The organism is Stutzerimonas stutzeri (assembly GCF_019090095.1).
GTDB classification, from domain to species: Bacteria; Pseudomonadota; Gammaproteobacteria; order Pseudomonadales; family Pseudomonadaceae; genus Stutzerimonas; species Stutzerimonas stutzeri_AN.
This window is the reverse complement of record NZ_JAGQFP010000001.1, coordinates 1,715,506-1,772,060: the sequence shown is the minus strand read 5'-3', so window position 1 is coordinate 1,772,060 and position 56,555 is coordinate 1,715,506. Positions and strand designations below refer to the sequence as shown.

Here is a 56,555-nt window from a genome sequence, read left to right as displayed (position 1 = left end):
GAGCAGAGCTATGTGATCGGGGTCGAACAGGCCGATTTTCTTCCGCACTACAGCGGCGACAGCCAAGGCAACTATCGCGGCTTTGCACGCGATCTGCTCGACCAGTTCACGGCGCACGCCGGCGTTCGCCTGACGCTCCGCGTGATGCCCGTCGACGCCCTGCTTCCGGCACTGCTCGCCGGTCAGATCGATGCCAAGTATCCGGACAACCCGAGCTGGTCGGTGCAGGCAAAAAGCGCACAGCAGGTCCACTACAGCCAGCCGGTGGTGAACTACGTGGATGGTGTAATGGTTGCGCCTCGTCGCGTAGGGCTGGGCATCGACGGGCTGAGGCGTCTGGCTGTGGTGGATGGCTGGACCCCCAGAGGCTACGAAGATCGGATTCGGGCCAACCAGATGCAAATGGTGAGCAGCAACAGCTTGCCGCGCATGGTCCGGCAGGCCCTGCTCAAGGACACCGATGGCGGCTATTACAACGTAGTGGTGGCCGCCTATTACCTGAACAACCTGCGCGCCAAACCGGGGGTGCTGGTGTTCGATCCCGATCTGCCACATACCCGCGGTACGTTCCACCTCTCCAGCATCGAGCATTCCGATCTGATCGAGCGTTTCGATCGCTTTCTCACCGAGCAGCGGGCCGAAGTCGCCGCGTTGAAAGACAAGCATCAGGTGGAGGCCAATCTGTCCTCGGATTACATCGGAATGGAGCAGTGGAAGGTCGACTTTCTTGAGCGCCAGAAGCGCAAGCACGCCGCAGGCGACTGAGCCGGGCGCGTTGCGATAGCCCCGCGGTCTGGCGGTTTGGCGATACCCGGCCGTCGCGGCGGGGCGGCAAATCACCAGGCGTAGCGCCTGAGCCTACCTTTTGATCGCCGTACCGCTGACCCGGAAATGCGGCAGGCGCCGAACGGTCGTAATGGTCCGAGCGTTCGCGCCGATAGCATTATGATGCTAATTCTTCTGTTGTATACAAACTGTCGTATAGTTGTGTACGCAGAACAATAACAACCGAGGTCATATCATGCCGTTCATGCAACGTAGTATTCAGTGGCAGCTGATTGTCAGCATGGGGGCGGCGCTGCTCACCAGCATGCTGATCGTCATCCTGGTCTATTCGTCGGCGGTCAATCGGCTGGCCGAGCGCTACCTGGTCGGCCAGGCACTGCCCGCCAATGTCTCCGCGATCCGTAACGATATCGAACGAACCTTGGCGGCACCCATTACCGCCACGGCCTCGATTGCCAAAAACAGCCTGGTTCAGGACTGGTTGCAGAACGGCGAAAGTGCCGACCTCGCCAATGCCATGGGCCGCTATCTCAGTGGCGTCAAGGCGCAGCAGAACGCCCTGGCCACCTCCATCGCCGTACTGGGCAGTGGCAACTACTACTCGGACGCCGGCCTGTCGCGCACCCTCAGCCGCCAGGCGGCTGGCGACGCCTGGTTCTATGGCTTGATCGACAGCGGCATCGAGCGGCGCTTCGAAATCGACATCGATAAGGCCTCTCGGCTACCGACGCTGTTCATCAACCAGCGCATCGAAGCCGGGGGCAAGACGCTGGGCGTCGCCGGGCTGGGCTACAGCCTGAAAAGCATGTCCGAGCTGATCAGCAACTTTCACTTCGGCGAGCGTGGCGAGGTCTATCTGATCAACGCCACGGGGCGTGTCAAAGTCCATCCGCGTACCGAGAACAACGACCAGACCGAACTCAGCGCGCTGACCGGCCCCGAAGCGGCGCAGCAACTGCTGAAGGGTAGTCACGAAGCGGTGCGTTTCGAGCGTGATGGCGAGACTTTCCTGGCCATCGCTCAGCCGCTGGAAAGCATCGGCTGGGTATTGGTCAGCGAAGTACCGGAAGCGGAAATCTTCGCCGAGGCGCGCCATACCCTCTGGACCATCAGCCTGATCGGCGGCTGCATCGCGTTGTTCTTCCTCGCTCTGGTGGTGCTGCTGGCGCGCGGGCTGGTCAAGCCGATTCGCCAGGTGACCCATGCCCTCGTGGAGATTGGCGGCGGCGGCGGCGATCTGACCCGTCGTCTGGATGAAAGCCGTGCCGATGAGCTCGGCGATCTGGCCCGCGGATTCAACCGCTTCATCGGCAGCCTGCGTGAACTGATCGGTGATGTGCTCAATACCAGCCAGCAGCTGCGTACGGCTGTCGGGCAGGTGGCTCAGGTGGTCGACAATACCGCCACGCGTGCCGGGCGCCAGCATGAGATGACCGACATGGTCGCCACCGCTGTGCATGAAATGGGCCTGACGGTGCAGGAGATCGCCCGTAACGCCAGCAATGCTGCCCAGGCTTCGCAAGGCGCCCGTAGCGAAGCGATGCAGGCGCGCAAAGTGGTCGGTGATTCCATCGCACACATCGAGAAGATGTCCGGCGATATCGGGCACGCGGCCGAATCCGTAACCGATCTGGCGCAGCAGGTGGCCTCAATCGACAAGGTGCTGGCAGTGATACGCAGCATCTCCGAGCAGACCAATCTGTTGGCGCTAAACGCCGCCATCGAGGCCGCGCGCGCCGGTGAAATGGGCCGTGGCTTCGCCGTGGTGGCCGATGAGGTCCGCACCCTGGCGAGCCGTACCCAGGCATCCACCGATGAAATTCAGCAAATGATCCAGGGCCTCAAGAGCGGCGCTGAAAACGCGGTCAACTCGATGCACGCTGGCCAGGCGGCGACGGGCACGGGTGTGGAGGCCAGCCAGCGCACCGGGCAATCGCTTGGCGCAATTACCGAGCAGGTCGAGGCGATCAGCGACATGAACACTCAGGTGGCCGCGGCGACGGAAGAGCAGAGCAGCGTGACCGAGGAGATCACCCACAACGTGCAGGGTATCGCCGACCTGGCCCAGGCCACGGCCAGCGACGTTCAGGGCTGCCTCGAAGACTGCCGGGCGCTAAGCCGCCTGGCGGACGACCTGAGCCGGCAGATGGGCAGTTTCAAGCTGTGACCCTGACTGCGCGCCCTCGCTCAGCGAGCGTCGGCGCGCAGGAACTTCAGGTCGGTGTAACGCTTGAGGCGCAATGCGGGAGCCTCCACCAGGCGCCATGACAGCACGGCGAAGCACAGCGTGACGACCAGGCTCGAAAGTGCGAGCAGCGCCAGGTTTATATCGGCGCCGAACCAGTGGATGATCAGCTGCTGGACGGGGAAACCGAAGATGTACATGCCGTAGGAGAAGTCGCCGTGCTTGCCGAAATGCGCGATCTTCGGCAACCGTGCATAGGCCAGGTAAATCACCAGGTAGGGCAGGGTGAGCATGTGCACGATGAACCACGCCGGGCTTCCCAGCGCCAGCACCCAGGCAGCCAGTAGCAACAGCGCGATGCGTCCATCCCAGCGTACCTGGTCCTGATAGAGGTAGAGCGCAGCCCCACCATAGAAGAACAGGCCCAGGTGGAACAGTTTGAGGATGGTTACGCTTTCCACGCCCAGGGCCGGCAGCACAAAGAACTGCCCGACCATCAATACGCCCAGTCCAAGGATGACCATCCGACGCGTGAGCAGCTTCAGCGCACCGAGCAGCAGCACACTGCAATACATCAGGCCTTCCAGTGGAAGGGTCCAGAACGATCCGTTGACCACCTCAGGAAACGGATTGTTGGAAAAGACGCCCGGCAGCTCGTAGCGGGTCATCAGGAAGATGTTGGTCAGGAAGGCGGCGGTTTTGCTGTCAGCGAAGTATTCGCTCAGCGGCAGCGGCGTTGTTAATGGGCCAATGATCAGAAGCGCGAACGCCACCGCGAAGGCCAGACCTGGAAAGATGCGCAGCGCGCGCTTGAGGATGAAGCTGACGTTGCCGCTCCCATGCAGGTAGGACGCGGTGATCAGAAAACCACTGATGATAAAGAAGGCATCGACCGCCAGGTCTGCCACGTCGGTCCCGCCGGTCAAAGGGCGCAGCGGTTCTTCCGGTAGGCGTCCGCTTAGCCAGAAGCAATGGCCCAGCAGGACGAAGGTCGCGGCAACGAAACGCAGAAAGTCGAAATTGTTGTCGCGCACGCCTAATGACAGTTTTTGCATCGAATCTTCCCTGTTGTGATTGTTTTCCTTGAATGAGCAGTTCATGGCTGTTACGCCACAGCGCTGCCCAGTCTGAGAACGCCTGTCGCCCCGGGAGTTCCAGAAAATATGTCTCCTGGCCATATACCGGCGCCATGTGTGGGTATTGACGGTGCGGGCCGCGTCCGTCAGAGGCGCCTTGCTCGTGAGGCGAAAAAAAAAGGCAGCCGACAGGCTGCCTTTGATCGGGTTCGCTGGGTCAGAAATGCGCTTTGACCAGCAGGCTCGCGGTGTTCTGGTCCGTCGAGCCGACGAAGTTGCGGCTGACGAAGCCGCCGTCTTCGATGCCGTACTTGTCCGACCAGTAGTCGTACTCGATGCCGACATACAGCTTGCCCGGCTCGCCATCGAGCGCCTTGCCCAGGTCGTACTTGATCTGGGGGTTGATGTGCAGGTTCTTCGAGACGAAGTCGCCGCGACGCTCGGAGCCGGCATCGTTGACCACCCAGTCGATATATCCGTCGAACAGGATGTCGGATTTGCCCACCGGAATGGTCATCGCCCAGGTCGGGGTGATCTGCCATTGGCCGGACGGCTTGCCGGTCGTGCCGTCGGGCTTGCGGTAATAGACGTTGATCGCCATGCGATCGAAGCCCGGAACGTTCAAATCCACTGCCGGGCCGAGCAGGTAGTTCTGGTTCGGCACGCCGTTGGTGCTTTCTCCGCGCTCGTAAGTCGCTGCCAGCAGCACGTCTTTGATCGGGCCGAAGCTCATGTCCTGCCCGGTCAGCTTGCCGAACGACAGGCGTGGGCTGAACTCGCCGTAGTAGGTGTGGCCGTCGCCGCCGGACAGGCCGTTGTACCACTTGTTGTCGACGAACAGGAACATGTCGCCCCAGCTCCAGCCACTGGCATGTTCGAAGGTAATGGTCTGTTGGATCTCGCCGGCATCGACCTTGAAGTTCTTGCCGTACAGATAGGTCAGGCTGTTGTTCTGCCATTGCAGCATGCCGTCGGCGAAGGCCGGTGCGGCGAGCAGGCTGCCGGCCAGCGCCAGCGAGAGGGGAGCGAGTCTGAAGTTCATGTGGGTGCCCTTTGGTTTTGTTGTTGTGAAGCGACGTTGCGCCTGGCCCGTGGCGTCCAGGCGCGGACAGTGCTCAGCCCGTTGGGGTCAGTTGCTGTCTGAAGTCGGTGGCGGTTGCGTTGGCGTCTGGCTCGGCATAGTTGGGGATGTTGACCGCCAGCGTGTTGGTGCCGAGCGAGTCTTCGATCAGGTTGTCAGGGTCGTAGTCGTCCTGTTCATCCGCATCGCGAGGCAGGAAGAAATTGAGCAGGATGGCGCTGAAGGCACCGATGGTGATCGGCGAGCCAAAGATGTTCTTCAGCACCTCGGGGAGGTTGCTCAGCACTTCCGGGACCGCTGCTACACCCAGCCCAAGGCCGAGCGAGATCGCGACGATAAGCATGTTGCGGCGGTTCAGACCGGCTTCGGCGAGGATCTTGATCCCGGCGATCGCGACCGTACCGAACATGATCAGCGTGGCGCCGCCGAGGACCGGCTTGGGCATCAGCTGCAGAACGCCGCCGACCACCGGGAACAGCGCGAGCAGAATCAGAATGCCGGCGATGTACAGGCCCACGTGGCGGCTGGCAACGCCGGTCAGCTGGATGACCCCGTTGTTCTGGCTGAAGGTGGTCATCGGCAGGCTGTTGAAGGTGGCCGCCAGCAGCGAGCTGCAACCGTCACCGAGGATGCCGCCCTTGATTCGCTTGAGATACAGCGGTCCCTTGACCGGCTGGCGCGAGATCATCGAGTTGGCGGTCAGATCGCCTGCCGTCTCGAGGGGGGTGATCAGGAAAATCACCGCCACCGGGATGAACGCCATCCAGTCGAAGGCAAAACCGAACTTGAACGGCTGCGGCACGCTGACCGCCGGCAGTGTGGCGAGGCTGGAGAAATCCACCATGCCCATCATCCAGGCGGCGAAATAGCCGACCACCAGCGCGACGATGACCGCCGACAGCCGCAGCAAGGGCATGCCGAATCGGTTGAGGACGATGATGGTGCCGAGCACCAGACCCGCCAGCGCGAGGTTCTGCAGCGAGCCGGGATTCTCGACGCCGTAGCCGCCGGCGATATCGGTCATGGAGACCTTGATCAGCGACAGGCCCATCAGGCTGATGATGGTACCGGTGACCACCGGCGTGATGATCCGCCGCAGTTTGTCGATACAGCGACTGACGGCGATCTCGACGAAAGCGGCGCAGAAGCTGACGCCGAACAGCGTGGCGAGTATGTCTTCAGGGCTGCCGCCGCGGTTCTTGACGATGAAACCAGCCGCCAGAATCACGCTGAGAAAGCCGAAGCTGGTGCCCTGCAGGCAGAGCATGCCGGCGCCGATGGGGCCGACCCGCTTGGCCTGGATGAAGGTGCCGATGCCTGAGACGAACAGCGCCATGCTGACCAGGTAGGGGACGTAGTCGCCCAGACCCAGCACGCCGCCGATGATCAGGGTGGGAGTAATGACGCCGACGAAGCTGGCCAGCACGTGCTGAATCGCGGCAAAGGTGGCGGGGAGGGGACCTGGACGATCCTCGAGTTGATAGATCAGGTCCTGGTTGGGAGCGTCACCGCCCCTGGATTCCGTTGCGGTCATGGTTCAAGCCTGCCATTCGTTATTGTTCGGTCATGGGCTTTCGAGGCTGCACGGACCTCGCTTCCTGACCGTCGAAAAGTTGTTCGATCGGTCAGGTTGGGCTCGACTATAACAACCTGTGGACAGGAGTTGAAACAAAAATATTAACGATTGTGCACAATTCTGACGACCGCGCTGCGGCGCGCCAACCGGCTCGTCACGCCGCCATGGCGTGGCCTAGCGGTTGGCCTGCAGCTCGCGCGCGACGTTCTCGGCGAGGCCTGCACCGGCCTCGCTCATGGTCAGGTAGGTGCGATCGGCGCCGGCTTCTTCGATCTGCTGGGCGATGTCCTCGTACATGGCGTGCGAGACGATCAGCCCCTGGAAGCCTTTGCCGCGCAGCTTGCGCGTCGATATGACCTTTGCCTCGGCGTCGTTCATCGCCAGGATCACCGCCTCGACCTTGTTCATTTCCAGGCTCTCCCAGAACATCTGGTCCTCGGCGTCGGCAAACAGGACCTGGCGACCCTTGTCGCTGCTCTTTTCCACCGTTACGGGGTCCGAGTCGAGGCTGATCAGCCGCCAGCCCTGTTTGCTCAGGTGATCGTAGGCAGCACGGCCGGTGCGCCCCATGCCCATGATCAGGATCTGGGCATCGCCCAGCGACACGGGTTGTTCGTCGGGATGGCGCGTGTTGCGCTCCAGCGGAATCAGCCGTTTGGCCAGCCGATCGTAGAGCGGGTGGGAGATACGGTTGAGCTGCGCCGAAAAGACGAATGACAGGGCGACGGTGATTGCCAGCGGGGTCAGCCACTGCGGTAGCACGACGCTGGCGACGATCAGGCCGAACTCGCTGTAGTTGGTCAGGCTCGCGGCGCTGAGAAAGGCACTACGCGCGCGCAGTCGAAACAGTACGAAGAGAAAGAAGAACAGCGCGCCCTTGAGCGGCAGCAGCAGCGCGATAGCGCCGGCGAAGAGCATCGCATGGGCGTCTGGAAGCCCACCGATGCCGATCTGCAGGAAAAAGCCGACCAGAAAGATCTCCTTGATCGCCCACAGCGAGTTGGACAGCTCGATCGCCCGCTTGTGCTTGGCCAGCATGGCGCCGAAGGCCAGTGCGCCCAGTTCCGAACTGAGGCCGACATGCTCGAAGCCGAGCCCGCCCACCACCAGCGCCAGGGTCAGACCCAGCAGGACCATCAGCTCCTCGTGGCCGCTGTAGTCCAGCAGACGGAACAGCAGCGGCCGCAACAGCGGCAGGCCGAACACCAGCAATGCCCAGGCCGACGGCACCTTGCCGCTGGCAATGCTCATCACCACCAGGGCGATGAGGTCTTGAATGATCAGCACGCCGATGGCGACCCGCCCATGGAAAGCGCGCAGCTCGCGCTTGCCCTCGAGCACCTTGGCCGCCAGCACGGTGCTGGAAAAGGACAGCGCGATGGCCAGCAGCAGGCTCTCGCGCCAGTCCAGGTCGAGAAAGAACTGGATCGCCGGCAGGACCAGCAGGCTGGAGACGACGAAATGCAGCAAACCGCCACCGATCACTTCGCGGCGCAGCAGGTTGCTCGGCTTGAGCTTCAGGCCGACGGTGAACAACAACAGCAACACGCCCAGATGGGCCAGGTGGGCCAGGATTTCGCTGTCCTGCGGGCCGACGCCGAAACGGTCGCCGACACCTGCCAGGGTAAAGCCGGCACCCAGGTAGCCGATCAATGGTGGCAGACCCACGGAGCGTGCGGCGAGCCCAAGGACGAAGGCGAACGCGATCCAGCTGGCTTCAATCATCTCGAGGTGCTCGGGGCGGGCGGGCCTGCATTTTAGCCACGGCGAACGGCTTGTCGAGGTTCCCCGGCCCGGAGACGACGAAACCCGCACGTGGCGGGTTTCGCTGTTGCGTCGCGCTGGGAGGCGCCGTCGCAGAGCGTAATCAGTGGCTTAGTGCTGAGCCGCGCCAGTCAATGCCTGGCGTTCGGCACCGCCAAGTACGTTGAACAGCAGGTTCAGCGTTACCGCGCTGAGCGTCGCCAGGGCGATGCCGCTGTGGGTGATCGGCTCCATCCATTGCGGCAACTGAGCGAAGAACTCGGGACGCACCACCGGAACCATCCCCAGGCCGATGCTGACAGCGACCAACAGCTGATTGCGACGGTCGCCGATATCGGCTTCTTGCAGGAGTTTGATACCCGTCGCCGCGACCATGCCGAACATGGCGATGCTGGCGCCGCCCAGTACCGCGGCCGGAATCGAGGCAACCAGAAAGGCAGCCTTCGGCAGCAGGCTCAGGCTGATCAGCAGCAAGCCGGCGATAGCGGTGACGTAGCGGCTGCGTACCCCGGTCATTTGCACCAGGCCGATGTTCTGGGCGAACGACGAGTGGGTGAAGGTGTTCATGAAGCCGGCAAAAAAGGTCGCGCCCGCATCGCACAGCAGGCCGCGGCGCAGTTGCTTGGGGTCGACCTCCTGTCCGGTGATCTTGCCCAGCGCCAGGAACATGCCGGCCGATTCGACAAAGATGATCACCACCACCAGGCACATCGACAGGATGGGCGCGAGCATGAACTGCGGCGCACCGAAGTGATTGGGCGTTACCACCTGCAGTGCGGGCGCGGTGTCGAGTCCAGACAGATCGACCATGCCCAGGCTACCGGCCAGCACGTACCCCAGGGCCATGCCGATCAGTACCGAAACGTTCACCCAGAAGCCACGCATGAACTGGTTGATCAGCAGGATTACCGTCAGCACGGCCGCGGCGACGCCCAGATAGGGCAGGGCGCCGAACTGACTACCGCTGCCGCCACCCGCCCAGTTCACTGCCACGGGAAACAGCGAGAGGCCGATGGCGGTGATCACCGTGCCCGTTACCAGCGGGGGAAACAGGCGGACGATCTTGCAGACGAAGGGGGCGAACAGCAGGCCGAAGAAGCCCGCGGCGATGGTCGCACCGAAGATGCCGGGCATCCCGACGCCGGGCATACCGGCCATCACGACCATGCTGCTGACGGCGGCGAAGCTGGCGCCCATCATGACCGGCATGCGGACGCCCACCGGACCGATACCCATTGATTGCACGACGGTGGCGATGCCCGCTACCAGCAGGTCGGCATTGATCAGGAAGGCGATCTCCTCACGCGATAGGCCGGCCGCCTGGCCCACGATCAGCGGGACGGCGACCGCTCCGCCGTACATCAGCAGCACGTGCTGAAAGCTCACCAGTAACATTTGCAGCAGGGGCAGCCGCTGCTCCGTGGCTGGTGCGGTTTCCCGCTCGGTTTCATCGTTCATGCAAAAACACCTCGGACGCTGTTGTTATTGGATGGCGCGCAGGCCTCGCTGAACGTGCGAGGCCGGTTAGGGTTCGGGAGCTTGATGGTCAGGTTCGATGGGATCGATCTCAGGTACTACGGGCTCGCTCGACGACTGCAGAAATACTCGGGATGAAAAAAAGCCGCGCTCGGAAGCGCGGCCCTGGGCACGGCGATCAGTTGATCGGCGCACCCTTGTCGATCCAGGCACCGAGCAGGTCGCGCTCGTCCTGGGTCATCTGGGTCATGTTGCCCAGCGGCATGATCTGGCTCGCCACGGCTTGCGCATGGATCTTCGCGGCCTGCTGGCGGATCTGCTCCGGTGTATCGAACATCACGCCGGCCGGCGCCGCGCTGAACATCGGGCTGCTCGGCTGCGCGGAGTGGCAGACGGCGCAGCGCTCGTTGATGATCCGATGAACCTCGGCGAATTGGCTGTTGCCGGCTTGCTCGGCGGGCGCGGCGGCGGCCTGTTGGGCCTCGATGCTCTGCTCACGCGGGCTGGTCGGCACCGCGTTGGGCACGCCGCCCTGGCGATTGGGGGCGGTGACGAACGCCAGGCAGATCATGCCGACGGCCGCTGCTGGCAACGCCCAGGCGAAGCGGTTGCTGTCATGACGGGTGTTGAAGTAGTGACGCACCAGGACGGCCAGGACCGAGATGCCTGCCAGGATGGCCCAGTTGTACTGGCTGCCATAGGTGCTCGGGAAGTGGTTGCTGATCATGATGAACAGCACCGGCAGGGTGAAGTAGTTGTTGTGGCGCGAACGCAACAGGCCCTTGGCCGGCAGTACCGGGTCCGGCGTGCGGTTCTGCTCGATGGCCGCGACCAGTGCGCGCTGGGCCGGCATGATGATGCGGAACACGTTGCCGACCATGATGGTGCCGATCAGGGCGCCGGTGTGAATGTACGCGGCACGCCCGCTGAACACCTGCGAGTAGGCCCAGGAAGCGAAGATCACCAGGACGAACAGCACCAGGCCGAGCAACGCCGGTTGCTTGCCCAGCGGCGAATCGCAGAGCAGGTCATAGACGAACCAGCCGACGATCAGCGAACCGAAACCGATGGCGATCGCCATGGCCGGCGCCATGTCGCTACCCGGCGCGATCAGGTACAGCGACGGATTGAGGTAATAGACCACCATCAGCAGGGTCACGCCCGACAACCAGGTGGTGTAGGCCTCCCACTTGAACCAGTGCAGGTTTTCCGGCATCTGCGGCGGGGCCAGCTTGTACTTTTCCAGGTGGTAGATACCGCCACCGTGGATCGCCCAGAGGTCGCCCGACAGGCCCTCACGGGGGTTGGCGCGGTTAAGGTTGTTTTCCAGCCAGACGAAGTAGAACGAGGCACCGATCCAGGCGATGCCGACGATCATATGAATCCAGCGAATACTCAGGTTTAACCATTCGGTCAGATGTGCTTCCACGATAATTACCTCTTGCACGGCCGGCGGACCAACCGTTGTTTCTTCTTATTCGACTCGTCGCAAGTGTCCCGCTTGCTCTGAAGCACGCATATCCGGCGCTGCCGTGCACATCAGCCGTGCCGGGGATGGCCCTCGATGATCAATCGATCGCTTGCTCGGAGTCCCGGTGGGGGTCGAGGAGAACCTGCTCATCCTCAGTGAAAAAATGCTCGTCGCAGTTGTTGCCAGAACCGCTGCGATCGACCACCAGGAATTCATCCCGCTTTTCGATCGTCAGCACCGGGTGGTGCCAGACGCCGCGGTGGTAATTGACGCCCTGCCTGCCGTTGCTGCGGAAGGCGCGGACGTGTTCCGGTACAGGTGCATCGCCAAGTGGCGCGACCACGACCAGAAAGGGGTTGCCGAGCAGCGGAATGAAAGCCTGGCTGCCCTGCGGATGGCGTTCGAGCATGCGAATGACCAGCGGCATTTCCAGCGCGTCGGCGGCGAAGATGCTGATGATGGCCTGGTCATCCGGCTGCGCGGTCTCGACCGTCGCCAGCTTGTGATAGCGGCGGGTGGAACCGTTGTTGATCATGAAGTAGTCGCTGCCTTCGGTTTCGATGACGTCACCGAAAGGGGCGAAGGCTTCCTTGGTCAATGGTTCGATCTTGAGTGTGCGCATGCTGTGCTCGTTCAGTAGTTTCGTTGTTCGCTTAGTGCCGTTGCCCCTCACCTTAACCCTCTCCCCGAGGAAGAGGATGACTGGCGCGGAGTAGCGGTAGACCTCGTTCCTTGCGCTCGCCCCTGATAACGCTGGCCTCGGGCGGAGGCTTTGCTTTTGTAGGAGCGGTCTTGACCGCGATGTGGTTCGAACGCATTCGCGGTCAAGACCGCTCCCACGGTAAGTGCCTGATCGGCGACTTACCTCATCACCTCGCCGAACAGCCGCAGACGGCTGACGGTGCCGTCCGGGAAGGTGTTCAGGCGTACGGGGGCGTAGCGCTTCATGTTGTTCTTCCCTCGGTGTCGTCTGACGGCAGCCGTGCCTACATCGTCTGCAGGCGGAACAGGGCGATCTTGTTAATTTCGGCCAGCGCGCGTGCGAACTCCTGCTCCGGCGTGTTGTGCATGCGCTCCTCGAAGGCGGCGAGGATCTGATGCCGGTTGCTGCCCTTGACCGCCATGATGAAGATGAAACCGAACTTGTCCTTGTACGCCTGGTTCAGTTCGGTAAAGCGGGCGAACTCTTCCGGCGTGCATTCGTGAATGCCGGCGCCAGCCTGTTCGGCGGTGCTCGAGGCGGTCAGCTCGCCGCGCACGGCCGCCTTGCCGGCGAGGTCCGGGTGAGCGTTGATCAGCGACAGCTGGGTCTCGTGCGGGGCGGAGAGCATCGCCTGGGACATGCGCTCATGCATCACCTCGACGTAGTCGAGCGACTCGTCGACGCCAGCCTGGAAGACCGTATCGGCGACCCACGGCGAGTGCTCGTAGATGTCGGCGAAGGTGGCGATGAACGCCTCGCGGTCGAGTGTGGAGGGCTTGATGGTCTTGAACGGGGTCATTGGCTGCGTTCCTGAGTCAGGGGATGAGTCGAGTGCCAGTGGCGGGCGATGTCGACGCGACGGGCGAACCACACCTGCTCATGCCCCTTGACGTATTCGACGAAGCGGGCCAGCGCCGCGAGGCGCGCCGGACGGCCCAGCAGGCGGCAGTGCATGCCGATGGACAGCATCTTCGGCGCACCTTCGCAACCTTCGGCATAGAGCACGTCGAAGGCATCCTTCAGGTAATTGAAGAAGTCGTCACCGGTGTTGAATCCCTGCACCTGGGTGAAGCGCATGTCGTTGGTGTCCAGGGTATAGGGGATCACCAGGTGCGGTTTGTCCGGGGTCGATTCCGGGTCCCAGTAGGGCAGGTCGTCGTCGTAGGTGTCCGAGTCATAGAGGAAGCCACCTTCCTCGCGTACCAGGCGACGGGTATTGGGGCCGGTGCGGCCGGTGTACCAGCCCAGCGGACGTTCGCCAGTGAGGTTGGTGAGGATGCGGATGGCTTCGAGCATGTGCTCGCGCTCCTGCTCCTCGTCCATGTACTGGTAGTCGATCCAGCGATAGCCGTGGCTGCAGATTTCGTGGCCGTCGGCAACCATCGCCTTGATCACGTCTGGATGCCGCTGTGCGGCCATCGCGACGGCGAAGATGGTCAGCGGTATGTTGTGCTGGCGAAACAGCTTGAGCAGGCGCCAGACGCCGGCGCGGCTGCCGTATTCGTAGAGCGACTCCATGCTCATGTTGCGCACGCCCTGCAAGGGCTGCGCGGACACCATCTCGGAGAGGAAGGCTTCGGATTCCTTGTCGCCGTGCAACACGCAACGCTCCCCGCCCTCTTCATAGTTGAGCACGAAGGACAGCGCGATGCGGGCATCGCCCGGCCAGTGCGGATGGGGTGGGTTCTCGGCATAGCCGATGAGGTCGCGAGAGTAGTCGGCGCTCACTGTTGTTATTCCTTTGTCAGTTGCGGGTCGCTGCCTTGGTGGCTGTCACGATCGCCATGGCTAATTGTATACAAAAGCTTTTGCAGCTTGTAAATCGGAAATCGCAGATCTTTTCCGCCCGGCGGATAGAAGGTCAGGCGCCGTATACACTATTGCAAACGCATTAGGCCATGTATTTACGCCATTAAGCAGTTTTTTCGAGCGGCTCTGAGATAGCGTTAATTTCAATATTGTGTACAGTTTTGTGTGAAAACTGTCTTTTAAAATGTGCTTCGCGTGCTATGCTCGACCTCGATCCATATCAATCAGAAGAGGAGGCGGGCATCTGTGGCGAAGCTGCGATGCCGGAATCTATGGGACGTTTGACTACTCACGTACTGGATGCCGCCCACGGTTGCCCGGGCAATGACATCCGCATCGAACTCTACCGGGTCCAAGGCGATCGCCTCGAGCTGATCACCACGCGGCAGACCAACGCCGACGGCCGTTGCGATTCGCCCTTGCTCGACGGCGACGACTACCGTTCCGGTGTGTACCAGCTGCAGTTCTCGGCCGGCGACTACTACCGCGGCCGCGGAGTCGCACTGCCCGAACCGGCTTTCCTGGATGTGGTAGTGCTGCGCTTCGGCATCAGTGCCGAGCAGGATCATTACCACGTGCCTCTGCTGATTTCGCCATACAGCTACTCGACCTACCGGGGTAGCTGACGGCGCCTGCCGTGCCGTTATCGGCGCGGCGGATATCGCTCCCATGCGTGAAACCTTGACTCTCCTGAGTCCGCCGACCCGCCTTGATGGCGGGTTTTTTTTGCCTTTTCAGCGAGGGCGGGGCTTGCTGGCTGCGCTTGGGGGCAGTGTTCACGGCCGGCCGGCAATCGACGCCGCCGCGATCGGCACCTCATCCCCACAAAAGCGGTGGGTAAGCTTCGCGTTACCCACCCTACATAAGCCGCCGGTCGCTCGCTCCGAAGACCTCCATGGCAAAAGCGTTTTTCCCGTCGGCGGGCGCCGTAGGGTGGAAAACTGCAAGGCATTTTCCACCGCAAAGACGCGACCGGCACCGCACCCCGCGTCAGCGTGGTGGGTAAGCTTCGCGTTACCCACCCTACATAAGCCGCGGACGCTCGCTCCGAAGACGTCCATGGCAAAAGCACTTCGCCCGTGGCCAGCGCCGTAGGGTGGAAAACTGCGAAGCATTTTCCACCGCAACGACGCCGCGATCGGCACCGCACCCCGCGTCAGCGTGGTGGGCAACTCCGCGTTACCCACACGCCACACGCCGCGGACGCTCGCTCTGAAGACCTCCATGGCAAAGCACCTAGCCCGTCGGCGGGCGCCGTAGGGTGGAAAACTGCGAAGCATTTTCCACCGCAATCGACGCCGCGATTGGCACCGCATCCCACACAAACGGCGGGCAAGCTCCGCGTTACCACCCATAGCCGCCAGCCGCCCCCTCGCTCTGGCGTGCCAGGCCCCCGCGAAGGCGATCCCGCCTCGACTGCCTTGTGTCCGTTCAAGACGCAAAAAGGCCCCATCGTCGAACGATGGGGCCTTTTGGTTTGGCTTGCGTTAGAGGAAGGCGAACTTGGCGATGAAGACGATGCACAGCACATAGAGGCTAACCGAGACCTTGTCGCGCTGCCCGGTCAGTAGCTTGAGCGTCGCGTAGGTCAGAAAGCCCATCGCGATGCCGTTGGCGATCGAAAATGTCAGCGGCATCATCACCACGGTCACGATGGCCGGGATGGTATCGGTGTGGTCCTTCCAGTCGATATGGGCCAGGCCGCTCATCATCAGCATGGCGACATAGATCAGCGCTCCTGCTGTGGCGTAGGCGGGGATCATGCCGGCCAGCGGGGCGAAGAACATGGCGATCAGGAACAGGGCGCCGACGGTCACGGCGGTAAGCCCGGTGCGTCCGCCAGCGGCCACGCCCGAAGCGCTTTCCACGTAGCTGGTGACCGGCGGGCAGCCAACGAAGGCGCCCACGACGCTGGACGTGCTGTCGGCTTTCAGCGCACGGGAGAGGTTCTGGATCTTGCCGTCGTCGTCGACCAGATTGGCGCGGTGCGCAACACCCATCAGGGTGCCTGCAGTGTCGAACATGTTGACGAAGAGGAACGCCAGAATCACGCTGACCATCGCCAGGTTCAGCGCACCGGCGATGTCCATCGCCAGCCAGGTTGGCGCCAGGCTCGGCGGCATCGAGATCAGGCCGTTGTACTCGACCAGACCCATGGCCCAGCCGATGCCGGTAACCACCAACATGCTCACCAGGATCGCGCCGAAGACGTTGCGATGGCTGAGCACGGCGATCATCAGGAAGCAGACCGCGGCCAGCAAGGCGCTGGGTTCGCCGAACGAGCCCATGGTCAGCAGCGTGGCAGGGCTGTCGACGACGATGCCAGCGGTTTTCAAGCCGATCAGTCCGAGGAATAGGCCGACTCCGGCGCCCATGGCGAAGCGCAGGCTCATCGGAATGCTGTTGAGTAGCCATTCGCGGATCCGCGACAGGCTCATGATCATGAACAGCACGCCGGAGAGGAATACCGCCCCCAGCGCGATCTGCCAGCTGTAGCCCATCTCGCCGACAACGGTGTAGGTGAAGAACGCGTTGAGGCCCATGCCCGGCGCCAGGCCTACTGGCCAGTTGGCGTACAGGCCCATGAGGAAGCAGCCGAGCGCGGCACCGATGCAGGTCGCGACGAATGCGGCGCCGTGGTCGACGCCGGCATTGGCCATGATGTTGGGGTTGACGAAGATGATGTAGGCCATGGTGACGAAGGTCGTCAGGCCCGCGAGAAGCTCGGTCTTGATGTTGGTGCGATGTGCGCTGAGTTTGAAGAATCGGTCGAGCAGGCCGTGCGTGGGCTGCAGTCCGACAGTGGGCTGTTCCGGCTTGGTGGTGTCCACAAGGTGTTCCTCATCGTTCTTGTTGTCTATCACCCAGAGCGACGCTCTCGAGGGGCAGGTGATGGTTGGGCACTTTCTGATCGGTTTTTTTTGACCTGAAGGTCAGGAAGGCTTGACGTGATTATGCTTTTGTATACAAGAATTGCAACTCGATTTAGGGGATTTCCATCTTTCAGCGTGACTTCAAGGCCTGAAGACATGTCCAACGTCCGTTGTGCCTTGACACGTGGAGCCAGCTAGCAATGCTCAGTAAGGCTTGATTGTGCACAATAAACCTTGATTTTTTTCGCTGTTTTGCCCTCGGCCACTGCCTGCCAGCTGTTGAAAGGCAGTAAAGTTCGGTTTGCCGACATTTCCGACGCGAGTCACCATGAACGAACAGTTGCAGCCTCTGAAAAAGCCGTCTCGAAACGGCAAGGCCCGTACCGGGACCCAGGACGACATCGTTTACGCCCATATCTTCGACGCCATCCTCGAACAGCGACTGGCGCCGGGAACCAAGCTCAGCGAAGAGGCGTTGGGGGAGATTTTCGGCGTCAGCCGCACCATCATCCGCCGCGCACTGTCACGCCTCGCCCATGAAGGCGTTGTACTGCTGCGGCCTAATCGCGGCGCGGTGGTTGCAAGCCCGAGCGTCGAAGAAGCGCGGCAGATATTCTTCGCACGTCGGCTCGTCGAGCGCGCCATCACTGAACTGGCCGTGCAACACGCCAGCGCCGAGCAGCTTGGCGAATTGCGGCAAATGGTGATCGACGAGCAGGATTGCTTCGCCCGAGGTGATCGCGGCGCCGGCATTCGTCTCTCCGGGGAATTCCACCTGAAGCTGGCCGAGGCGGCGAAAAACGCACCGCTGGTGAGTTTCCAGCGCAGCCTGGTATCACAGACTTCGCTGATCATCGCGCAGTACGAAAGCGGCAACCGCTCGCATTGCTCCTTTGACGAGCACAACGAGCTGATCGATGCCATCGCCGCGCGCGACAGCGAAAAAGCGGTGCGTCTGATGATGCATCACATGGATCACATCGACAGCAAGCTCAACCTGGACGAAGAAAGCGCGTCGGATGACCTTCACGCCGTGTTCTCGCACCTGACACTGGCGAAGAAAAAGCCGCGCACTGCCCGCTGATTTTGTCCGTCCTCGGACCGCGTTTGGCTCGATGCGTCCGCAACGTCCGAGCCCGTGCGGTGTCACCCTGACCGCACGCTTCCATGACATCGGATAAGCGCTAGGCCCAGTCTCCATTGGGCGAGCCGTCCAGGCGTTCAAGCCTCCTCACCATGCCGGCTGCCAATGCGCGTTCTTCAACTCGGCTAAGCCGCGCACGGTGACATCCAATCTCGTCTATGCGGTTTCGGCCTCTGGTGCGGCCTGGCTCCAGGCTGACCGCAGATGACCGCCAGGCCCATTCGCTCCGGTTGTACAAGTCGACCTCGATGCGCATAATGTTATGTTATAACTAGTACATTAGCGCTCACCTCCGTTGATCGAACGGCGCGGCGAGAGTGCTGTAGAACCGAGGTGACGATGATCATATGCCGTGGCTTGCAATGGGGCGCGGGTGGGCAAGCGCTCACACCGCCGCTGAATCTGACACTCGAAGCCGGAAGCCTGACGGCTGTCATCGGGCGCAACGGGGTCGGTAAGAGCAGCTTGCTCAAGGTCATCGCGGGCCTGGATCGTCCGCTTGTGGGGCGGGTCGACGTAGGCGTCCCGCGACTGGGCGGGGTGTCTTATCTGCCTCAACAGCAGCACATCGATCGACAATTTCCGATTCGCTTGGCCGAGCTGGTCAGCGGCGGTTTCTGGCGTAGCCGTCTCGGACGGGCCGAGCGCCAGGCACGCCTGAGGCAGGCACTGGCCGACTGGGGCCTGCTGGATCTACAAACCCAGGGCTTGTACGCCTTGTCTGGCGGGGAATTGCAGCGGGCACTCCTGGCGCGGCTGAGCCTGACTGATGCTCAAGTGCTGTTGCTGGATGAGCCAGAGGCGGCGCTGGATGACGTCGGGTTGCGTTTGCTCTGGCAGCATATCGAACGCTGGCAGCAGCAGGGCCGGACGCTGGTTCTGGTCAGCCACAACCTCGCGTGGCTCAGCGAAAAGCGCTGCGAGGGCTTGCTCATTGCGCGCAGCGGGTGCATCGCGGCGCCTATCCAACAGTTCATGGCCGACCGCCAACGGCTTGGGCAGGTCGCGTGACGCTCGATCTGTTATGGGCACCCTTCAGCGAGTTCGCCTTCATGCGTCGTGCCCTGTTCGGTGGCGTGGCGTTGGCCTGCAGTGCAGGGCCGCTGGGCGTTTTTCTGATTCTGCGGCGGATGAGTCTGATCGGCGATGCCATCGCCCACGGCATCCTGCCCGGTGCGGCGCTGGCGTTCTGGCTGTTCGGTTTGAGCTTGCCGGCACTGACGTTCGGCGGCCTCGTGGCTGGGCTCGGGATGGCCGGCGCTGCGGCCTGGGTCAGCCGGCGAACCGGCTTGCGCGAGGACGCCAGCCTGGCTGCGCTCTATCCCATCTCGCTCGCCAGCGGCGTACTGCTGCTCGGGTTGGCGGGGCGCAAGCTGGACCTGCTGCATCTGTTGTTCGGCTCGGCGCTGGCCGTCGACACCACCACTTTGGTTGGCATGCTCGGCACCGCTGCGGTCAGCTTGGCCGTGCTTGCGCTGACCTACCGGGCGCTGGCGCTGGACAGCCTGGACCCGTTGTTCCTGCGCAGCATGAGTCGCTTCGGGCCCTTGGCGCATGCCGCCTTCCTGACGCTGGTGGTGCTCAATCTGGTGATCGGCTTTCAGGCCATCGGCGCGCTGATGGTGGTCGGGTTGATGATGCTGCCCGCCGCGGCGGCGCGTTTCTGGAGCCGACGCCTCATCGTTCTCCTGCCGCTTGCCGCCGTGTTCGGCGCGGCCTGCGTGTGGCTGGGGCTACTGCTGTCGTTTTACCTCAGCTTGCCCAGCGGGCCCTGCATCGTGCTGTTGGCCGGCCTGTTCTATGTGATTTCAGTCGTAGCGGGGCCAGTCCAGGGCCTGTTGCGCTCAGCTTCTGTGCCCATGACCGTTTGAGGTGTTCATCATGCGTTACCTGCTTTTCGCCCTGGCCCTGTGGCTGCCTTTTACTCTGCACGCGGCTGAGCGGCTCAAGGTGGTCACCAGTTTCAGCATCCTCGCAGACCTCACCCGAGAAGTCGGCGGCGATCGCATCGAGCTGACCAACCTGGTCGATGCCGACGCCGATGCCCACGTCTACGAGCCCAGCCCGGACGATGCCAAGGCGCTGCTGCGGGCCGACCTGATCGTCGCCAACGGCCTGGGTTTCGAGCCCTGGTTGGAGCGCCTGCTGGCCAGCAGCGAGCCGGCGGGCACGCGGATCGACGCCAGCGCGGGCGTCGTTCCGCTGATGCTGGAGGAAGACGGCGAACGAGTACCGGATCCGCATGCGTGGCAGAGCCTGGCCAACGCGGAGATCTATGTGCGCAATATTGCCAAAGCGCTGATGCAGCTCGATCCGGATCATCGAGAAGGCTATGAAACGCGGCGTGACGCTTACCTGTCTCGTTTGCATGCCTTGCTGAAGAGGGCCGATACGCAGATCGCGAGCTTGCCGGCCAGCCAGCGCAAGGTGGTGACCAGTCATGATGCCTTCGGGTACCTGGGCCAGGCCTGGCAGTTGAAGTTCATCGCGCCGCAGGGGTTGTCCACCCATGATGAACCGTCTGCCGCTGAGGTGGCGGCCCTGATTCGCCAGCTACGCCGCGAAGGCGTGCGGGCAGTGTTCGTGGAGAATATTCGCGATCCACGACTGATCGAACAGATCGCCGACGAAGCCGGCGCCACCGTCGGAGGCACCCTGTACTCCGATGCACTGGCCAGCGAGGGACCGGCGAGCACCTACCTCGGCATGTTCGAGCACAACCTCGACACCTTGATGGCAGCGCTGAAGCCGTAGGGTGGATCACGCCTTATCGATCCACGCGTTCGTCGAGCCCTGAGCGACCCGATGGTGGATGTAAAAAGCGACATCCACCCTACGTGCGGCGGTGCCTCCGAGTCGTAGGGTGGATCGCGCTTCATCGATCCACGCGTCGTCGAGCCCTGAGACCCAACGGTGGATGTAAAGAGCGACATCCACCCTACGCACGGCTGCGGCGCCGAGTCGTAGGGTGGATCGCGCTTTATCGATCCACGCGTCCGTCGAGCCTCTGAGCGGCCCAATGGTGGATGTAAAAAGCGACATCCACCCTACGCACGGCTTTTACTCCGAGTAGTAGGGTGGATCACGCTTCATCGATCCACGCGGCCGCGCCCAGAGCTTGCGTCGCTGGCGAGACGATCAATCAGCAAGTCCTGGTACCGCTGTTCACGATGCCTTTCGATGCACCGAAACGCCGGCCGCGTAGGTTTCCTTCACCGCACGGTCGTCGCCGAGGATGGTCAGGGCGAAGAGTTTTTCTTCCAGCGTCCTGGCCTGGCGCATCCGGTAGTCGATCAGCGGCGTGGCCTTGTAGTCGAGCACGACGAAGTCGGCATCCTTGCCCGGTTGCAGGTTGCCGATGCGATCGTCCAGATACAGCGCGCGGGCGCCGCCCAGGGTGGCGAGATACAGCGACTTGAAGGGGTCGAGCTTCTTGCCCTGCAGCTGCATCACCTTGTACGCCTCGTTCAGCGATTGCAGCTGCGAGAAGCTGGTGCCCGCGCCGACATCGGTGCCGAGGCCGACGCGGACGCCGAAGCCTTCGACCTTCTCCAGATCGAACAGCCCGCTGCCGAGGAACAGGTTGGAGGTGGGGCAGAACGCGACCGCCGAGCCGGTCTCACCCAGGCGCTGGCATTCCTCGTCGCACAGGTGCACACCATGGGCGAACACCGAGCGTGCGCCGATCAAACCGTGGTGGTCGTAGACATCCAGATAGCCCTTGCGCTCGGGGAACAGCGCACGCACCCATTCGATTTCCTTGCGGTTCTCGGACAGGTGGGTGTGCATGTAGAGGTCCGGGTATTCCTTGAACAGCTGGCCGGCCAGCGTGAGCTGCTCGGGGGTGCTGGTTGGCGCGAAACGCGGGGTGACTGCGTAGTGCAGGCGGCCCTTGCCGTGCCAGCGCTCGATCAGTTCCTTGCTGTCGGCGTAGCCGGTTTCTGCGGTGTCGGTAAGGTAGTCCGGGGCGTTGCGGTCCATCAGCACCTTGCCGGCGATCATCCGCAGGTTGCGCTTTTCGCAGGCTTCGAAGAAGGCGTCCACCGACTCCTTGTGCACACTGCCGAATACCAGCGCGGTGGTCGTGCCGTTGCGCAGCAGCTCGGTCAAGAAGATTTCGGCGACGTCGCCGGCGTGGGCCTTGTCGGCAAAGGCGCGCTCGGTGGGGAAGGTGTAGGTCTCCAGCCAGTCGAGCAACTGCTCACCATAGGAGGCGATCATGCCGGTCTGCGGGTAATGGATATGGGTGTCGACGAAACCGGGTGTGATCAGGGCATCGGGGTATTCGACCACCTCGGTGCCGGCCGCCAGGGTCGGCAGCAGATCGGATGCAGCGCCGATGCGGGCGATCTTGCCGTCTTCGACCACCAGCAGGCCGTCGTCGAAATACTCATGGGATTGTTCTGCGCCCACTTCGCGCGGGTCGGCGAGGCAGTGGAGCAGGGCGGCACGGTAGGCTTTGATCTGGGACATGATGGTTCTCGGAATCGTTGTGTTGAGTGCTGCGGGCAACAATTGTGGGAGGCGCGCCCTCGCGCCGAAACGGGCCGTCGGCCCGCCGAGGCTGAACGTTCGGCCCGAGGGCGGGCCTCCCACAGAAGAGTGGCGGCGCGATTAGCCTGTTTGAGAACGACGTGAGGCGGGCACCAGCATCGGCACCGGCTTTTCGCCGTCCTGAGCTTTTTCACCGCTTCTTTCACCGAAATGGGCGTTGTAGGTGGCGATCACCTCACCGGCGATGGACACCGCGATCTCGACTGGCAGTTTTCCCTTCACCTCGGCGATCCCCATCGGGCAGCGCATGCGTTGCACGGTGTCGGGCTGGAAGCCACGGTCGCGCAGACGGTGTTCGAACTTGGCGCGCTTGCTCTTCGAGCCGATCAGCCCGTAGTAGGTGAAATCGTTACGCTCGAGGATGGCCGCGGTCAGTTCCAGGTCGAGCTGGTGGTTGTGGGTCATGACGATGAAGTAGCTGCCCGCGGGCATCTCGGCCACTTCATCGACGACGTCGTCGTTGACGACTTTTTCCACGCCCGCTGGGATATGGGCCGGGAATTCGCTTTCACGCGAATCGATCCAGCGCACCTTGCACGGCAGGCTGGCAAGCAGCGGCACTAGTGCGCGGCCGACGTGGCCGGCACCGAACACCGCGATATGCGCCTGTGGCTGACCCATCGGCTCGAACAGCAGCACGGTGGCGCCACCGCAGCACTGGCCGAGGCTCGCGCCCAGGGAAAAGCGTTCCAACCGCGTATCACGCACCCGGTTTTCGAGCATCTCGCGGGCAATCGCCTGAGCCTTGTATTCCAGATGGCCGCCGCCGATGGTGTCGTACAGGTGTTCACGACTGACCACCATCTTCGACCCGGCGTTACGCGGCGTCGATCCGCGCTCCTCGATGATGGTCACCAGCACGCAGGGTTCGCCTTGTTGCTGCAGGTCGGCGAGTGCTTCGATCCAGGCGGTATTGCTCATGGCTCTGTCCTTCGTAGGGTGGAAGACCGCGAAGCGTCTTCCACCGAAAACATCATGTTGCGCCGAAGGTGGACAAGCAAAGCGTTGTCCACCCTACGTCAGGCCGGCGTGGTTTCCGTTGTCGCGACCGCGACAGTCGGCTGCTTCAGCTTGCGCATCTGCTCCACACCCCAGAGCACCCGCTCGGGCGTCGCCGGTGCGTCGATCTTCGGCTGGGCCTTGTAGTCCGCCAGGCTGGCGACGGCATCCTTGATCGCACACCAGGCCGAGATGCCGAGCATGAACGGCGGCTCACCCACGGCCTTGGAGTGGAACACGGTGTCCTCCGGATTCTTGCGGTTCTCCACCAGCTTGACCCGCAGATCCAGCGGCATGTCCGCCACGGCTGGGACCTTGTAGCTCGCCGGGCCGCTGGTCATCAGCTTGCCCTTGTCGTTCCATACCAGCTCTTCCATGGTCAGCCAGCCCATGCCCTGGACGAAGCCGCCCTCTACCTGGCCGATGTCGATGGCCGGGTTCAGCGAGGCGCCGACGTCATGCAGAATGTCGCTGCGCAGCATCTTGTACTCGCCGGTCAGGGTATCGACGATCACCTCCGAGCACGCCGCGCCGTAGGCGAAGTAGTAGAACGGCCGGCCGCGTGCCTGGCTGCGGTCGTAGTAAATCTTCGGCGTGCGGTAAAAGCCGGTGGACGACAGCGACACCTGGCCGAAGTAGGCTTGCTGGATCAGCTCGTCGAAGGACACGTACTGGTCGCGAATGCGCACCTGGCCGTTCTTGAACTCGACGTCTTCTTCGGTGACCTGGTAATGCCGCGCGGCGAATTCGATCAGGCGCTGCTTGATGGTCTGCGCCGCATTCTGTGCCGCCTTGCCGTTAAGGTCTGCACCGCTTGAGGCGGCCGTCGGCGACGTGTTTGGCACCTTGTCGGTATTGGTGGCGGTGATCTGGATGCGGTCCATGTCGACCTGGAAGACCTCGGCCACGACCTGTGCGACCTTGGTGTTCAGGCCCTGGCCCATCTCGGTGCCGCCATGGTTCAGGTGGATGCTGCCATCGGTGTAGACATGCACCAGCGCGCCGGCCTGGTTGAGGAAGCTGGCCGTGAAGCTGATGCCGAATTTCACTGGCGTCAGCGCCAGGCCTTTCTTCAGGATCGGGCTGTTGGCATTGAATGCGCGAATCTCTTCGCGGCGCTTCGCGTACTCACTGCTGGCCTCGAGCTCGGCGGTCATCTCCTCGAGCATGTTGTGCTCGACGGTCTGGTAGTACGGCGTGACGTTGCGCTCGGTCTTGCCGTAGTAGTTGCGCTTGCGCACCTCGAGCGGGTCCTTGCCCAGCTCGCGGGCGACGGCATCCATGATCTCTTCGATGGCGACCATGCCTTGCGGGCCGCCGAAGCCGCGGTAGGCGGTATTCGACGCCAGGTTGGTCTTGCAGCGATGGCCGTTGATGGTGGCATCGCCCAGGTAGTAGGCGTTGTCGGAGTGGAACATGGCGCGGTCGACGATGGAGCCGGAGAGGTCCGGCGAGTAGCCGCAGTTGCCGGCCAGGTCGATCTCGATGCCATGCAGCAGGCCGTCATCATCGAAGCCGACGTCGTACTCGACATAGAAGGGGTGACGCTTGCCGGTCATGGTCATGTCTTCCATGCGCGGCAGACGCATCTTGGTCGGGCGGCCGGTGAGGTGCGCGATCACCGCGCACATGCACGCGGGGCCTGCGGCCTGGGTCTCCTTGCCGCCGAAGCCGCCGCCCATACGGCGCATATCGATGACAATCTTGTTCATCGAGACGCCGAGCACCTCGGAGACCAGCTTCTGCACCTCGGTGGGGTTCTGCGTCGAGGTGTAGACGATCATGCCGCCGTCCTCGGTGGGCATCACCGAAGAGACCTGGGTTTCCAGGTAGAAATGTTCCTGCCCGCCGATGTGCAGGCTGCCCTGCAGGCGACGCGGGGCAGTGGCCAATGCGCCACTGGAATCGCCACGCTTGTGGGTATGGCTGTCGAGTACGAAGTGCTTCTTGCGCAGTGCATCGACCACGTCGATCACCGGCTCCAGATCTTCGTATTCGATGATCGCGGCCATGGCCGCTTTGCGCGCGGTTTCCAGGCTGTCCGCGGCGACCGCGATCACCGGCTGGCCGACATACTCGACTTTGCCATCGGCCAGCAGCGGGTCGCCGGGCATGACCGCGCCAATGTCCAGCTGACCCGGTACATCCTGCGCAGTGATGGCAATCGCAACACCGGGTACGGCGTAGCAGGGCGCGGTGTCGATGCGCACGATGCGCGCGTGGGCACGGTCGCTCATGCGGGCATAGACGTGCAGCTGATTGGGAAACTCCAGGCGGTCGTCGACATACACCGCCTCGCCAGTGACATGCTTGGGCGCGCTGTCATGCTTGACGCTGCGGCCGACGCCGGTGACCAGGTCCTGCTTGAACAGGGCGGCGATTTCTTCCTGGGTTTTGGTTGGCTTATGCATAGGAAGTGACCCTCGTCTCGTACGCCGGCGCTTGTTGTTCGTGGAAGCATTTGCGCAACAGGTTCTGTGCGACCAGCAGGCGGTACTCGCGGCTGGCACGGAAATCGGTCAGCGGTGTGAAATCCTTCTCCAGTGCCTCACACGCGCGTTCGATGGTCTCTGCAGTGAACGGCGCGCCAATCAGGGCGCGCTCGCAGGCCACTGCACGTTTCGGAATGGCCGCCATCCCGCCGAACGCCACGCGTGCATCGTCGATCAGGCCGTCTTCGAGCTTCAGATCGAAGGCTGCGCAAACGGCGGAGATGTCATCGTCCAAACGCTTGGACACCTTGTAGGCGCGGAACAGCTGGTTCGGCTGGGCGCGCGGCACGATGATCTTCTCGATGAATTCACCTTGCTCGCGAGCGGTGACCTTGTAGTCGATGAAGTAATCCTGCAGCAGCAGGGTGCGGCTGTTGTTGCCTTTGCGCAGCACGACTTGCGCACCCAGCGCGATCAGCAGGGGTGGCGAATCGCCGATGGGCGAGGCGTTGCCGATGTTGCCGCCCAGGGTGCCCTGGTTGCGGATCTGCAAGGAGGCGAAGCGGTGCAGCAGCTCGCCGAAGTCCGGGTATTCCTTCGCCAGCACTTCATAGCAATCGGTCAGCGGAGTGGCGGCGCCGATCTCGATACCCTTGTCGGTGACCTCGACCTTCTTCATCTCGGCGATGTGGCCGACGTAGATCATCACCGGCAGTTCGCGGTGGAACTGGGTGACTTCCAGGGCGAGGTCGGTGCCTCCCGCGAGCAGGCGGGCGTCCGGGTTGGCGCTGTAGATCTCGGCTAGATCGCCAACGGTCAGTGGCGACAGGCAGCGCTTGTCGCCGCTGTTCAGCTCGGCGGTTTCGCGCGGCTCGATGGCTTTCAGCTGGGCGATGGTTTCGGCCTCGCGTGCATCGAACTGGTCCGGCTGCTTGCCACAGCACGCCTGCTCGGCGGCCTCCAGGATCGGTCGGTAGCCGGTGCAGCGGCAGAGGTTGCCGGCCAGGGCTTCATGGGTGTCGGCTTTGTCGAAACCGTCCGCTGACTTTTGCAGGGCGAACAGGCTCATGACGAAGCCCGGTGTGCAGAAGCCGCATTGCGAGCCGTGGCAGTCGACCATGGCTTGCTGGACGCTGTGCAACTGCCCCTGGTGCTTGAGGTCTTCCACCGTGATCAATTGTTTGCCATGCAGTGCGGAAACGAAGGTCAGGCAGGAATTGAGCGTGCGGTAGCGCAGGCGGTCACCGTCGAGCTCGCCAACCACCACGGTGCAGGCACCGCAGTCGCCGGAAGCGCAGCCTTCTTTGGTGCCGGACTTGCCACGGTATTCACGCAGGTATTCCAGCACGGTGGTATTGGGATCGAGTGTCTGCTCACGGCGCAGTTCTCGATTGAGTAGGAACTGGATCAAGGCGGGCCTCCGGGGGAGTTTTTGTTCTGGGCTCTGGTGGTGGAAATTATCCTTATCTGACTTCTTGGTCAACAAATTCCTGACCCAAAAGTCAGCTTGGTCGGCGAGCGAAGATACCGCAGCAACCAACGTGCCGCTCAGGCCTGTCGTTCATGTGTGTGAGTGTGGCCCAGTTGAGCCGAGATTGCAGACGGCTGGATGGCCTCACGCGGGCACGGTCGGGTGGGACTGCGCTCGCGCCGCCAGCAATCGCGGACGCGAGGCAGTTTTTCCGTTGCGCAGCATCGCTCAGGCCAAGCGATGCACGATGGTCAGCCCGCCAGCAGTGCCCGGGCAGCCTGGCTGTGGCTGGCAATCAGTCCTGCCACATCCAGCCCCTCAATCTGCCCGTCGACGACCCGCCACTGGCCGCCAACCATCACTCGATCGGCCCGATCGGCGCCGCATAGCAGCAGCGCGGCGATCGGATCGTGACTGCCGGAGAAACGCAGTTCGTCGAGCTTGAACAGGGCCAGATCGGCCTGTTTGCCGACGGCCAGTTCCCCTACGTCGTCACGGCCCAGCAGCCGCGCCGAACCGCGCGTGGCCCAGCCCAGCACCCGCTCCGGCGTGATCTGCTCGGCGCCGTAACGCAGGCGCTGGATATACAGGGCCTGCCTGGTTTCGAGGATCATGTTGGACGCATCGTTGGAGGCCGAACCATCCACGCCGAGTCCGATGGGCGCTCCCGCCGCTTCCAGGTCGACGGTCGGGCAGATGCCCGAGGCCAGGCGCATGTTCGAGCTCGGACAATGACAGATCCCCGTACCCGCAGCGCCGAGACGTGCTATCTCGTCTTCGTTGAAGTGAATGCCATGCGCCAACCAGGTGCGTTCGGACAGCCAGCCGACGCTGTCCAGGTAATCCACGGTGCGCAGGCCGAAGCGCTGTATGCAGAACGCCTCCTCGTCGAGCGTCTCGGCCAGGTGGGTATGCAGACGTACATCGTGGTGCTCGGCCAGTGCAGCGCTGGCGCGCATGATTTCCGGGGTGACCGAGAACGGCGAGCAGGGCGCCAGGCCGATCTGAATCTGCGCACCGGCGCCGCGCTCGTGATAGCGGCCGATCAGCCGCTCGCTGTCGTCGAGAATCGCCTCGGCGGTCTGCACGGTGTGTTGCGGTGGCAGACCACCATCGGCTTCGCCCAGACTCATGGAACCGCGGGTCAGCATGGCGCGCATGCCCAGTTCGCGGACCACGTCGATCTGTACATCAATGGCGTTTTCCAGACCGTCCGGGAACAGGTAGTGATGGTCTGCCGCGGTGGTGCAGCCGGACAGCAGCAATTCGGCCAGCGCGACCTTGCTGGCCAGCGCCAGGCGCTCCGGCGTCAGGCGTGCCCAGACCGGGTAGAGGGTCTTCAACCAGGGGAAAAGTGGTTGGCTCACCACGGGCGCCCAGGCACGCGTGAGCGTCTGGTAGAAGTGGTGATGGGTATTGATCAGGCCCGGCAGCACAACGTGCTCCCGAGCGTCGAACGTGCTGTCGACAGGTCTTGACGGTGATTGCCCGGCGTCGAGCATTTCGACGATCACGCCTTGGTCGATCACCAGCCCGCCAGGGGCTTTTTGATCGTTGGCGGTGTAGAGGGCGAGGGGGTTCTTGATCCAGATACGGCTGGCAGTCATGGCCGGCTTCTCCTGAGTTGAGTTCAGAAATGAGCCAGCTCAGTTATGCCCTGTCTGCTGATCCAGGGGGACGCTAGTCGGGGACGCCTAGTTGGGGACGCCCAGTCGTGGACGCCCAGTCGGGGCGCATGGAGCACCATAATGGCTCGCGGGCGGATTGTCACTATCTGCATTGGTTTGGGGAAAGGCGATGGGTTTCACCTGCGCGGCCCGACCCATCCTGCTTCGATGGACCCGTAGGATGGGTGCAACCCATCAAACAAGGCGACAATCGCGCCAGAAATGCCTGAAGGCGGAACGTACTGCCGTTCTCGTTCCGCCTCCAGCCGACCAGCGTTTATGTTGCTTTATCCCCCGAGGTAGGCGTCGCGAACCTTGGGGTTGACCAGCAGTTCCTCACCGCTGCCCTGCATGACGATGTGGCCGTTTTCCAACACATAGGCACGATCGGCCAGCTTCAGCGCCTGGTTGGCGTTCTGCTCGACCAGAAAGATGGTCACACCATCCTCGCGAAGCTGCTCGATGATGTCGAAAATCTGCTGAATGATGATCGGCGCCAGACCCAGCGACGGCTCATCGAGCAACAGCAGCTTGGGCTTGCTCATCAGCGCACGGGCAATCGCGAGCATCTGCTGCTCGCCACCGGACATGGTGCCGCCCCGTTGTTGGAAGCGTTCCTTCAGGCGCGGAAACAACAGCAGCACCTTGTCCAACTGCTCCTGGAAGTCCGCCTTGTTGGTGAAGAAACCACCCATCGCGAGGTTTTCCTCCACCGTCAGGCGGGCAAAGATGCGCCGGCCCTCGGGCACCACGGCAATGTCCTTGCGCATGATGTCGCAAGTCTGCTTGCCGACCAGCTCCTCGCCGTCGAAGCGAATGCTGCCTTCGGAGGCCATGGGCGTGCCGCACAGCGTCATCAGCAGGGTCGACTTGCCGGCACCGTTGGCGCCGATCAAGGTGACGATCTCGCCCTTGCGGACTTCAACGTTGACGTTATGCAGCGCCTGGATCTTGCCGTAGAAAGTCGAGACGTTTTCGAAATACAGCATGGTTACGCCTCTCCCAGATAGGCTTTGATCACGTCCGGATTGTCGCGGATCTGCTCCGGCGTGCCGTCTGCCAGCGGACAGCCCTGGTTGATCACGACGATATGGTCGGAAATGCTCATGACCAGCTTCATGTCGTGCTCGATGAGCAGCACCGTGACGCCATGCTTGTCACGCAGCATGCCGATCAGGGCTTTCAGGTCCTCGGTTTCCTTCGGGTTCAGGCCAGCCGCTGGCTCGTCGAGCATGAGGATGCGCGGGCGCGTCATCATGCAGCGGGCAATTTCCAGGCGACGTTGCTGGCCATAGGCGAGCGTGCCGGCCGGACGGTTGGCGATGTCGGTCAGGTTGACCTGCTCGAGCCAGTGCGCGGCGAAGTCCATCGCCTCGTGCTCGCTCTTGCGAAACGCCTTGGTCTTCAGCAGGCCGGCCAGGAAGTTGGTGTTCAGATGCCGATGCTGGGCGACCAGCAAGTTTTCGATCGCGGTCATGTCCTTGAACAGGCGAACGTTCTGGAACGTGCGAACCACGCCTTTGCGGGCGATCTTGTGGCCAGGCAGGCCCTGGATGGCTTCGCCGTCGAGCAGGATCTTGCCGTCGGTGGGCTGGTAGAAGCCGGTCAGGCAGTTGAACACGGTGGTCTTGCCGGCACCGTTGGGGCCGATCATGGAGACCACTTGTTTGTCATGTACGGTCAGGCCCACCCCGTTCACGGCCAGAAGGCCGCCGAAGCGCATGGTCAGGCCGCTTACTTCAAGAATCGGGCGGCTCATCGCTTCAGCTCCAGGTGGGGACGTTGCATGGGCAGCAGGCCCTGCGGACGCCAGATCATCATCAGCACCATCAAGGCGCCGAACATCAGCATGCGGTACTCGCTGAACTCACGCATCAGTTCAGGCAGCAGGATCATCACGATGGCGGCGAGAATCACCCCCAGCTGCGAGCCCATACCGCCCAGCACCACGATGGCGAGGATGATGGCCGATTCGATGAAGGTGAACGACTCCGGAGACACCAGCCCCTGACGCGCGGCGAAGAAGCTGCCTGCAAACCCGGCGAAGGTCGCGCCGAGGGTAAAGGCCGAGAGCTTGATCACCGTGGGGTTCATGCCCAGGGCGCGGCAGGCAATCTCGTCTTCGCGCAGCGCTTCCCAGGCACGTCCGATGGGCATGCGCAGCAGGCGGTTGATCACAAACAACGTCAGCAGCACCAGCAACACGGCGATCAGGTAAAGGAAGATCACCTTGTTGATGGAGCTGTAGTCGATGCCGAAGAACTCGTGAAAGGTCTGCATGCCTTCGCTAGCGCGGCGGTCGAACGACAGGCCGAACAGGGTCGGCTTGTCGATGCCGCTGATGCCGTTCGGGCCGCCGGTGAGGTCGGTCATGTTGCGCAGCAACAGGCGGATGATCTCACCGAAGCCCAGGGTCACGATCGCCAGGTAGTCGCCTCGCAAGCGCAGCACCGGAAAGCCCAGCAGGAAGCCGAACAGTGCGGCCATCGCACCGGCGATCGGCAACGCCGACCAGAAGCCGAAGCCGTAGTAGTGCGAGAGCAGGGCGTAGGTGTAGGCGCCGACGGCGTAGAAGCCCACGTAACCCAGGTCCAGCAGGCCTGCCAGACCGACCACGATGTTCAGGCCAAGCCCGAGCATCACGTAGATCAGGATCAGCGTGGCGATATCCACTGCGCCGCGGGAGCCGAAGAACGGCCAGATCAGGGCCACAAGAATCAGGCCGATGATGATGGTGCGTTGGGTCGACGGCAGGGTGAAGAAGTTACCCGCACCCGCGGGTACCGTCGGCAGGTTGGGGCTGGCGGCCCAGCCGGCGGCCAGGTGATGGCGGAACAGCTGCCAGAAGAACATCGCCACGGCGCAGGCGGCGATGATCCAGAAGGTCCTGGCATCGCTGCCATGCACTTCCAGGCGAATGCCCACCGTGGTGAGCTTCAGGCCGAAAACCGGTACCGCCACGGCGAATACCAGCAGGGCGCTGAAAAAGGCGGTGCGAAGATTGCGCGTCATACCTTTTCAACCTCCGGACGGCCGAGGATGCCGGTCGGACGGAACAACAACACCAGCACCAACAGGCTGAAGGCCACCACGTCCTTGTATTGGTCGCCGAAGATGTCCGCACCGAAGGCTTCGGCGACGCCCAGTACCAGGCCGCCGAGCATGGCGCCCGGGATGCTGCCGATACCGCCGAGCACTGCCGCGGTGAAGGCCTTGATGCCGGCCAGGAAGCCGATGTGCGGGTTGATCACGCCGTATTGCATGCTGATCAGCACGGCTGCGACGGCGGCCAGCGCCGCGCCGATGACGAAGGTCAGGGCGATGATGCTATTGGTATTGATGCCCAGCAGGTTGGCCATCTTCAGATCTTCAGCGCAGGCGCGGCAGGCACGGCCCAGGCGCGAGCGAGAGATGAACACCGTCAGGCCCAGCATGGCGAGGAAGGTGACCACGAAGACCAGCACTTGCATGTAGGAAATCACCACGCCATTCATGGCGCTCTCGCCAAGGACGAAATTGCCCGGCATCAGGTTGGGGATCGCCTTGTCCTTGGAATCCTGGGATAGCAGCACGACGTTCTGCAGGAAAATCGACATGCCGATCGCGGAGATCAACGGGATCAGCCGGTTGCTGCCGCGCAGCGGTCGGTAGGCGACCCGCTCGATGCTGTACCCATAGGCGCTGGTGACGATCATGGCGGCCAGGAACGCTCCGATCATCAGGATCGGCAACGAATCGAGCCCCATCATCGACAGTCCGACGATGGCGATGAAGGTGACGTAGGAGCCGATCATGTACACCTCGCCATGGGCGAAGTTGATCATGCCGATGATGCCGTAGACCATCGTGTAACCGATGGCAATCAGGGCATAGGTGCTGCCAACGGTCAGGCCGTTGATCAGCTGCTGGAAGTAGTGGTAGAGCTCAGGCATTGCATTCTCCTGAACACCCGCAGCCCGCGCTAGCAGGGCCATCGAAAACCGTCCGCGTTGACGACGTTGGTCAAAGGCAGCCGTGGTGCGGGCCCGTCAGTGCTCCTTCGAGAACACCGAGCGGCGCGTCTTCGGCTGTTTTGATTCGCTGCGCTCACCCGTTGGGCCGACCGTCGGCTGTTGTCGCTGGGGTCGTTGCGCTTCGTCTTGTCTGCCTCGGCTAGGTTTTCAACGGTTGCTCGACCGCCAAGGCGGACCTGCTTCGAACACGCTGCATGGGGAATGCAGCGCCGGGGGCTCGGTGCGGATCACGCACGTAGCCGGTTTCGAGGCGGGCCAGCTGTGCAGGCCACTCGCTTGGTTGAAGGTGTTGCTGGGGTCGCCCCATTGCTTGTGGCCGGGTCAGCCCCGATCAGCTAAAACAAAGCCCACAGCGGATGCCGTGGGCTTCGGTTGGGTGGTTAAAGGCTCACTTGGCTTCGGTCTTGGTGCCGTCCTGATGCCATTCGTAAACCACGAAGTTGAAGTCCTTCAGGTCGCCCTTCTCGTCGAACGAAAGGCTGCCGGTCGGGGTGTCGAAGGTGTTGCTGCGCAGCGCTTCGGCGACTTCTTCGGGGTCGGTGCTGCCGGCTTTCTCGATGCCCTCGGCAATGACTTGCACGGCGGCGTAGGCCGGGAACACGAACGGGCCGCTCGGGTCCTGCTTCTTCGCCTTGAAGGCGTCGACCAGTTCCTGGTTGCGCGGATCCTGGTCGAACGACTTCGGCAGGGTCACCAGCATGCCTTCCGAAGCGGGACCGGCAATGGCGGAAATTTCCGAGTTGCCGACGCCTTCAGGCCCCATGAACCGTACGTTCAGGCCCTTTTCCTTGGTCTGGCGCAGCAGCAGGCCGAGTTCCGGGTGATAGCCGCCGTAGTAGACGAAGTCCACATCGGCCTGCTTGAGTTTGGAAATCATCGAGGAGAAGTCCTTGTCGCCGGCGTTGATGCCTTCGAACAGGCTGACCTTGACGCCTTTCTTCTCCAGGGTGTCCTTCACGGCGGTGGCGATGCCTTCACCGTACTGCTGCTTGTCGTGGATGACGGCAACGTTCTTCGGCTTGATGTGGTCGGCAATGAAGTTACCGGCCGTCGGGCCCTGCAGGCTGTCCAGGCCGATGGTGCGGAAGATCAGCTTGTATCCGCGCGAGGTGATTTCCGGGCTGGTGGACGCCGCGGTGATCATCAGGATGCCTTCGTCTTCGTAGATGTCAGAGGCGGGCTGGGTGGAGCTGGAGCACAGATGGCCGACCACGAACTTGATGCCATCGTTGACGATCTTGTTGGCAACCGCGACCGCCTGCTTCGGGTCGCATGCGTCGTCATACACGACACCTTCGAGTTGCTGTCCGTCGACGCCGCCTTTCTTGTTGATCTGCTCGATGGCCATCTGGGCACCGATGAATTGCATGTCCCCGTACTGCGCAACGGCCCCGGTGACCGGGCCGGCCAAACCGATCTTGATTGTATCGGCGGCGAGGGTGTAGCTCGCCGCTCCAGTCAAAGCGATAGCCAGGAATAGTTTGGACAGACGTTGCTTGGTCTTCATATGCGCTCCACTTGCATCATTATTGTTTGAATCCTGCTGGCTGCAGTGTCGTTACGGGGCAAACGTCCCCAAACGGTACGGCAACTGTACCGGCACAGTGTAGAAGCGTCAGCACCTGTTTGCACAGTCAGGAATCATCCGGTTGATGAGATTTACCCGAACGCTATCATTGCGCCCTTTAGGTGAACGGGTGGGTCCCATGAGCGAAGATTCAAGCACTCTCTATGCCAAGCTGCTGGGCGAAACCGCATCGATCACCTGGCAGGAGCTGCAGCCGTTCTTTGCCCGTGGTGCCTTGCTGCGTGTAGCCGGCGATGTCGATCTGATCGAAGCTGCTCAGGCCGTCGCGCAAGACGACCGGGAGAAGGTAGCCGAGTGGCTGGCGAAAGGCCATATGGCAAAGCTAGAAGCCGACCAAGCGCAGGATTGGCTGGCGCGCGATCCTCAACTCTGGGCGGTGGTGGTGGCTCCCTGGGTACTGGTCCAGGAACGGAGCGCGCGCCCGGTGCTGCACTGATAAGGCGCGTTCGGCAGGCTGGAAAGCGGCACCTTTACCGGCCGCTGATGAACGCGTTGGTCAGAATCTCCTCGACGAGGAATGGCTTTTCAGTCCCAGGGGGTCAGCCGCGCACCCAACGCATGCGTGCCCAGCCGCTCAGTGCGTCGACCGCCAGGACCATCAGGAGCATGGCGAGGATGACCGTCGAGGCCTGCGCCTCCTGGAACAGGCTGAGGCTCATATAGAGCTTCTGACCCAGCCCTCCCGCGCCGACGAAGCCAAGCACGCTGGCCATGCGGATGTTGTTTTCCCAGCGATACAGGGTATAGGCCAACAACTGTGGCCAGAGAACGGGCAGGGTGCCGTAGCAGAAGGCGGCGATGCGACCACTTCCGGCCAGGCGCAGCGCGTCGGCAGGCGCACTCGGCGTGTTCTCCAGCGCTTCGGCGAACAACCGTCCCAGTACACCGGCGGTATGCAGCGCCAACGCCAGGGTGCCGGCATTCGGGCCAAGGCCGGCGGCGAGCACCATCAGCGCGGCCCAGACCAGTTCCGGTACGGCACGCAGGGCATTGAGCAGCAGCCGCGCAGCGCCTTTGCCGAGCAAGCCGAAGCGGCCTGCTGCCGGGAGCGCCAGCAGCGCCCCGAGCAGAGCGGCCAAGAGCGTGCCCACCGCTGACATCGCCAGCGTTTCCAGCGCGGCGTAGCCGATCGCCCGCATGTGATCCAGCGACAGGTCGGGGTGGAGAAAGCCGACGGCGTAGTCGGCCATCTGCTGCAGGCCTTCAGCACTGAGTATTGCGCCCGCCTCGAATTGCAAAAAGACGAACGAGCCGATCACCGCGGCGATCAGCAGCATCGGCCAGGCGTAGCGCGCCAGCACGGTCATGCGAATCTCCGGCGCAACAGCTGGCTGACGAGGTCGGCCAATAGCACCAGCAGCAGGAAGGTCAGCAGCATGCTTGCCACCTCGCCGCCGGCGAACATGCGCATCGACAGGTCCATCTGCTGGCCCAGTCCGCCCGCACCGACGAAGCCCATCACCACCGATGCGCGTACGGCGCATTCCCAGCGGTAAACGGTATAGGAGAGCATTTCCCCGGTGGCTTGGGGCAGCACGCCATAGGCGAACGCCTGCAGCCGGGAGCTGCCGGCCCCTAGCAGGGCACGGGTCGGCAGCGGGTCGACCGACTCGAAGATTTCGGCGTAGACCTTGCCCAACATACCGGCGTAAGTAATCGCGATCGCCATTACTCCAGCGGTCGGTCCGAGGCCCACCGCACGTACGAACAGCAGAGCCCAGACGATCTCCGGCACACTGCGCAGGAGGATCAGTAGCCCGCGTACCGGCCAGCGCAGCGCACCCGTCCAACCCTGCGGTCTGCCGCCGCGGCTGAGCGCCGAAATAGACAGTGCACGCGTGGCCAGCAAGGCGCAGGGCAACGCCACCATCAGGGCCAATGTCATGCCGGCGGTAGCAATCGCCAGGGTTTCCAGGGTGGCGCGGCCCAGCAGCTGCAGGAAGGCCCCGTCATGTGCGGGTGGCCAAAAGCTGGAAAGGAACACACCCATGGTCTCGGCGTTGCTGCCGTCGACCAACACGCTCAGGTCCAGTTCGCTCAATGACAGGCCTGGCCAGAGCAACGCCAGCGCCACCAGCGTCACCATCAACCGAGGCCCGGCGGCAGGGTCGGTTCGGGCGTGAGACGAGGTCAGCATCGTGGCAGGTGCAACGGCAGGTCGGGCAGCGGTAGCACGGTTTGTTCGCCGTCCAGTTGTTCATTGGCATAGAGCGCCTCGAGCTCGGCGGGCGTGACCTGTGCGGCGGCCTTGTCGAACAGGACGCGCCCGGCCCGTACCCCGATGACCCGGGGAAAGTGCTCCAGCGCCAGCTCGACGGCATGCAGGCTGGCCAGCAGCGTTGCCTGGCGCTGCACGCTGTCGCGGTTGAGCACGCCCAGCGAATACGCGGCGAGCACTGGGTCCATCGCCGAGACGGGCTCGTCGGCGAGCACCAGCTCAGGCTGTTGATACAGCACCCGGGCGATGCCGACGCGTTGCAGCTGGCCGCCGGAAAGCTCATCGCAGCGCACGTAGAGCTTGTCCTCCAGGTCCAGCCGACTCAGTGCCTCGGCCGCGCCCTGGGCATCAAGCGGGTAAACCAGGCTGGCCAGGCTGCGAGCCAGCGACCATTGGCCCAGTCGGCCGGCCAGTACGGCGGTGATGACACGCTGCCGCGGCGGCAGAGGTGGCGCCTGGTGGATCAGGCCGATGCGCGTGCGCAGTTTCTGCCGCGCCCCGGCCGACATTGACCAGGGCGCGCAGCCCAGCAGCTCGAAGTGCCCGCTGCTGGGTTGAATATGGCTGGCCAATAGGCGCAGCAGGGTGGTCTTGCCTGCGCCGGACGGACCAATGATCGCCACGCGTTCGCCTTGTGCGATGGTCAAGGCGACATCCTGCAAGGCGAGCGTGCCATTGGCGTGGCGCTGGCTCAGGCCGTGCAGGCGCAGGCAGGGGGCGGCCGGGGCAGGGTCTTGTGCGGGTGGCATCTTCATCGATGGACTCATCGTGACGGGGCGTTCGGCGTGGTGCGGCTGACCACGGTCCGGATCTGCGTCGGGGGCGCGACGCATGCCGGGCATGGCCCGACATGCGGCTGGGTGGGCGGCGATCAGGCCGGGCACACCAACGGCAGCTGCGTTACTTCAGCAGGCCGGCCGCGCGTGCGGCTTGCTCGATGCCTTCGTAGTTTTCCGCGCGTGTCTCGATGAAGCGGCTGGCGGCCTGAAGGTCGAGAATCTCCTTGTGCTCCGGGTTAGCCGGGTCCAGCGCGAGGAACGCCGCTTTGATCTTGGCCACCAGAGCTGGGTCGAGATTGCCGCGCACCGTCCAGTTGTAGTCGTAATACGGCGGCGTGGTGGCGATCACGCGTACCTTGTCGGTATCGACTTTGCCCGCAGCGACCAGTTTTTCCCATACCGACGCGTTGAGCACGCCACCATCGGCTTTGCCGGCTTCGACCCAGGCGGCCGTCGCGTCATGCGCACCGGAATAGGCGATGCGCTTGAAGAAATGCTCGGGGTCGATGCCGTCGCGGATCATGAAATAGCGTGGCATCAGGCTGCCGGACGTCGAGGACACCGAGCCGAAGGTGAAAGTCTTGCCCTTGAGGTCTTGCAAGGACTTCACACTAGGATCGGCGGTGATGAATTTGCTGGTGAACTGTTCGTCCTGCTCGCGCTGCACCAGAGGAATCGCATCGCCTGTCTTCAGACGGGTCTGGACGAAGGTGAAACCGCCGAGCCAGGCCAGGTCGAGTCGGTCGGACGCGAGGGCCTCGACCACCGCGGCGTAATCGGAAACCGGGGTGAACTTCACCGGTATGCCCAGTTCTTTCTCGAGGTATTTGCCCAGCGGCTCGAACTTGCGAATCAGTTCGGTGGGGGCTTCGTCGGGGATAGCCGATACCCGAAGCGTTTCGGCGGCATGAGCAGTGACAAGAGACAGGGATACGGCAAGGCCGGCAAGGGCCGCCAGGGTGCGCTTCAGCATTGTGGTTCTCCGGTTCAATAGCGGAAAAAGCGCGCGGATTATAGAGGCTGGAAGGCCGGTAAGGGCAAATTGCTTCGGGCCGAGGTCATCGGAAGGCAGCGGCGCTGCGGGTGCGCGACGTTATGAGTGATGTTGGATGCTCGCGCTCGGGCTGGAAAAATCGGGCGCGGTCGCACATATTTTTGTGATTCGGGTCTCGGTTAATTAGAATCGCCGCCTTCATGGACGATGGTGGCTTATTGATATGAGCTCAAGGCAGGACAAGCGCAGGCTGCATGCCCTTCGCAAACACATCGATGAGTTGCTCGCCGCTGGAGCGACGATCACCTCGCGCGATCCTGTGACAATCGTCTCTGCGGGTGAGACCTTGAAAGTCAAACACGGCATGTTGGTCGGCTACTCCGGCTTTCTCGATATGGTCGAGCCGACTGCCGACCATGAATGGCCGGACGCGCTGAGGCAGATGGCGATCGATCTGTGCATCAAACAGCTCGACCAGGCCATCGAGGCCCTGCAGCGCGACCAGCCCTCCACTCGTCAGGAGCCCGCGGCCAACGACGGCTCGGTCAGCTGACATCGCCGCCCGAGACGGCTGCCCGCCGTAGCGCGCACCCCTTCCTTCGGTCATTGCTCTATCTTCAATAATAAGCAACTGGGCGAGAACGCTTCGGCCAGGTCCGAATCAGACGTGCATGGATGCTTCGTCAGCATCGTTTCTCGGAGGGGGCCATGCACGAGCCAACCGCGCATCACGGATTCATCCCACCCTATATCCTCGACCGGATCATCGATCATGGTTCGCAAGGCCAGCGCGAGCGCGCGCTGGGCACCTTGGCCCATGTGCGCAGTCTGCTGCCGAATCCCGGCCCGCCCAACCGCCAGCCCATGGTCAGCGTCCAGCCAGAGGCCGCTCGGCGAGGGGAGCCCCGGCGCAGCATTCACGATGCTCAGCAACAGATGGTGCTGCCCGGGGTGTTGGCGCGGATCGAAGGCCAACCCGCCATCGGCGATGCGGCGGTCGATGAGGCCTACGAGGCGCTTGGCCGGACTCACCGGTTTTTCTGGCAGGTGCTGGGTCGCAACTCCATCGATAACCACGGATTTCCATTGGTCGGGACGGTGCACTACGGCGTCGGCTATGAGAACGCCTTCTGGAACGGTGCCCAGATGGTCTTCGGCGACGGCGATGGTGAGCTCTTCAATCGCTTCACCTCGTCGCTGGATGTCGTGGCGCACGAATTGGCCCACGGGGTGATCGAGAGCGAGGCCGGACTGGTTTACTTCAACCAGTCGGGTGCATTGAACGAGTCGATTTCCGATGTGTTCGGGGTGCTGGTCAAGCAGTTCAGCCTTGGGCAGACGGCGGATCAGGCCGACTGGTTGATCGGTGCCGAGCTGCTGACCGACAAGGTGCAAGGCGCAGCGCTGCGCTCGATGGCCAATCCGGGCAGTGCCTACGACGATCCCTTGCTGGGCAAGGATCCACAGCCCGGACACATGCGCGACTATGTCGAGACGCGCGACGACAATGGCGGCGTGCACCTCAATTCGGGCATTCCCAACCGGGCGTTCTACCTGGCGGCGACGGCTATTGGAGGCTATGCCTGGGAAACGGTCGGACGCATCTGGTACGACACGCTGTGTGATCGCCGCCTGGCCAATGATGCGGACTTCGCCGCGTTCGCCCGGCTCACGCTGGTGCATGCCGAGGCGCGTTTCGGCAGCGCGGATGCGCCGCGGTTCGTGCAGCAAGCCTGGGCCGACGTTGGGGTTTCAGTGAGCTGAGGAGGTGTCATGAAACAGCTACCGCCGTTGGGCAAGGAGGCGTCCGTCCGTCTGTCACGGCAGGGCGGCTTCGCCACGATCCAGGCGCTCAGCCGACCACGCGAGATCGATTTCGCCAGCTGCGACGAGCAACAGCGCGGGCAACTGTGTTCGCTGTTGGAGGGCTGCCTTCCGCTGGCATCGGACGTCGGCGGGCAGAGTGATCGTCGGTATTACCAGATCGAACTGCGCTACCGGGAGCAGGAACGCGACGATGAAATGGTGATGCGTATTCCTGAGGAGCAGGCGCCGGGTGAACTGGTGCGGCTCTGGGACAAGGGCGAGTTGCGCTGACGGCGGCTTGCACCTGCGCGTTGTCGCGGCGCTAGAATCGCCGACCCCCGTTTCCGAGGAGCGCTACATGTCCGAGTTGCCATCCGTTGCCTTTGCCGGCATTGGCCTGATGGGCCATCCCATGTGCCACCGGCTGCTTGCCGCTGGCTTCCCGCTCACCGTCTGGAATCGCTCGCCTGACAAATGCGCCGACCTGGTCGACGCCGGTGCACGGCGGGTGGATCGCCCGGCCGAGCTCTGCGCCGCTGCCGACCTGGTGCTGCTGTGCCTGGCCGATACCGCGGTGGTGCGTGAGGTGGTATTCGGCGCAGGGGGCATCGTCGAGGGCGCACGTCCGGGCCAGTTGCTGGTCGATCACTCCAGCCTCGAACCGGCCGCGACGCGCGCCATGGCGGCCGAGCTCGAGTCACGCTGCGGCATGCACTGGGTCGATGCGCCGGTATCCGGCGGTACCGCGGGCGCCGAAGCGGGCACGCTGGCGATCATGGCCGGCGGTCGCGCCGAGGACGTCGAGCGGGCGCGTCCGGTGCTGGCGCACCTGGGGCAGCGGCTGACCCACATGGGCGGCATTGGCGCCGGACAGGTCACCAAGGCCTGCAACCAGATGATCGTCGGCTGCAATGCGCTGGTCATTGCCGAAGTGGTCGCCTTGGCCGAGCGCTCCGGCGTCGATGCCCGCCTGCTGGCGCCGGCACTGGCCGGCGGGTTTGCCGATTCGAAACCGCTGCAGATCCTCGCGCCGCAGATGGCCAGCAGCGAATTCGAACCGGTTAAATGGTACGTGCGAACCCTGCTCAAGGATCTCGACACGGCGGTCCGGTTATCCCGTGAAGAAGGCAGCGCGACGCCCATGGCCGGGCTCGCCGCGCAGTTGATGCGCCTGCACGGGAGCCAAGGCCACCTGGAACACGATCCGTCCACGCTGATCGAGCTGTACCGGGAGCAAGGCCAATGAGGATTGCTGCCAACCTGTCCATGTTGTTCACCGAGCTGCCACTGGCCGAGCGCATCATGGCGGCAAGGGTGGCTGGCTTCGATGGCGTGGAGATCCAGTTCCCCTACGAAATGCCGGCGATTCGCCTGAAGGAGCTGCTCGAGCGCGCGGGGTTGCCGCTGGTGTTGATCAACCTGCCGGCGGGTGACTTCATGGCCGGTGGCGCGGGGCTCGCGGCAGTGCCGTCGCGCCAGGCCGACTTCGATGCGGCATTGCAGGAGGCCTTGAGCTATGCGGCGATGGCCCGCCCGGCCTGCGTCAATGTGCTGCCCGGCAGACTGGCCGCAGGCGTCAGCCGAGAGCAGGCGCTGGACGCCTTGGCCGGCAACTTGCGCAAGAGCGCCGAGGCCTTTGCACTGCTCGGCATCCGGGTGCTGTGCGAGGCGATCAATCCACTGGACGTGCCGGGCTTTCTGATCAATACCCCCGAGCATCTGCAGGCGCTGCTCGAGCGCGTCGATCACCCCAACTGCCAGGCGCAGCTGGACCTTTATCACATGGCTCGGCAGGAGCTGGACATCGTGGCGGGGATTCGTCTGCTCGGCGAGCGAATCGGTCACGTGCAATTCGCGGACTGTCCTGGCCGCGGCGCGCCAGGTACCGGTGCGGTGGCCTTCGAGCCCTTGCTCGAGGCGCTACGCACAGTGCACTACAACGGCTGGATGGCCGCCGAGTACCGGCCCGAAGGTCCGGACACCACCGCCGGTCTCGCCTGGCTCGAGGAGTGGCGACGGCACTGAGCCGTCGCATCGGCTGGCATAAGCGAAGTTGATGGTCACAGACAGGCGCCGCGCAGCGCTCTAGAGTCAGTTTCGCGAGTCGGTCAGCAATCGGCCGGCGCATAACAATAACTCGAGAGCGACGTCATGCAGCCATCCACCCAAGCCGCGAACGCCTGGCGCGTCCTGTTTCTGCTGTTTCTGGCCAACCTGTTCAACTTCTTCGACCGCACCATACCAGCCATCATCGCCGAGCCGATCCGGCTGGAGTGGAGTCTCAACGACTTCCAGCTGGGGCTGATCGGCACCGCCTTCACCATCGTCTATGCGATCGCCGGCGTGCCGCTGGGCCGCATGGCCGATATTGGCTCGCGCCGCAAGATCATGGGCTGGGGGCTGACCGTCTGGAGCGGCCTGACGGCGGTCAACGGCTTCGCCTGGAATTTCTGGAGCTTTCTGCTGGTGCGCATGGGCATCGGCATCGGTGAAGCCAGTTATGCGCCGGCCGCCAACTCGTTGATCGGTGATCTGTTCCCAGCCAGCAAGCGCGCACGGGCAATGGGGATCTTCATGCTTGGCCTGCCGCTGGGGCTGCTGCTGGCCTTCTTCACCATCGGCTCGATGGTGCAGTACTTCGGTAGCTGGCGTGCACCTTTCTTCATCGCTGCGGTGCCGGGCCTGGTGCTGGCGCTGTTCATTTTCCTGGTGCGCGAACCGCAGCGTGGCGCGGCCGAAACGGTCAAGGTATCCCAGGACCCGGTGCAGCAACCGGTGCGCAAGGTACTGGCGATCCGCACCTTCTGGTGGCTGGTGCTGGCGGGGCTGGCGTTCAACTTCGCCACTTACGCCTGCAACGCGTTCATGGTGCCGCTGTTGATGCGCTATCACGCCGTGCCGCTGGTCGATGCGTCCATCGCGACGGGCGTGATCGTCGGCCTGACCGGTCTGATCGGCCTGACCTTCGGCGGTTGGGTTGCCGACAAGATCCACCAGCGCTTCGCCCGGGGCCGACTGATCTTCGCGGCGGTGAGCATGGCCGTCGCGACGCTGGCGACAGGCTACGCGCTGCTTGCCGGACGCATCGAGGTCGGCGTGTTCGTCGCGGTCTTCAGTATCGGCTGGCTGTTTTCCTACAACTTCTACACCTGCGTCTACACGGCGATTCAGGACGTGGTCGAACCGCGCCTGCGGGCCACGGCCATGGCGTTGTTCTTCGCTGGCCTGTACCTGCTCGGCGGTGGCATGGGCACCGTGGTCGTGGGGCTGCTGTCGGACCATTTCGCCAACGCGGCGATGCTGGCCGCTGGTGCCAGCGAAATGAGCGAAGTGTTCCGCGCCGAGGGGCTGCACGGCGCGATGTACCTGATCCCGGCGTCCCTGCTGTTGACCATGGTGTTTCTGTTCCAGGCGTCGCGCACCTTCTGCCACGACGCCAAACGCATGACCGACGGCATGAGCCTCTCGGTCAGCGAAGCCGAGGCCGCGCTGGCCTGATACCCGAGCCGCCGACCGCCACTGGCGGTCGGCGGCAGGCTCCTCCGACGATTGGCCTGCAATCCTGAGCAGGCTCGCATACACTGCGCGGCCGTTTTTTTGGCAGTCCGGACCGCTTATGCCTAACCCGTCCCCCGCCCGTGCCTGTGGCATCGACTTCGGCACCTCCAACTCCACCGTCGGCTGGTGGCGTCCCGGCACCGAGCCGCTGCTGGTGCTCGAAGACGCGCAGCCCACCTTGCCGTCGGTCGTCTTCTTCAACGTCGAAGAACGCCGTCCGGTCTACGGCCGCCTGGCCCTGGCCGAATACCTCGAAGGCTACGAAGGGCGTCTGATGCGTTCGCTCAAGAGCCTGCTGGGCTCGAAGCTGCTGAAAAGTGAAACCACGGTGCTGGGCAGCGCCATGCCGTTCAAGGACATCCTCGCGCTGTTCCTCGGCACGCTCAAACAGCGGGCCGAGGAGCAGGCCGGGCGCTCGTTCGACGAGGTGGTGCTGGGCCGCCCGGTGTTTTTCGTCGATGACGATCCACGGGCCGACCAGGAAGCCGCCGATACCCTGGCTGCCGCCGCCCGGAAGATTGGCTTCAAGGACGTTTCCTTCCAGTACGAGCCGATCGCCGCGGCCTTCGACTACGAGTCGCGGATCGAGCGCGAAGAGCGCGTGCTGATCGTCGACATCGGTGGCGGTACGTCGGACTTTTCCCTGGTTCGCCTGGCGCCGGAGCGGCGCGAGATCGATGACCGTCAGAGCGACATCCTGGCCACCTCCGGCGTGCACATCGGCGGTACCGATTTCGACAAGGCGCTCAGCCTGCAGGGGGTGATGCCGCTGTTCGGCTATGGCAGCCGGATGAAGAGTGACGCACCGATGCCCACCAGCACGCACCTCAACCTGGCTACCTGGCACACGATCAATGCGGTCTATGCGCCGGCTTCGCTGCGCGCGCTGCAGAGCATGCGCTACGACATCGTCGACCCCACCGGAATCGATCGGCTGTTCAGCCTGATCGAGCAGCGGGCGGGGCATTGGCTGGCCATGCAGGTGGAGCAGGGCAAGATCGAGCTGACCGAGCAACAGCGTTACCCCATCGACTTCGCGCGGATCGAGGCGGGCCTGCAGGTGGAACTGACCCGCGGCGGTTTCGAAACGGCGATCGAGCCGCTGCTCGAACGAATCCGCGCCAATGTCAGTCAATTGCTGGCAAGCGCCGGGCTCAAGCATGCGGATATCGACACGGTGTTCTTCACCGGCGGGTCCAGTGCCATTCCGGCGTTGCGTCAGAGCGTAGCCGCCTTGCTGCCAAGGGCACGTCACGTCGAGGGCAATCGCTTCGGCAGCATCGGCAGTGGCCTGGCCATCGAGGCGCGCAAGCGCTACGGTTGATTCGCCCGTCATGCCTGCTGCGGTAAGCCTGGCAGCGGGCCTGATCGGGAGTCCTCATGGGTTACAAACTGCGTCCGCGAGACCCCGCCGCCGAAGTGCGCAAGGTCGCCCGGCAGGCGATTGAGAAAGCTGTCGAGGCCCTGAGTGCGCCGCCAGCCGAGCGCGGCGAGGGCGTGCATCAGGCGCGCAAGCGCTTCAAGGAGCTGCGCGCGTTGCTGCGGCTGGTGCGTAAACCCCTGGGTAAGCAATTCCAGCGCGAGAACCATTGGCTGCGTGACCTGGGCCGGGAGCTGGCCGAATCGCGTGACGCCACCGCCATGCTGGAAAGCTGGGACGCGTTGGCGGCGCGTTTTCCCGAGCCGTTCGCCGAACCGGTGTTCAGGCAGGCCAAGCAGCGGCTCCAGGCCAGGGCGACGCATGCCGAAAGCGGCGTCGCCGAGATCGATACGCGCCTCGCCAAGGTGATGGGCGAGCTGAATGACGGGCAGACCCGTATCGACGACTGGCCACTGCAGGCCAAGGGCTTCGATCTGCTGGCGGCTGGCATCGAGCGCACCTATGCCGACGGCTGCGCCGAGCAGGCCAGGGTCAGGCTCGATCTGAGCGACGAGCAGCTCCATCAGTGGCGCAAGCGGGTCAAGGATCACTGGTACCAGACACGGTTGCTGGCACCGAGCTGGCCAATGCTCATGCAGCTGCGCAGCGATTCGCTGAAGAAGCTGGCTGATCTGCTTGGCGATGATCACGATCTCGCCGTGATGCGCCAGTTGCTACAGCAGCAGCCGGCGCTGTTTGGTGACGAGGCGATGCAGGAGCGGCTCGGCAACCTGATCGCCGAGCGCCGAAGCGAGCTGCAGAGTGCAGCGCTGAAGCTCGGCGGCGAACTCTACGTTCAGGCGCCCGCTGAGTTGGTAGCGCGCTGGCGGCGCTACTGGGACGGTGCCGCCGAGTAGCCGCGTCAGGGGCTGGGCCTGACTGGCTGTCGATCCCGCGCTGCACGGTTTCTGGTTGCGCGAACGGGCTCCGCTGTCAGGGCGGTACGACAGGACCGCGCGGCTCTCTGGTCGCCGGCCTGTCGCGGAAACGGCGCCCGGCGCTGCCGGTGGGCGCCGTCGGCCGGTCAGAGTTTTTTCGCTGACACGATCTTCACCGGCGTCAGCGGCACGTTCTGCATCATGCTGCGGTTGCCGGTCGGCACCTGGGCGATCTGGTCGACCACATCCATGCCGCGCACCACCTTGCCGAACACCGCGTAACCGAAGTCGCGGCTGCCGTGGTCGAGAAAGTCATTGTCACGGTGATTGATGAAAAACTGGCTGGTGGCCGAGTCGACGTTCTGGGTACGGGCCATCGCCAGGGTGCCGCGCACATTGTGCAGGCCATTGTCGGCTTCGTTCTTGATCGGCTCGCGAGTCTTCTTCTGGTTCAGTCCTTCGTTGAAGCCGCCGCCCTGGATCATGAAGCCTGGGATCACTCGGTGGAAAACGGTGCCGTCGTAAAAGCCGCTTTCGACGTACTCGAGAAAATTCTTCGTGCTGATCGGGGCCTTCTCGGCTTCCAGTTCGATTTCGATTTCGCCCATGCTGGTGTTGAGCAGGACGTGGGGATTCTCTGCGGCGAGCAGATTGGCGGCCAACAGGAGCGAACAGGCGGCAAGTACGAGTCGTTTCATAGTGTATTCCTGGTTTGGGTAAGCCTGGGACAGCCCGCACAAGCAGGCCGGGTCAATGCGAAACGCGGCGGCAGTACCTCAGCCTTCGCGGTTGGCGTTCACTGCCTGAACAGGCGACTGCGCCTGCGCATCGTACGTCCTGATCAGGTCGATGAGAATCTGCGTGGCCGGGCCGAGTGGACGGTCCGGGTTGGTATAGAGATAGAACAGCGGACGACGAATGCTGCCCTGGATCAGGGGCAACGGCTTGAGCGAGCCTTCGGCCAGTTCGCGGGCGATCATGTGTCGGGGCAGCCAGGCAAAGCCCAGGCCGCTACTGACGAAGCCGACCGAGGTGGCGAGGCTGCCTACCGTCCAGCGCTGTTCGGCACCGAGCCAGCCGCTGTCGCGCGGTTGCCGCACCCCTGAATCCCGTACGACCACCTGCATCTGGCTTTGCAGGTCCTGCACGCTGAGCTTGCGCTGCAGTTGGTGCAGTGCATGGTTGGGGTGGGCCACGGCGATGAACTCCACGTTGCTCAACTCCTGGCCGAGATAGCCGGTGATGTCCAGGCCGCTGATGGCCAGATCGGCAGTGCCATCCTTGAGCACCTCCTCGACGCCGGACAACACTTCCTCGCGCAAGCGCACGCGGCAACCGCGACTCTGCGGCATGAAGGCCGTCAGCGCGCGAATCAGCTTGGCGTTAGGGTAGGCGGCGTCGACCACCAGTCGCACTTCGGCCTCCCAGCCCTGTTCCATGTTGTGGGCGAGGTCTTCCAGCTGGCCGGCCTGATGCACCAGTTGCCGCGAGCGCCGTAGCAGCACCTCGCCGGCTTCGGTGAGTACCGCCTTGCGGCCATCGATACGCAACAGCGGCACACCCAACTGCTCCTGCATGCGCGCCACGGTGTAGCTGACCGAAGACTGCGAGCGATGCAACACCTCGGCAGCCTGAGCGAAGCCGCCATGGTCGATGACTGCTTGCAGGGTCCGCCATTGATCGAGGGTCACGCGGGGTACTTTCATTCCAGTGCTTTCCTGTTGCGTCGGTCTGGTACGCTGGCACTCGCCTTCACGAGGAGTCCGCTTGAATATGAATAAGCTTTGCGTTGTTGCGCTCGCCATCTTCCCACTCGGCGCCATGGCCGTCAGCTATCCCGTGGAGCTGGAGCAAGCGCTCAACGGCGCCGAGGTGTTGGCGAGCACCGAAACCATCGACCGTGACATGGCCGGGTTGCTGCTGCAGAACTACGGCAATCGCCCGGTCGAGTGTAATGCCGTGTTTCGCAACGGTCCGGAATCACCGCGCACGCGCCACATCACGTTGCAGGCAGGCGAGCGCAAGCCGATGACGGCGAAGTTCAAGCGCGACGTCATTCGCCTGCGCATCAAGCTGACCTGCGAGCCGCAGTGACCCTGACCTGACCTGACCTGACCTGACCTGACCGGTCCTGTGCGGTTTCGTGGCGCCAGCCCCTCGCGCGGCGTCCGGTTCGGTCGTTGCGCTGCACAAAGCCGCCGCTGAGTGCGCCGGACGGGTTAATCTATGCGACGTTTTTTCGATCCTGAGGTAGTCCCCCTTGTTTGACCAATTCGCCCTTCACGAACGCCTGCTCAAGGCGGTCGCCGAACTCAAATTCGTCGAGCCGACCCCGGTGCAGGTGGCAGCCATTCCCCCCGCGCTGCAAGGGCGTGACCTGCGGGTGACGGCGCAGACCGGAAGCGGCAAGACCGCCGCCTTCGTCCTGCCCATGCTCAACCGGCTGATTGGCGATGCGGTGGTGCGTACCGATGTGCGCGCGCTGATCCTGCTGCCCACCCGCGAGCTGGCGCAGCAGACGCTCAAGGAGGTCGAGCGCTTTTCGCAGTTCACCTTCATCAAGTCGGCGATGATCACCGGCGGGGAGGACTTCAAGGTCCAGGCGGCTGTCCTGCGCAAGGTGCCGGACATCCTCATCGGCACGCCGGGGCGCCTGATCGAGCACCTGAATGCCGGCTCCCTGATTCTCAAGGATGTCGAACTGCTGATCCTCGACGAAGCCGATCGCATGCTCGACATGGGCTTTGCCGACGATGTGCAGCGCCTGGTCGGCGAGTGTGCCAAGCGTCAGCAGACCTTGCTGTTCTCCGCCACCAGCGGTGGCGCTGCGCTGCGCGAAATGACCGCTGCCGTATTGCGCGACCCGCTGCACCTGCAGCTCAACCGGGTCAGCGAGCTGAACGAGGGCACACGCCAGCAGATCATCACGGCCGAGGACACCGAGCACAAAGAAAAGCTCGTGCACTGGCTGCTGGCCAACGAGACCTACAAGAAGGCGGTGATCTTCACCAATACCCGCGTTCAGGCCGATCGCCTCTACGGGCGCTTGGTCGCCGAGGGCGTGAAGGCCTTCGTGCTGCACGGCGACAAGGACCAGAAGGACCGCAAGCTGGCCATCGATCGGGTCAAGGAGGGCGGCGTCAAAGTGCTGGTGGCCACCGACGTCGCCGCGCGCGGGCTGGACATCGAAGGCCTGGACCTGGTGATCAACTTCGACATGCCGCGTTCGGGCGATGAATACGTGCACCGTATCGGCCGCACCGGACGCGCCGGTGCCGAAGGGCTGGCGATCTCGCTGATTTGCCACAACGACTGGAACCTGATGTCGAGCATCGAGCGCTACCTCAAGCAGCGCTTCGAGCGACGGGTGATCAAGGGGCTCAAGGGCAGCTACATGGGGCCAAAGAACCTCAAGGCCTCAGGCAAGGCAGCCGGCACCAAGAAGAAAAAAGAGGACAAGAAAAAGGCCGCGGACAAGAAGGGCAAGCCGGCAGCGAAGCCGGTGGCCAAGCGGCCGAAAAACGCCAAGCGCGACGCCCCTGCGGCACCCTTGGTGAGTCAGGATGGATTGGCGCCGCTGCGCCGCAAGAAGCCCGCCGCGCCGTGATTCACGCAGCCGGGGTGGCCTGCCACCCCGGCTCATGGGCTTCAGCGCTTCTCAGCCGGTGCGATATCGGCATCCTTCTCCGCCTTTTCGACATGCTCGATGCGCTTGTCGTAGGCCTCGCACTCATTGCCGAGCTGCTCGGCGGTCTGCTTGACCTCCATGTCCCGCAACTCCTCATTGATCTCCGCGGCCCGCTTGGGATTGTTCTCGGTCAGTGCACTGACACGGTCGGCCAGCTCCTTGGCCTTCTGATCGATCTCGTCGGTCGTGCATTGGTCGGCGAACACCGGCTGGCTGGCCAGCAGGGCCAGGGTGAAGGGAAGCATCAGGCGTCTCATGGCGCGCTCCTTTGGTCATCGATCTGATCGGTTGATTGCCGTCGGCGCGCTTTAGTTCAGCCGTTTCCGTTGGCCGGGGATCGAACCATGCCGCTGGCAGCGGGGTCCGAATGAGCAAGAGCCGCCGTTCTGTGGCGGTGCGACAGGAGAACGGACATGAGCTACGACTGGGACCTGATGTTGCGCCTGCTCCGAGAAGCGCAGAAAGCCGGCAACGAACCCTTCACGCCGCGTCAGTATGCCGATGAGCATGCCCTGGCGATGGAGGAGGCTGGCCAGCCGCTACCCAATATGGACTCGCTGAAAGCTGAAGCGCAGAACTACGAAAGCCTGCTGTTCGAAGGAGGCTTCATGGTCGCGCGGCCCGAGGAGGAGGGCGGCAACGGTGAAAACTTCGTGCTGACCGAGCGCGGCGTGCGCTTGCTGAACATGCTCGAAGGAGGCGACTCGAACCGCCGCCAGCGGCTGGACGAAAAGGGCGAGTCGGCACTCACCCCTGAAGTCTTCGATGCCATGGCGGTGGCGTGACCATTGCTGCGCTCCGCGAGCTCGGAGCGCAGCGATCACAGCGGGCCGACCGCCCCGCAGCTCTTGTTGGCGGCATGCTTGAGCAGTATCGGCAGCTGCGGTCGCGGCTTGCCATTCTTGACATCCAGCGACAGCGCATAGTCGTTCCACCAGGGGCCTGCGGCCCAGTAGGTGCTGGGGATGCAATGCTGGCCGAGATAACGGAGCAGGTTGTCCGTGGCGGCGATGGCCGACGGTGAGTAGTCCGGCGCGCCGTGCTCGCCGATAAAGCCACGCAGGCGGTATCTGCTCAGCCATTCGACGAAGGGTTTGGCTCGAATCACCCCGATCATCGGATCATACACTTCGTTCCGGTTCGTGTAGTAGCCGGAGTAATCCTGGTCGAAGTACAGGTGAGCTTCGAACATCAGGTTGTTCTTCGCGTCACGCATCCAGGGATCGCTGACCAGGCGAGTGTTATACGACGGCCAGTGGAACGCACTCGACCAACGATCGCCGGCGATGATCACCCAATGCTGCGCATCGATACTGCGAATGCTCTTGGCGGCGGCCAGGGCTGCGGCCGGCCACTGGCCGTTGGTGGTGTGGGGCTCGTTCATCAGACCGTAGCCATAGACCGCTGGGTGCTTGGCGACCTGCCTGGCGATGCGTTGCCAGCTGTCGGCGAATGCGCTCACCGGTACCTCGCTCGAGCCGATCATCTTGCCGTAGTAGCGATAATAGTTGTGCATGTCGAGGATGACCTGCATGCCGTACTTGCGTGCGTGATCGAGCGTGGTCAGCAGGCGTCCCAGTTCGGCGCGGTCCAGCTCGGCGTTGAGTCGCGGCTGGATCCGCTCCCAGCGAAATGGCAGGCGCACCAGCTTCAGGTTGCGCTCGGCGTAGCGCTTGAAGTCCGCTTCGCCGGGGTAGATGTACTGTTTCAGGTAGACCCCGGGCAGCGCGACGTCGGTGCCGAACTCCGCACCAGCCAGGTTGATGCCGACCAGGTTGATGGGGTTTGCCGGTGTGCCACCGTCACTAGGTGCCTGATTGCCGGTGTTCGGGGTGGGCGTGCTGAAGCCCGTGCTGTTGACCGAAACGGTGCGCGGATAGCCCACAGCCTTGCCGTTGATGGCGCCGCCGTCGACCATGACCGTCATGTTGCCGCCGGATTGATAGATCAACGTGATGCTGCGTACCTGGCCGTCGGCGAAACGGATCTTCGCGCCCTTATGGAAGGCAGCCTTGTTCTCGGCCGTCGCCTTGACCGATACGCCGTGGAATTTGCTGGTGTTGTAGACGCCATTGACGAAATCGCCACCGTTGAAGGCGTTCAAGGCTACCGTCTGGCTTGGAGTCGGGTTGGCAGGCGGCGTGACTACCGGTGTCGAGGGCTGGCTCGGCGGGGGTGGCGTCGGCGCTGGCGTGGTTGTGCTGAGGGTCGAAAGCAGCTTGTTCGGGTAGCCAAGCTTGCCGCTGAGGGTTGCGCCGCTGAGCATCACGCTCATGTTATTACCGGAGATATACACCGCGCTGATCGTGCGCACCTGGCCGTCCGCCAGCTTGACCGACGACCCGACCTTGAAGGCGGTGCGGTTCGCGCTGCTGGCCGGGATCGACAAACCGGCCGACTTGCGCCATACGCCGTACAACCAGTCGTTGTTGGTGTAGTTGTTGATGGCGGAACTGTGGACCGCCGTGCTGCCCTGGTTCGCATCGGTACTGGGGATGACGACCGCAGGCGCCGAAGGTGAGGCGGCGCCCAATGCCGAGAGGCTCTTGGGATAACCGTTCTTCGAGGCATCGAGGGCGGTGCCGGAGAACATGACGCTCATGTGAGCGCCAGAAAAATAGACCACCTGGATCGAGCGAATCTGTCCGTCCGCGGTTCTGACCTGGGCGCCTTTCTTGAATACCGCCTTGTTTGCTGCCGTCGCCGGGATCGACAGGCCGGCCGACTGACGCCAGCTTCCCCTCAGCCACTGCGAGCTGGTGAAGTCGTTGACCTGGGCGGTGGCGAGAACTTGCTGCGACGCTACCGTCGCGCTGGAAGTGGCCGCTTGAACGGGCTGGACCTGACTGACGCCGAATGCGACCAGCAGGGCGGTGCCGAGCAGCACCTTGGGTACGCTGAATGTTACCTGCGCGGACATGAGGATCTCCGGAACTTAATACGACAAAAGGCCGAGGCCTTTTAAAAAGCGCGGAAGCGTCCGAGGACATGCAACGAGTGAAGCAACGACCCACGACACCACCTGGCAACGCGAACAGGAAAAAGCACTCCAGTTCGCGTGGATAGGTTTTATATAGGTTGATGCTTGTTATTTGAAGTTAATTTGGCGTCATAAATATGTTGTTTTATTGAGCGCTGATTATCTATCTCTAGTTGCCAGTATTAGATGGCTATTAAATATTAAATGGCCCCTATTGCTTAAGTGTTTGAATTAATTGTGTTTTTCGAACTACAGGCGACATAGGTCGAGTGACAGGCAGGCGAAGCCGCTGCGCCGGTTTTTAGGCGTGCAGCTTTACCGGCTCAAATGCAGTTATTTCAGAGTATTTCAAGACGAAGCGGTGTTAGCGACCCAATGGCTGCCGGCCGGGCATCACCGAACCTCTTGCAGGCTGTCGACCGTAAGCTCCAATGCCTTGCGCATATCCAGCCTCGCCGAGCGGCCGATATCCCCGTTGTCCAGCTGGTAACCGCGCTCGGACGGGAGGATCGGTGCCGTCAGGTCGTCGGCTTCTGCCGCTTCGAAATCACTGTTGCGGCCGATGGTCAGCGCGCTTCGGCGTAGCAGTTCGCGCACTTGCTCCGGGGCCAGGGCCGGGTTGATCGACAGCATGGCGCCGACGATGCCGGTGACCATTGGTGTTGCGTAGGAAGTACCGCAGTGCACGTCGCCGCGTTTTCCCTCTTGCAGTGTTGCGGCACGCGTACAGGCGGACGCGGTGATATCGACGCGCATGTCGACATTGGACGACGGGCGCTTGGTCACGTAGTCGGGGTGTTCGACCGGCACATCCTTGCTGAAGTCGCGCTGATGAGCGCCGACTACCAGCAGTTGCTCGGTGATGAAGGAGGAGGGCAGACGGTAATCGTCCTGGCCTGAGCGGGCCGAGCCATTACCGGCCGAGTTGACCACCAGCACATCGGGATGCTCGCGGCGCAGCCAGAGGAAGAACTCTTCCAGCAGCTCCTCATAACCGCTCATGGCGACCCCCGAGCGAATCAGCGAGTCCACCGCTTCACCTTCTATATCCCGCGTGCCGACGCGATGAATCCCCCAGCTCCAGTTCAGCACCCGCACGCCGTCCTCGACCAGGTTGACCGAGGCCGCAACGTTGGCGGTGATCCCGGCATCCGAGTTGCGTTCGACGATGACCTCGAACCCCCCGCTTGCCGGCTCCAGTGCGGCTAGAAAGCCCTGATCGCCCGCTTCTGCGCTGTGGGCGGCGAGGATGCCCGTGACGCTGGTACCGTGCTCCTCTGGCGATTGCGCATCGCGCGCATAGACGCAGGTACGCGGCGTGCTCGGTTTGCACTCGCCGAGGTAGGGCTCGAACTCCGGCGAGTCGAAATCGACATCGCGCTCGATAATGCCGATGCGTACCGGCCGGGCCTCGATCGGGGCGTTCTGCGCGGGCAGGCGGCGTCGGTAGAAATCCACTGCATCGAGGAAGCGATTGGCGACCCACTCGCTGTTACGCGGCTTTGGCTGCTGATCTTCTTCGAGCGGCTCTTCGGCACCGGATTCCTCGATGATCACGGCGTCCACGCTCGTTTCGCTGCCCAGGCGCAGGACCAGCGCGTCGCGTTCGGTCAAGTTCTTGACCGGTAGTCGCAGCTGGTAGGTGTTGAGCGGAGCGATGGCACCCACCACCTCGGCGCCATACTTCTTGGCCAGCCGTCGCGATTCGTCCAGGCCGTCGTGGTCCTCTTCGATGATCAGGCTGACCAGGTCCAGGTAGGTCGTCAGGCCGTCCATGTTCTTGGCGACTTCGCTCGGGCCCGCCGGCACGACGTGACTGCCCTTGAGCGTGAGCCAGACCGGGTTGCTACGGCGATTACCCTGCTCCAGCCAGAGCGGACCGCTCTGATGGTCTTCGCTGGTCAGGGTCAGGCGGAGCCGGCCATTGCGTTCCTGAGTCGCTTCGACGGGTTTGCCGCCCAGCATTACCTTCAGGTCCGCGGTGGTTACGCCTTCGCTGCGCAGACAGAACGTCAGCTGCGCGGTGGAGAAGAGGTCGCCGCAGCGCTGCAGATCCTTGACCCGCAGGGGTTGCTCGGCAGCAGTGGCGCTGCCGAGGCAAACCGCCAGGGACAGGGCGGATAGGCAAGGCGTGAGGCGCCTCATGGCCGACGTTGCAAGTAGTGCACGCTGAACAGGTCTTGAGCATCGGTCCATTGGCCGCTGCAGTCGAAACCGGCGCTGCTGGCAAGGGCGGCGAAGGACTGCAGGGTGTATTTGTAGGAGTTTTCGGTATGCAGGCTCTCACCGGCATCGAAGTGGAACCGCTGCCCCTCGATCGTGACGTCCTGTGATTCACGGCTGATCAGGTGCATCTCGATCCGCGAATCCTGCTCGTTGAAAAACGCCTGGTGAGCGAAGCGTGACGGATCGATATCGCTGTCCAGCTCCTGGCGGATGCGCTGGAGCAGGTTGAGGTTGAACGCTGCGGTGACGTGAGCGCGGTCGTTGTAGGCCGCCTCCAGCACGCTGCGGTCCTTGACCAGGTCCACGCCAATCAGCACGCCACCGCCTGGCGGCAGGATTTCATGCAGGTGGCCGAGCAGCCTGCGTGCCTCCAGTGGGGTGAAGTTGCCGATGCTGGAACCGGGAAAGAAGACCAGCGGATGGTGAATGGTGAAGTCGTCCGGCAGCTTCAGTTCGTCGGAGAAATCGGCGCAGGCCGCATGCACTTCGAGCCAGGGGTAATCGGCGGCGAGTCGCTGGGTGCTGGTCAGCAGGAAGTCTTCGGAGATGTCGATGCCAAGGTAACTGACCGGCCGCAGCCCTTCGAGCAGCAGGCGAACCTTGCGGCTGGCTCCGCTGCCCAGTTCGATCAGGTCGGTCTGCGGGCCGGCGATCTCCAGTATTTCGTTGGCCGCGTTGGCGAGGATCTTCTCCTCGGTGCGGGTCACGTAGTACTCGGGCTGCAGGCAAATCTCCTCGAACAGTTCGGAGCCGCGCCGGTCGTAGAAGAACTTCGGCGAGATGCGCTTGGGCGTGGCGGCGAAGCCTGCCAGCGCTTCGTCGCGCAGGGAGCTGTCGTGGGTTGGCTGCGTCTGGTCATGAAAGTGTACGGCTAGTGCCATGTTTCAAAGCTCCCTGGCCAGGCGCAGCCCGGCAAACTGCCAGCGCATCGCCGGCTGAAAGAAGTTGCGGTAGGTCGCACGGATGTGGGCCTCCGGTGTGGCGCAGCACCCGCCGCGCAGCACCATCTGGCCGGACATGAATTTGCCGTTGTATTCGCCCAGGCTGCCTTCCAGCGGGCGGAACCCTGGATAGGGACGGTAGGCGCTGGCGGTCCACTCCCAGACGTCACCGAACAACTGTGCCGGCCCCTCATGCGGGACGCTGGCAGAAACAGGTTGCAGATGATCGCTTTCCAGAAAGTTGCCACGCCGTGGCTGGTCGGTGGCGGCGATTTCCCATTCGGCTTCGGTGGGCAGTCGTGCGCCGGCCCAGCGCGCATAGGCGTCCGCTTCATAGAAGCTGATGTGGCAGACGGGCGCTTCCAGGTCCAGCGGCCGCATTCCGCCGAGTGTCATCTC

General features: G+C 63.2%; 51 protein-coding genes (2 of these 51 only partly in view). 19 read left to right on the top strand and 32 right to left on the bottom strand.

Annotated features, from left to right (window positions below; genetic code table 11):
* Positions 1 to 765 carry the 3' portion of a substrate-binding periplasmic protein gene (locus KVO92_RS07695; RefSeq protein WP_217475008.1) on the top strand. Its footprint begins 54 nt before the window's first position, so the window shows 765 of its 819 coding nt (coding positions 55-819); its start codon lies beyond the left edge, outside the window; its stop codon occupies positions 763 to 765.
* Positions 766 to 1,021: 256 nt separating this feature from the next.
* Entirely contained in the window at positions 1,022 to 2,953 is a 1,932-nt protein-coding gene (locus tag KVO92_RS07690; protein WP_217475007.1) for a methyl-accepting chemotaxis protein, read from the top strand.
* A gap of 20 nt (positions 2,954 to 2,973) precedes the next feature.
* Here the strand turns inward: KVO92_RS07690 and KVO92_RS07685 are convergent, their stop codons facing one another.
* From KVO92_RS07685 to puuE, 10 genes are all read right to left on the bottom strand, one after another.
* On the bottom strand, positions 2,974 to 4,026 hold the full coding sequence (locus KVO92_RS07685; protein ID WP_217475006.1) for an acyltransferase family protein: 1,053 nt from the start codon (positions 4,024 to 4,026) through the stop codon (positions 2,974 to 2,976).
* A 238-nt stretch (positions 4,027 to 4,264) separates the two neighbouring features.
* Entirely contained in the window at positions 4,265 to 5,089 is an 825-nt protein-coding gene (locus tag KVO92_RS07680; RefSeq protein ID WP_217475005.1) for an outer membrane protein OmpK, read from the bottom strand.
* A gap of 73 nt (positions 5,090 to 5,162) precedes the next feature.
* Positions 5,163 to 6,662 (bottom strand): nucleobase:cation symporter-2 family protein, encoded by a 1,500-nt coding sequence (locus KVO92_RS07675; RefSeq protein ID WP_217475004.1) that lies wholly within the window; start codon positions 6,660 to 6,662, stop codon positions 5,163 to 5,165.
* A 216-nt stretch (positions 6,663 to 6,878) separates the two neighbouring features.
* Positions 6,879 to 8,429, bottom strand: a complete 1,551-nt coding sequence (locus KVO92_RS07670; RefSeq protein ID WP_217475003.1) for a cation:proton antiporter family protein — start codon at positions 8,427 to 8,429, stop codon at positions 6,879 to 6,881.
* A 150-nt stretch (positions 8,430 to 8,579) separates the two neighbouring features.
* On the bottom strand, positions 8,580 to 9,926 hold the full coding sequence (locus KVO92_RS07665; protein ID WP_217475002.1) for a nucleobase:cation symporter-2 family protein: 1,347 nt from the start codon (positions 9,924 to 9,926) through the stop codon (positions 8,580 to 8,582).
* 196 nt (positions 9,927 to 10,122) lie between these two features.
* Entirely contained in the window at positions 10,123 to 11,373 is a 1,251-nt protein-coding gene (locus KVO92_RS07660) for a urate hydroxylase PuuD (RefSeq protein ID WP_217475001.1), read from the bottom strand.
* 139 nt (positions 11,374 to 11,512) lie between these two features.
* A complete protein-coding gene (locus KVO92_RS07655; RefSeq protein ID WP_217475000.1) occupies positions 11,513 to 12,037 on the bottom strand; it encodes an ureidoglycolate lyase in 525 nt (174 codons plus the stop codon).
* A gap of 239 nt (positions 12,038 to 12,276) precedes the next feature.
* A complete protein-coding gene (locus KVO92_RS22910) occupies positions 12,277 to 12,363 on the bottom strand; it encodes a hypothetical protein (RefSeq protein ID WP_217475451.1) in 87 nt (28 codons plus the stop codon).
* A 38-nt stretch (positions 12,364 to 12,401) separates the two neighbouring features.
* Positions 12,402 to 12,917, bottom strand: a complete 516-nt coding sequence (gene uraD, locus KVO92_RS07645) for a 2-oxo-4-hydroxy-4-carboxy-5-ureidoimidazoline decarboxylase (protein WP_217474999.1) — start codon at positions 12,915 to 12,917, stop codon at positions 12,402 to 12,404.
* Positions 12,914 to 13,846, bottom strand: a complete 933-nt coding sequence (gene puuE / locus KVO92_RS07640) for an allantoinase PuuE (RefSeq protein WP_217474998.1) — start codon at positions 13,844 to 13,846, stop codon at positions 12,914 to 12,916. The genes uraD and puuE overlap by 4 nt, the downstream gene beginning before the upstream one ends.
* A 353-nt stretch (positions 13,847 to 14,199) precedes the next feature.
* Here puuE and uraH point away from each other — a divergent pair, with 353 nt between their 5' ends.
* Positions 14,200 to 14,553, top strand: coding sequence for a hydroxyisourate hydrolase (gene uraH, locus KVO92_RS07635; protein WP_217474997.1), 354 nt, complete (start codon positions 14,200 to 14,202; stop codon positions 14,551 to 14,553).
* Between the two features lie 861 nt (positions 14,554 to 15,414).
* Here the strand turns inward: uraH and KVO92_RS07630 are convergent.
* A complete protein-coding gene (locus KVO92_RS07630; protein ID WP_217474996.1) occupies positions 15,415 to 16,758 on the bottom strand; it encodes an NCS2 family permease in 1,344 nt (447 codons plus the stop codon).
* Between the two features lie 370 nt (positions 16,759 to 17,128).
* Between KVO92_RS07630 and KVO92_RS07625 the strand changes: the two genes are divergently transcribed.
* The 4 genes from KVO92_RS07625 to KVO92_RS07610 all read left to right on the top strand — a co-directional run bounded on the left by KVO92_RS07625 (position 17,129) and on the right by KVO92_RS07610 (position 20,698).
* A complete protein-coding gene (locus KVO92_RS07625) occupies positions 17,129 to 17,884 on the top strand; it encodes a GntR family transcriptional regulator (RefSeq protein WP_217474995.1) in 756 nt (251 codons plus the stop codon).
* Between the two features lie 399 nt (positions 17,885 to 18,283).
* A complete protein-coding gene (locus KVO92_RS07620) occupies positions 18,284 to 18,955 on the top strand; it encodes a metal ABC transporter ATP-binding protein (protein WP_217474994.1) in 672 nt (223 codons plus the stop codon).
* A gap of 41 nt (positions 18,956 to 18,996) precedes the next feature.
* Entirely contained in the window at positions 18,997 to 19,815 is an 819-nt protein-coding gene (locus KVO92_RS07615) for a metal ABC transporter permease (protein ID WP_217475450.1), read from the top strand.
* Positions 19,816 to 19,825: 10 nt separating this feature from the next.
* A complete protein-coding gene (locus tag KVO92_RS07610) occupies positions 19,826 to 20,698 on the top strand; it encodes a metal ABC transporter substrate-binding protein (protein ID WP_217474993.1) in 873 nt (290 codons plus the stop codon).
* Between the two features lie 411 nt (positions 20,699 to 21,109).
* Here KVO92_RS07610 and guaD read toward each other — a convergent pair whose 3' ends face one another.
* The 10 genes from guaD to KVO92_RS07560 form a co-directional block, all read right to left on the bottom strand.
* Positions 21,110 to 22,417, bottom strand: a complete 1,308-nt coding sequence (gene guaD / locus KVO92_RS07605) for a guanine deaminase (protein ID WP_217474992.1) — start codon at positions 22,415 to 22,417, stop codon at positions 21,110 to 21,112.
* Positions 22,418 to 22,558: 141 nt separating this feature from the next.
* Positions 22,559 to 23,419 (bottom strand): xanthine dehydrogenase accessory protein XdhC, encoded by an 861-nt coding sequence (gene xdhC / locus KVO92_RS07600; RefSeq protein ID WP_217474991.1) that lies wholly within the window; start codon positions 23,417 to 23,419, stop codon positions 22,559 to 22,561.
* Between the two features lie 98 nt (positions 23,420 to 23,517).
* Positions 23,518 to 25,908, bottom strand: a complete 2,391-nt coding sequence (gene xdhB / locus KVO92_RS07595; RefSeq protein WP_217474990.1) for a xanthine dehydrogenase molybdopterin binding subunit — start codon at positions 25,906 to 25,908, stop codon at positions 23,518 to 23,520.
* Complete coding sequence (gene xdhA, locus KVO92_RS07590) at positions 25,901 to 27,340, bottom strand: xanthine dehydrogenase small subunit (RefSeq protein WP_217474989.1); 1,440 nt, start codon at positions 27,338 to 27,340, stop codon at positions 25,901 to 25,903. Before xdhA ends, xdhB begins: the two co-directional genes overlap by 8 nt.
* Positions 27,341 to 27,651: 311 nt before the next feature.
* Positions 27,652 to 29,007, bottom strand: a complete 1,356-nt coding sequence (locus tag KVO92_RS07585) for an 8-oxoguanine deaminase (RefSeq protein WP_217474988.1) — start codon at positions 29,005 to 29,007, stop codon at positions 27,652 to 27,654.
* 347 nt (positions 29,008 to 29,354) lie between these two features.
* Positions 29,355 to 30,056, bottom strand: a complete 702-nt coding sequence (locus tag KVO92_RS07580) for an ABC transporter ATP-binding protein (protein WP_217474987.1) — start codon at positions 30,054 to 30,056, stop codon at positions 29,355 to 29,357.
* 2 nt (positions 30,057 to 30,058) lie between these two features.
* The gene (livG, locus tag KVO92_RS07575; RefSeq protein WP_217474986.1) at positions 30,059 to 30,826 is read right to left on the bottom strand and encodes a high-affinity branched-chain amino acid ABC transporter ATP-binding protein LivG; all 768 of its coding nucleotides are present in this window, start codon (positions 30,824 to 30,826) and stop codon (positions 30,059 to 30,061) included.
* Complete coding sequence (locus KVO92_RS07570; RefSeq protein WP_217474985.1) at positions 30,823 to 32,079, bottom strand: high-affinity branched-chain amino acid ABC transporter permease LivM; 1,257 nt, start codon at positions 32,077 to 32,079, stop codon at positions 30,823 to 30,825. The genes livG and KVO92_RS07570 overlap by 4 nt, the downstream gene beginning before the upstream one ends.
* On the bottom strand, positions 32,076 to 32,999 hold the full coding sequence (livH, locus tag KVO92_RS07565) for a high-affinity branched-chain amino acid ABC transporter permease LivH (RefSeq protein ID WP_217474984.1): 924 nt from the start codon (positions 32,997 to 32,999) through the stop codon (positions 32,076 to 32,078). The genes KVO92_RS07570 and livH overlap by 4 nt, the downstream gene beginning before the upstream one ends.
* Before the next feature lie 469 nt (positions 33,000 to 33,468).
* Positions 33,469 to 34,587 carry a branched-chain amino acid ABC transporter substrate-binding protein gene (locus tag KVO92_RS07560; protein ID WP_217474983.1) on the bottom strand — a complete coding sequence of 373 codons (1,119 nt, stop codon included), beginning with the start codon at positions 34,585 to 34,587 and terminating at the stop codon, positions 33,469 to 33,471.
* Between the two features lie 199 nt (positions 34,588 to 34,786).
* Here KVO92_RS07560 and KVO92_RS07555 point away from each other — a divergent pair, with 199 nt between their 5' ends.
* Entirely contained in the window at positions 34,787 to 35,104 is a 318-nt protein-coding gene (locus KVO92_RS07555; protein WP_217474982.1) for a DUF2288 domain-containing protein, read from the top strand.
* 103 nt (positions 35,105 to 35,207) lie between these two features.
* On the opposite strand, the gene phnE is transcribed toward KVO92_RS07555, so the two are convergent.
* The 4 genes from phnE to KVO92_RS07535 all read right to left on the bottom strand — a co-directional run bounded on the left by phnE (position 35,208) and on the right by KVO92_RS07535 (position 38,638).
* Complete coding sequence (phnE, locus tag KVO92_RS07550; RefSeq protein ID WP_217474981.1) at positions 35,208 to 35,975, bottom strand: phosphonate ABC transporter, permease protein PhnE; 768 nt, start codon at positions 35,973 to 35,975, stop codon at positions 35,208 to 35,210.
* Positions 35,972 to 36,805, bottom strand: a complete 834-nt coding sequence (locus KVO92_RS07545) for a PhnE/PtxC family ABC transporter permease (RefSeq protein ID WP_217474980.1) — start codon at positions 36,803 to 36,805, stop codon at positions 35,972 to 35,974. Before KVO92_RS07545 ends, phnE begins: the two co-directional genes overlap by 4 nt.
* Complete coding sequence (locus KVO92_RS07540; RefSeq protein ID WP_254621308.1) at positions 36,799 to 37,641, bottom strand: phosphonate ABC transporter ATP-binding protein; 843 nt, start codon at positions 37,639 to 37,641, stop codon at positions 36,799 to 36,801. The genes KVO92_RS07545 and KVO92_RS07540 overlap by 7 nt, the downstream gene beginning before the upstream one ends.
* A gap of 145 nt (positions 37,642 to 37,786) precedes the next feature.
* Entirely contained in the window at positions 37,787 to 38,638 is an 852-nt protein-coding gene (locus KVO92_RS07535; protein WP_217474979.1) for a putative selenate ABC transporter substrate-binding protein, read from the bottom strand.
* Positions 38,639 to 39,005: 367 nt separating this feature from the next.
* Between KVO92_RS07535 and KVO92_RS22835 the strand changes: the two genes are divergently transcribed.
* The 8 genes from KVO92_RS22835 (at position 39,006) to KVO92_RS07495 (ending at position 46,300) form a co-directional block, all read left to right on the top strand.
* Complete coding sequence (locus KVO92_RS22835; RefSeq protein WP_336512612.1) at positions 39,006 to 39,212, top strand: hypothetical protein; 207 nt, start codon at positions 39,006 to 39,008, stop codon at positions 39,210 to 39,212.
* A gap of 155 nt (positions 39,213 to 39,367) precedes the next feature.
* Positions 39,368 to 40,423 carry a M4 family metallopeptidase gene (locus KVO92_RS07525; protein WP_217474977.1) on the top strand — a complete coding sequence of 352 codons (1,056 nt, stop codon included), beginning with the start codon at positions 39,368 to 39,370 and terminating at the stop codon, positions 40,421 to 40,423.
* Between the two features lie 9 nt (positions 40,424 to 40,432).
* Positions 40,433 to 40,756 (top strand): protealysin inhibitor emfourin, encoded by a 324-nt coding sequence (locus tag KVO92_RS07520; protein ID WP_217474976.1) that lies wholly within the window; start codon positions 40,433 to 40,435, stop codon positions 40,754 to 40,756.
* 67 nt (positions 40,757 to 40,823) lie between these two features.
* Positions 40,824 to 41,711, top strand: a complete 888-nt coding sequence (locus KVO92_RS07515) for an NAD(P)-dependent oxidoreductase (protein WP_217474975.1) — start codon at positions 40,824 to 40,826, stop codon at positions 41,709 to 41,711.
* Entirely contained in the window at positions 41,708 to 42,490 is a 783-nt protein-coding gene (locus tag KVO92_RS07510) for a hydroxypyruvate isomerase family protein (protein WP_217474974.1), read from the top strand. The genes KVO92_RS07515 and KVO92_RS07510 overlap by 4 nt, the downstream gene beginning before the upstream one ends.
* Before the next feature lie 126 nt (positions 42,491 to 42,616).
* Positions 42,617 to 43,963, top strand: a complete 1,347-nt coding sequence (locus KVO92_RS07505; protein ID WP_217474973.1) for a spinster family MFS transporter — start codon at positions 42,617 to 42,619, stop codon at positions 43,961 to 43,963.
* A 118-nt stretch (positions 43,964 to 44,081) separates the two neighbouring features.
* On the top strand, positions 44,082 to 45,347 hold the full coding sequence (locus KVO92_RS07500; protein WP_217474972.1) for an Hsp70 family protein: 1,266 nt from the start codon (positions 44,082 to 44,084) through the stop codon (positions 45,345 to 45,347).
* 56 nt (positions 45,348 to 45,403) lie between these two features.
* Positions 45,404 to 46,300, top strand: coding sequence for a CHAD domain-containing protein (locus KVO92_RS07495; RefSeq protein WP_217474971.1), 897 nt, complete (start codon positions 45,404 to 45,406; stop codon positions 46,298 to 46,300).
* Positions 46,301 to 46,467: 167 nt separating this feature from the next.
* Here KVO92_RS07495 and KVO92_RS07490 read toward each other — a convergent pair whose 3' ends face one another.
* Positions 46,468 to 47,019, bottom strand: a complete 552-nt coding sequence (locus KVO92_RS07490) for a peptidylprolyl isomerase (protein ID WP_217474970.1) — start codon at positions 47,017 to 47,019, stop codon at positions 46,468 to 46,470.
* A gap of 78 nt (positions 47,020 to 47,097) precedes the next feature.
* Entirely contained in the window at positions 47,098 to 48,027 is a 930-nt protein-coding gene (locus KVO92_RS07485) for a LysR family transcriptional regulator (protein ID WP_217474969.1), read from the bottom strand.
* A gap of 67 nt (positions 48,028 to 48,094) precedes the next feature.
* Between KVO92_RS07485 and KVO92_RS07480 the strand changes: the two genes are divergently transcribed.
* Complete coding sequence (locus tag KVO92_RS07480) at positions 48,095 to 48,415, top strand: 3-phosphoglycerate kinase (RefSeq protein ID WP_217474968.1); 321 nt, start codon at positions 48,095 to 48,097, stop codon at positions 48,413 to 48,415.
* A 166-nt stretch (positions 48,416 to 48,581) separates the two neighbouring features.
* Positions 48,582 to 49,928, top strand: coding sequence for a DEAD/DEAH box helicase (locus KVO92_RS07475; protein WP_217474967.1), 1,347 nt, complete (start codon positions 48,582 to 48,584; stop codon positions 49,926 to 49,928).
* Between the two features lie 41 nt (positions 49,929 to 49,969).
* On the opposite strand, the gene KVO92_RS07470 is transcribed toward KVO92_RS07475, so the two are convergent.
* On the bottom strand, positions 49,970 to 50,266 hold the full coding sequence (locus KVO92_RS07470; RefSeq protein WP_217474966.1) for a hypothetical protein: 297 nt from the start codon (positions 50,264 to 50,266) through the stop codon (positions 49,970 to 49,972).
* A 156-nt stretch (positions 50,267 to 50,422) separates the two neighbouring features.
* Here KVO92_RS07470 and KVO92_RS07465 point away from each other — a divergent pair, with 156 nt between their 5' ends.
* Positions 50,423 to 50,794: a transcriptional regulator gene (locus KVO92_RS07465; RefSeq protein ID WP_217474965.1), complete on the top strand. Its 372-nt coding sequence runs from the start codon at positions 50,423 to 50,425 to the stop codon at positions 50,792 to 50,794.
* A gap of 35 nt (positions 50,795 to 50,829) precedes the next feature.
* On the opposite strand, the gene KVO92_RS07460 is transcribed toward KVO92_RS07465, so the two are convergent.
* The 4 genes from KVO92_RS07460 to egtB form a co-directional block, all read right to left on the bottom strand.
* Complete coding sequence (locus KVO92_RS07460; protein ID WP_217474964.1) at positions 50,830 to 52,929, bottom strand: glycoside hydrolase family 5 protein; 2,100 nt, start codon at positions 52,927 to 52,929, stop codon at positions 50,830 to 50,832.
* Positions 52,930 to 53,382: 453 nt separating this feature from the next.
* Positions 53,383 to 55,134, bottom strand: coding sequence for a S8/S53 family peptidase (locus KVO92_RS07455; RefSeq protein ID WP_217474963.1), 1,752 nt, complete (start codon positions 55,132 to 55,134; stop codon positions 53,383 to 53,385).
* Positions 55,131 to 56,096: an L-histidine N(alpha)-methyltransferase gene (gene egtD, locus KVO92_RS07450; RefSeq protein WP_217474962.1), complete on the bottom strand. Its 966-nt coding sequence runs from the start codon at positions 56,094 to 56,096 to the stop codon at positions 55,131 to 55,133. Before egtD ends, KVO92_RS07455 begins: the two co-directional genes overlap by 4 nt.
* 3 nt (positions 56,097 to 56,099) lie before the next feature.
* Positions 56,100 to 56,555 carry the 3' portion of an ergothioneine biosynthesis protein EgtB gene (gene egtB / locus KVO92_RS07445; protein ID WP_217474961.1) on the bottom strand. Its footprint extends 840 nt past the window's final position, so only the last 456 of its 1,296 coding nucleotides appear in the window; the start codon falls outside the window, past its right edge — the gene reads right to left on this strand; it ends in the stop codon at positions 56,100 to 56,102.

What these genes read in the sequence shown, in the direction of transcription:
- KVO92_RS07620 (WP_217474994.1), top strand. Translation starts at nt 18,284, where the DNA reads ATGATCATATGCCGTGGCTTGCAATGGGGCGCGGGTGGGCAAGCGCTC.
- KVO92_RS07485 (WP_217474969.1), bottom strand. Translation starts at nt 48,027, where the DNA reads ATGAAAGTACCCCGCGTGACCCTCGATCAATGGCGGACCCTGCAAGCA.
- KVO92_RS07490 (WP_217474970.1), bottom strand. Translation starts at nt 47,019, where the DNA reads ATGAAACGACTCGTACTTGCCGCCTGTTCGCTCCTGTTGGCCGCCAAT.
- KVO92_RS07465 (WP_217474965.1), top strand. Translation starts at nt 50,423, where the DNA reads ATGAGCTACGACTGGGACCTGATGTTGCGCCTGCTCCGAGAAGCGCAG.
- KVO92_RS07665 (WP_217475002.1), bottom strand. Translation starts at nt 9,926, where the DNA reads ATGAACGATGAAACCGAGCGGGAAACCGCACCAGCCACGGAGCAGCGG.
- uraD (WP_217474999.1), bottom strand. Translation starts at nt 12,917, where the DNA reads ATGACCCCGTTCAAGACCATCAAGCCCTCCACACTCGACCGCGAGGCG.
- KVO92_RS07455 (WP_217474963.1), bottom strand. Translation starts at nt 55,134, where the DNA reads ATGAGGCGCCTCACGCCTTGCCTATCCGCCCTGTCCCTGGCGGTTTGC.
- KVO92_RS07510 (WP_217474974.1), top strand. Translation starts at nt 41,708, where the DNA reads ATGAGGATTGCTGCCAACCTGTCCATGTTGTTCACCGAGCTGCCACTG.
- KVO92_RS07625 (WP_217474995.1), top strand. Translation starts at nt 17,129, where the DNA reads ATGAACGAACAGTTGCAGCCTCTGAAAAAGCCGTCTCGAAACGGCAAG.
- KVO92_RS07515 (WP_217474975.1), top strand. Translation starts at nt 40,824, where the DNA reads ATGTCCGAGTTGCCATCCGTTGCCTTTGCCGGCATTGGCCTGATGGGC.
- egtD (WP_217474962.1), bottom strand. Translation starts at nt 56,096, where the DNA reads ATGGCACTAGCCGTACACTTTCATGACCAGACGCAGCCAACCCACGAC.
- KVO92_RS07670 (WP_217475003.1), bottom strand. Translation starts at nt 8,429, where the DNA reads ATGATTGAAGCCAGCTGGATCGCGTTCGCCTTCGTCCTTGGGCTCGCC.
- KVO92_RS07690 (WP_217475007.1), top strand. Translation starts at nt 1,022, where the DNA reads ATGCCGTTCATGCAACGTAGTATTCAGTGGCAGCTGATTGTCAGCATG.
- KVO92_RS07555 (WP_217474982.1), top strand. Translation starts at nt 34,787, where the DNA reads ATGAGCGAAGATTCAAGCACTCTCTATGCCAAGCTGCTGGGCGAAACC.
- KVO92_RS07535 (WP_217474979.1), bottom strand. Translation starts at nt 38,638, where the DNA reads ATGCTGAAGCGCACCCTGGCGGCCCTTGCCGGCCTTGCCGTATCCCTG.
- KVO92_RS07685 (WP_217475006.1), bottom strand. Translation starts at nt 4,026, where the DNA reads ATGCAAAAACTGTCATTAGGCGTGCGCGACAACAATTTCGACTTTCTG.
- KVO92_RS07480 (WP_217474968.1), top strand. Translation starts at nt 48,095, where the DNA reads ATGAATAAGCTTTGCGTTGTTGCGCTCGCCATCTTCCCACTCGGCGCC.
- KVO92_RS07655 (WP_217475000.1), bottom strand. Translation starts at nt 12,037, where the DNA reads ATGCGCACACTCAAGATCGAACCATTGACCAAGGAAGCCTTCGCCCCT.
- KVO92_RS07580 (WP_217474987.1), bottom strand. Translation starts at nt 30,056, where the DNA reads ATGCTGTATTTCGAAAACGTCTCGACTTTCTACGGCAAGATCCAGGCG.
- phnE (WP_217474981.1), bottom strand. Translation starts at nt 35,975, where the DNA reads ATGACCGTGCTGGCGCGCTACGCCTGGCCGATGCTGCTGATCGCCGCG.
- KVO92_RS07675 (WP_217475004.1), bottom strand. Translation starts at nt 6,662, where the DNA reads ATGACCGCAACGGAATCCAGGGGCGGTGACGCTCCCAACCAGGACCTG.
- KVO92_RS07520 (WP_217474976.1), top strand. Translation starts at nt 40,433, where the DNA reads ATGAAACAGCTACCGCCGTTGGGCAAGGAGGCGTCCGTCCGTCTGTCA.
- KVO92_RS07545 (WP_217474980.1), bottom strand. Translation starts at nt 36,805, where the DNA reads ATGCTGACCTCGTCTCACGCCCGAACCGACCCTGCCGCCGGGCCTCGG.
- KVO92_RS07470 (WP_217474966.1), bottom strand. Translation starts at nt 50,266, where the DNA reads ATGAGACGCCTGATGCTTCCCTTCACCCTGGCCCTGCTGGCCAGCCAG.
- xdhC (WP_217474991.1), bottom strand. Translation starts at nt 23,419, where the DNA reads ATGAGCAATACCGCCTGGATCGAAGCACTCGCCGACCTGCAGCAACAA.
- KVO92_RS22910 (WP_217475451.1), bottom strand. Translation starts at nt 12,363, where the DNA reads ATGAAGCGCTACGCCCCCGTACGCCTGAACACCTTCCCGGACGGCACC.
- uraH (WP_217474997.1), top strand. Translation starts at nt 14,200, where the DNA reads ATGGGACGTTTGACTACTCACGTACTGGATGCCGCCCACGGTTGCCCG.
- guaD (WP_217474992.1), bottom strand. Translation starts at nt 22,417, where the DNA reads ATGTCCCAGATCAAAGCCTACCGTGCCGCCCTGCTCCACTGCCTCGCC.
- KVO92_RS07615 (WP_217475450.1), top strand. Translation starts at nt 18,997, where the DNA reads ATGCGTCGTGCCCTGTTCGGTGGCGTGGCGTTGGCCTGCAGTGCAGGG.
- KVO92_RS07505 (WP_217474973.1), top strand. Translation starts at nt 42,617, where the DNA reads ATGCAGCCATCCACCCAAGCCGCGAACGCCTGGCGCGTCCTGTTTCTG.
- xdhB (WP_217474990.1), bottom strand. Translation starts at nt 25,908, where the DNA reads ATGCATAAGCCAACCAAAACCCAGGAAGAAATCGCCGCCCTGTTCAAG.
- livG (WP_217474986.1), bottom strand. Translation starts at nt 30,826, where the DNA reads ATGAGCCGCCCGATTCTTGAAGTAAGCGGCCTGACCATGCGCTTCGGC.
- KVO92_RS07460 (WP_217474964.1), bottom strand. Translation starts at nt 52,929, where the DNA reads ATGTCCGCGCAGGTAACATTCAGCGTACCCAAGGTGCTGCTCGGCACC.
- KVO92_RS07525 (WP_217474977.1), top strand. Translation starts at nt 39,368, where the DNA reads ATGCACGAGCCAACCGCGCATCACGGATTCATCCCACCCTATATCCTC.
- KVO92_RS07570 (WP_217474985.1), bottom strand. Translation starts at nt 32,079, where the DNA reads ATGACGCGCAATCTTCGCACCGCCTTTTTCAGCGCCCTGCTGGTATTC.
- KVO92_RS07495 (WP_217474971.1), top strand. Translation starts at nt 45,404, where the DNA reads ATGGGTTACAAACTGCGTCCGCGAGACCCCGCCGCCGAAGTGCGCAAG.
- livH (WP_217474984.1), bottom strand. Translation starts at nt 32,999, where the DNA reads ATGCCTGAGCTCTACCACTACTTCCAGCAGCTGATCAACGGCCTGACC.
- KVO92_RS07585 (WP_217474988.1), bottom strand. Translation starts at nt 29,007, where the DNA reads ATGACTGCCAGCCGTATCTGGATCAAGAACCCCCTCGCCCTCTACACC.
- KVO92_RS07680 (WP_217475005.1), bottom strand. Translation starts at nt 5,089, where the DNA reads ATGAACTTCAGACTCGCTCCCCTCTCGCTGGCGCTGGCCGGCAGCCTG.
- KVO92_RS07540 (WP_254621308.1), bottom strand. Translation starts at nt 37,641, where the DNA reads ATGAAGATGCCACCCGCACAAGACCCTGCCCCGGCCGCCCCCTGCCTG.
- KVO92_RS07500 (WP_217474972.1), top strand. Translation starts at nt 44,082, where the DNA reads ATGCCTAACCCGTCCCCCGCCCGTGCCTGTGGCATCGACTTCGGCACC.
- KVO92_RS07560 (WP_217474983.1), bottom strand. Translation starts at nt 34,587, where the DNA reads ATGAAGACCAAGCAACGTCTGTCCAAACTATTCCTGGCTATCGCTTTG.
- KVO92_RS07610 (WP_217474993.1), top strand. Translation starts at nt 19,826, where the DNA reads ATGCGTTACCTGCTTTTCGCCCTGGCCCTGTGGCTGCCTTTTACTCTG.